Source organism: Streptomyces graminilatus (assembly GCF_001418565.1).
Taxonomy (GTDB): domain Bacteria; phylum Actinomycetota; class Actinomycetes; order Streptomycetales; family Streptomycetaceae; genus Streptomyces; species Streptomyces graminilatus.
In genome coordinates, this window is sequence record NZ_LIQQ01000011.1 from 1 (window position 1) to 55,715 (window position 55,715).

Here is a 55,715-nt window from a genome sequence, read left to right on the forward strand (position 1 = left end):
CGACATCATCACGACTTCGCGTACACGCACCACGAGGAGACCAGCCACATGAGCGAACTGCCCGACGAGAACCGTGCGACCGAGCTGCGCAACAAGGCCGTCGACCAGCTCAAGGAAGACGGCACGATCGTGTCGCCGCGCGTCGAGGCTGCCATGCGCAAGGTGCCCCGGCACCTTGCCGTACCCGAATCCCCGCTCGACGAGGCTTACAGCACCTACAACGCCGTGATCACCCAGGAGGACGACCACGGCAATCACACCAGCTCGGTCTCCGCACCGCAGATCCAGGCCATGCAGCTGGAACAGGCCGATCTCCACCCCGGCGACAACGTGCTGGAGATCGGCACCAACGGGCCGAACGCCGCCTACATCGCGGAGATGGTCGGACCCACAGGGCAGGTCACCACCGTCGACATCGACTCCCAACCAGCCGACCGGGCCCAGCGCTTCCTCACCGAAACCGGCTACACCAACGTCAACGTCGTCGTCGCCGACGCCGAGAACGGCCTCCCCGGGCACGCCCCCTATGACGCGATCATGGTGACCGTCGGTGCCTGGGACATCCCGCCCGCCTGGATCGACCAGCTCAAGGACGACGGCCGACTCGTCGTGCCGCTTCGCATCAACGGACTGACCCGCACCTACGGGTTCATCCGGCAGGGTGACCACCTGGTTGCCACCAGCGCCCACGTATGCGGTTTCGTGGCGGTGCAGGGCGCCGGCTCCCACGTCCAGCAGACGATGCAACTGCCAGGGGGCGTCACGCTGCACTTCGACGAGGGGCTGCCCGCCGACCCGTCGCTGCTGGACGGAGTCCTGGACACCGTCCGTGCCGAGACATGGACCGGGGTGACCGTCGCCAGCCGGGAGCCCATCGGCACCCTCCAGATGTATCTGGCGACGCAGGTGCCGACGTATTGCAGCATGTCCATCAACCCCGAACTGGCGACCGGCGCGATCGGCCCCACCGGTCTCGGGTTCTCGATGGTCGCCATCGACGGCCCGAACTTCGGCTACATCGTGGTGCGCCGCAACCCGGAGAAGGAGAACGCGGAGTTCGGGTTCCACGCCTTCGGGCCCGACGGGGCCGGCTTCGCCGAGCGGCTGGCCGACATCGTCCGCACCTGGGGCAAGAAACACCGCAGCGCTCCCGGCCCGCGCATCTCCGTCCACCCGGCGGGCACACCCGATGACCGGATCACCGGCGACCGGATCATCGACAAGAAGCACAGCCGGATCTCAGTCTCCTGGCCGGTCGCCTAGCTCGCGGCTCCTGGCCAGGTCGTCCTGCACCATCACTTCGGACAGAGAGAGTGATCGCATGACCACTGCCGTACTCGACGCCGTCACCGCCCCGGATGGGCTGCCGGCCGGGGAACTCTTCGACGACGACTTCCAGCTGGACATCCGGGTCGTCGTCTCCGACAGCCCCCTCACCGTCTTCATGTGCCCCACCAGCGACGGCTGCGGCGACACCTGTCTGCGCACCCCATCCGAGAAGGGGCACCAGTGGCACACGGATCACCCATCACCTACCAGTGGCAGCCCGGAGTGCTGCTGCGCTCCTCCACCGCTCCCAGCCAGATACCCGTGCCGGACCTTGACCTGTACGGCGACGACGTCCCCGCCCATGGCCGCCAGTGGCTGGCCGGGGTGTGGCGCGATCCGGTGCCCGACGCGCTGTCCGCAGCCAGCCCCGTGCTGTGCCAGCGCGTCACCGAGATCCTGAACGGCACCCTCACCGATACCCGCCGAATCCGCCGGGCCGTCCGGTCCGTGGCGGCATACCTCCTGCGTTGGAACCACCGGCCCACACCGTTCGGGGTGTTCGCCGGAGTCGCCCCCGCGCGGCCGGCTCACGCTGCCCGAGTCCAGTGGGGAGACGGTTACCGAACGATGCTCCGGCCCGATTCCGACTGGATGACGGACGTGATCTCGCAACTGGAGGGCAGCCCCGCCCTCGTTGCCCGGCTGACCGTCGTCGCCAACAACACAGGCCGGTCACGCGGAAACCGGCACATCGTGGACGGCATGCCTGCCGCCGCGCACGCCGCGCACTACGCCCCGGTCGAGCTGTCGATCCGCCTCACCCGGCCCGCGGCCGCCGCGCTCGCCGCCGCCAGCACCCCAATCCCATACGACGTGCTGGTACACCGCCTGGCCGACCAGTTCCCCACCGCGCGCCCCGACCAGCTCACCGGCCTGATCGCCGACCTGCTGGGCAAGCACATCCTGATCAGCAGCCTGTGGCCTTCGATGACGTCGGTCGACCCGCTCACCCACGTGTGCACCCAACTGGACAAGGCCGACGCCGCCAGCATCCCCGACGTGGCCGAGCTAGCGGCCCGGCTCGCGGCCATCCGCGACCGGATCGACCACCCCACCGGCACAGCGCCCTGGGCGTCCGGCTCAGTCCTCGTCCAGGACATGCAGCGCCTCAGCTCCGTCGCCCCGGTCCCGCTGCTGGTCGACGCCGCACTGGACTGCACCGTCGACATCCCCGAAGCCCTGTTGAGAGAGGCTGCCGAAGCAGCCCAAGTCATGCACCAGCTGTCGCCCCATCCGTACGGGTATCCGCAGTGGCGCGACTACCACCAGCGGTTCCTCGACCGGTACGGCACCGACGCCGCGGTGCCTGTACGTCACCTGGTCGCCGACAGCGGCCTCGGCATGCCCGCAGGCTTCCTGGGCTCCGAACGCACCCGGGCCCCGTACCAGCTGACCAGCCGGGACGAGAAGATCCTGCGCCTGCTCCAGGAGGCGATGCTCGACTCCGGCCGTGAGCTTGTCCTCACCCGGGCGACGATCGCCGACCTGACCGCCGACCACACCGAACCGCCGCTGCCCGTACCCCGGGCGGAGATCGCCGTGGAGATCCACGCCCCCACCCTGGATGCCGTGCAGCGGGGCGACTACCGGCTGCTGGTCACCGGAGCACCCCGCCCCGGCAGCAGCATGTTCGGCCGGTTCGCGCACCTGCTGCCGCCGCCCGCACAGTCCGCGCTCACCAACTCGTACGCGACCGCCAGCCCCGGCGCGGTCCCGGCGCAGCTGTCGTTCACCCCGCGGCGGCGCCGCAACGAGAACGTCTCCCGCACCATGCAGGTACTGCCGCACACCATCCCCCTCGGCCAGCACCACGAACCCGGCCCCGGCGTGATCCCGCTCGACGACCTGGCGGTGACCGCCGACGCCCGCCGGTTCTACCTGATCCGCACCTCGACCGGGCAGCACGTCGAGCCCCGCGTCCTGCACGCGCTGGAGGCATCGGTCCATACGCCCCCGCTCGCCCGGTTCCTGGCAGAGATCAACACCGCGCGCAGCGCCGCCTACAAGACGTTCACCTTCGGCGTCGCCGCCACCCTGCCGTACCTGCCACGCGTCCGATACAAGCGGACCGTCCTCGCGCCCGCCCGATGGCTACTGGCCGCCGATGACCTGCCCGCCCGGTCCGCGCCCATGGCCGACTGGGACAAGGCGCTGGACCGGTGGCGCGAACGGCTCCGCGTCCCCGACCGCATTGCCCTGGTCGAGAACGACCAGCAGCTGCCCATCGACCTTGACCAGCGGATTCACCGGGCGCTGCTGCGCGCCTGCGTGAACCGAACCCGCCTTGTCGAATTGCGTGAAACCACCACCCCGCATGAGCAGGCGTGGATCGGCCGCCCCCACCAGCTGCTGATCCCCTTGGCGAACTCCGCTCCGGCCGACACAGCTCCACTCCTGCCGAGGGCCACCGTCGCCAGCCCCCTGATGCCGGGCCGGTCCACCATGCTGTACACCCGCCTGTTCGCGCACCCCACGCGGCACGACGAGATCCTGACCGGCCACCTGCCCGGCCTGCTCGACCAGTTCGCCACCATGCCGACCTGGTGGTTCAGGCGTCACCGCGACACCACCCACCCGGACTCCGACCAGTACCTGGCCCTGTACCTGCACCTGCCCACCCCGGACGACTACGGCCCAGCCTCCCAACTCGTCCACGCCTGGGCCGATTCCCTCCACCGGCAGCGCCTGGCCTCCGACCTGGAGCTGGCCACCTACCAGCCGCACACCGGCCGGTACGGACACGGCCCCGCCCTGGACACCGCGCACCAGGTGTTCGCCGCGGACTCGGCCGCCAGTGTGGCGCAGATCCGTGCCGCGGCCGGCGACCCGGCTACGGGGCAGGCGCTCACCGCCGCGAGCATGGTCGACCTGGCCATGCAGTTCACCGGCGACCCACGACAGGCGGCCGACTGGCTGACGCGCACCCTGCCCCAGGAGCGCGGCCCCCTCTCCCGGGACCGAACCGCGCTAACCCTGGCACTGGCCGATCCCGAGCACACCACCCTGGTGGCCCTGCCCGGTGGCCCCGACGTCGCCGCCGCCTGGCGGCAGCGCGCTGCCGCCCTGACCACCTACCGGGAGCAGCTGGCCACCCAGTGCGGCCCCGACAGCGTGCTGCGGTCGCTACTTCACCAGCACTACATCCGGGCGCTGCCCGTCGACCCCGATCACGAACGCGTCACCGGCCGGCTCGCACGAGCCTGCGCCCTGCGGCACCGGGAGCGGCAGCCGTGACCACCGCAACCAGCCCGGTCCTGCTGGCGGACGCCTTCGCCCGGCACCTGGCCGTCCCCGCCCCACCACCCGAAGACCAGCCCTGGGCGGCGCACGCCCTGACCGCAGGTGCCACCGGAACCGCGCTCCTCCACATCGAACGCGCCCGTACCGGACACGGCGCCTGGCAGCAGGCACACGCCTGGATCAAGACCGCCGTCGCCACCGACATCAGCGCCGCCGACACCAGCGGCCTGTACCTGGGGGCGCCCGCCGTCGCCTTCATGCTCGACTGCGCCGTCACCCCCGACTCGCCCCGGTACCAGGACGCGCTCACGGCCGTGGACCGGCACGTCACCGAACTCGCCCACCGGAGAGCCGACGCGGCCGAAGCTCGCATGCGCAGCGGGCGTCCATCCCGCTTCCACGAGTACGACATCTTCTTCGGGCTGACGGGTATCGGCGCGTACCTGCTGCGCCGGTCCCCGTCTGGCGACGCGATGGCACGCATCCTGGCCTACCTCGTGCGGCTGACCCGCCCCATCCGTCACGGCGACCATGGCGTTCTGCCCGGCTGGTGGGTCGGCCACCAGCCCGACCTGACCCTGGCCTCCGTCCCCGGCGGCCACACCAACTTCGGTGCGGCCCACGGCATCGCCGGCCCACTGCTGCTTCTTGCCCGCGCCCTGCGCCAGGGCGTGAGGGTCGACGGCCACGAAGACGCCATCGACACCATCCTCCACTGGCTCGATACGTGGCGGCAGGACGGGCCTGCCGGACCCTGGTGGCCCGAGCACCTCCACCTCGGCGAACTGCGCGCCGGCCGTCCCGCCCAGCGGGGCCCGGCCCGGCCCAGCTGGTGCTACGGCACCCCCGGCATCGCCCGCGCCGGACAGCTCGCCGCCCTTGCCCGCCGCGACCCGGCACGCCAACACCTGTACGAGACCGCCATGGCCCGCTGCCTGACCGACCCCGACCAGCTGTCCAAGATCGCCGACACCGGCCTATGTCACGGCTGGGCAGGCATCTACCAGACCGCCTGGCGCGCGGCCCGTGACGCCGGCACCCCGGCCTTAGACGCCGCCCTGCCCGGCCTGGCCGACGCCCTGACCCGCCACGCCCATCCCGGCCCCGACTCCGGGCTGCTGCAAGGCGCCGCGGGAACCGCCCTCGCCCTGACCACCGCAGCCCACGGCGCTGCGCCGACCTCGGGATGGGACGCATGCCTGCTGATCGACTGAACCCGCCCGCCCCGCTGGAAGAGACGCTGGCCGCGGTACGGGACGTGCTGGCCGGAGCCAGCCCAAACATCGCCGCCGCCGACGCCGGACTCGACCCTGCCGACCTGGCCGCTGCCGTCGCCGTCTACCAACAAGCCGGACAACACGCTCTCGCCCGCCAGGCCAGGGTCCCCGCTTGGCGTCAGCTGTACGTCCAGTTCACCGACTGGGCCAAGGCCGAGCAGACCGCCGCCGACCACATCGCCCCCGTCCTGGACCTGGCCGAACACGATGGTCAGATCACCGGATGGTGGTTCATCCGCAAACACCCCTGCTGGCGGATGCGTCTGCTCCTGCCCGACGGGGCACAGTTGCCTCCGGCGATTCCCGCAGCCCTGGACGAACTCGCCGCCGACGGGCGCGTCGGGCGCTGGTGGCCCGGCATCTACGAACCCGAGACCGCGGCATTCGGCGGCGACACCAGCATGGCCATCGCCCACACCCTCTTCCACGCCGACAGCCGCGCCATCCTCATCACACCCCACGGTGACCTGGGCCGCCGCGAGATGTCCCTGCTGCTGTGCGCCACCCTGATGCGCGCGGCCGGACTGGAGTGGTACGAGCAAGGCGACGTCTGGCACCGCGTCGCTCAGGAACGGCCCCTGCCGCCGGACGTACCGCCCGCCAAGATCCACACCATGACCGCAGACCTGCGGCACCTGCTCCTTGCCGACACCAGCACCGCCGGCCCGATGCTCCAGTCCGATCAGACACTCAAGCGCGCCGCCGACTGGGTCCACGCGTTCCGCCACGCGGGCCGGGACCTCGGCACCGCCAACCGCGACGGAGCCCTCGACCGCGGCCTACGCCAAGTCGTGGCCTACCACGTGATCTTCCATTGGAACCGCATCGGCCTTCACACCCGCACCCAGAGCGTCCTCGCGCACGCGGCCAAGGCCGCGATCTTGTATCCCGGCCCCGACGCCCCGGAAAGGCCCACACCGTGACGACCACGCCCTCACCGACCGCAGTCCACCGGGACGCCGCAGGGTTCCCGCTGGTCTGCCGATCCCACCTCGTGTACCCCAGCTTCACCGCCCGCATCGAGGAGCTGCGCACCTGCGCCGACAAGTCCGCAAAGGCCGGCCCGCTCAATGACCGGATCAACGCCGCCTGCGCCACCTGGAACCTGTCCGCGCTGATCGCCTCCGACTGCCGGCTCCCCGACCTGGCCGCCGACCTGTGCATCCGCCAACTGCGCCTGTTCCAGGCGGCTTGGCCCGTCAACGGCGACGTCGCCATCGCGGCGCTCCAGCCGATGGTCAACCTGATCCGTCTGACCGCCCGCTCCGGCCACCCGGACACCGCCTACCGGCAGTTGGCCGACCTGCACCAGGCCGTGCACCACGGCGGCATCGTGACGCTCCAAGGGCAGTGCATCGACCTTACCCGGTTCACCACCCCGGCCACCGTGCGCCACATCCAGCCGTGGCTGCGGTTCCTGATGACGGACGACGGCACCCGCCTGCTGGCCACCACCGGCCAGTGGGCCAAGGCCGCCCAGCACGCCACCACATACGACGCCGAGCCCGACCGGCTGCTCGACAGCAGGCAGGCCCGCATCGTCGCCGCCTGGCACACGAACGCCCCGAATACCGCCAACGCCCTGCTGGACGAAGCGCACATCACCGAACCGTGGGAGGAGGCCGTGCGGCAGCTCCTTCGGCACGGCACCGCGACCCTCGCGGGCCACGCCCGGGACGGACTCTTCACGACCGTCCTGGACACCGCACGGACCGCCGTTGAGGCGACCGCACCGCATACCCGCATGTTCCGCGTACGGCTGGCACGGACAGTCATCGCCCTGGCCCCGGCCAACTCCCGCAGCCTGACGGAGCCGCTGTGCCGGACCGTGGTCGACGACACCGAAGAAGCAGGCGACGCCTTCGCCGCACGGGAAATCCTGCGCAGCCCGATCCCCATGGCCAACGACCAGCAACGCAAGAACCTCGAAGCCCTCGTCCACAACGGCGGCTTCGGCCGAGGCGCCATCCCGGAACCCGACCTGACCGTCATGAACGATGCCCTGGCCATTGCCGGACCGAGCCTGGCCAACTGCCTCGCGCAGCAGAGCGCCTGAACGGGCCGCGCGTACACCGAAGGCGCCGCCCCGGAGCGGCGCGCCGCTCCAGAAGGCCACGGAGCCGTCGTGATCCAATCCCGCTGCCGCCGCACCGTACACGGATGCCGGGCACCCTCGTTCGGCCTGCTCACACGCCGGACTGGCTGCGGGTGGCTCCGCCTCGGCCGCGCAAGGGTGAGGAAGTGGTGATGGGCGTCCAGGAAGTCCGGGTCGAACCAGAGACGGTAGCGGGCGTCGTGGGCGTGCGCCAAGCGGCGGGCGACGGATTCGGCCGGGCCGAGCAGCAGGACGAGGACGCGGTCGTGTGCGCCGGGTCGGTCAGTCCGAAGTAGCGGGCGAGTTCCAGGGCGCGGTCGAAGTCCTGGCGTGGGCCCTGGCCTGGCACCGGTCGGAGAAGACGAGGAGACCGGGGTGTGCCTGCTGCTGGCGCCTGGCGTCGGCGAGGCGGCCTTGGGCCTCGGTGAGCAAGTAGCGGGCGGTCGCCGCGTCCGGGAGGGGATCTCCTGGGGGCTGGGCTTCGGGGAAGACCACCACCTGGTTGGGGCAGCGCGTCCTGGAGCCGGTGGAGTGCGGTGGTCTTCCCTACGCCCGGCATGCCGTCGATCGCGATCACAGGTGTGGTGTCCCCTCTGCTTCGAGGGCGTCCAGGACGCGCGGGGCGAGCGCCGTGACCTGGTCGGCCAGTTCGGTGTCGATCTCGATGGCCCATTGCAGGACCCAGCAGAAGTACCGGGCAGTGTGGACGAGCATGTGCCGGGCGTCGACCTCGATCCCCCGGCCGAGGCGGGCGCTTTCCTCGTGGTAGGCAGCCAGGGCGAGGTGGGGGTCGCGGCCGTCGATGAGGCAGTTCTGTACGTACAGGTTGGTCAGGTCTTCGTACACGCAGCCGGTACCGCAGCCCTCGAAGTCGATGATGCCGGGGCCTTTGCCATCGGCGAGCAGGAGGTTGCGGGCGGAGTAGTCGCCGTGCACGAAACCCGGCACGCAGGCGGCCGTCTGGACCGGACCGGCCTGGGCCAGGACGGCGGACAGTCGGGTGCGCACGGGGTGGTTGCCGTCGGGCAGTGGCCGGATGTTGCGGCGGAAAGGGGGCAGACCGGTAAGCGCGTTGTCGGGGAGGGCGTGCAGGCGGGCGACGACCGTGCCGAGCAGCGCGGTGGCCTGCTCGTCGTGGGGGTCGGTGGGGGCGGTGCCGTCCAGGCGGGTGGCGCTGACCCAGGCCAGGGCGCCGTCGACGGTGTCGTGGCCGAGGACCTCGGGCACCCGCAGACCGTCGGCCTGCGCGGCCAGGTTGAGGCCGGTGATCTCGCGCTCGGCGCGCTCGGCCGGGCGGTGAGTGTAGATCTTCAGGATGGCCGTCTTGGACAGGAAGACCATGGACCGGCCGCCGTAGCCCACGATGGCGGTCTGGTCGAAGACGGTGTCCAGAGCTGATTCGGCGGCCTGGCGCGCGCAGTCGATCTCGCTGGCCAGCCGGGCCAGTACCGGATGCTGCCCACGGTCGGCCGCCTGTGTCATGCTCTCGCCCATCCTCGTCCTCGGTCCTGTCTGGTACGCCATTCGTGCAGCCAGTATGGTGGCCGGGCTGCCATCGCCAGGACCTCCGGCTGCGCGCCGGCGCGCTGCCGAGCGGCTGGGTCTGGCCAGCGGCGGAGCGGTAGGCACGCAGCGCCAGTGTCGCGGCGGCGGCCCAAGAGAATGCGGTCTCCGCGAGGCGCCGTCCGGCGTTCCCCCAGCAGCGCCTGGACGCCATCGAGCATGTCCTGTTCGCCCTGGCACGGGCCCAGGGGCTCAACCCCGACGAGCCGGCCTGAGCGTGCCTGACCGGCGTGCCGGTCGTTGGGCCGTGGTGAGGAAGCCGGTCCGTCTATCCCGTGAGGCGTGCGTCTATGGATGAGAGCCCCACAGGGGCCGAGTGCCCGCGGTGCCGCGGTCCGCTGAGCGAGTACGACGGCGACCCGGGCGCCCGCTCCCGCCTCGCCCTCGACCGTGACGTCCGGATCTGCCGAAGCTGCGGGGTCGATGAGGCGGTGCGGGACGCGGCCGCGCTGGCTCCGGTGCCGCCCGGCGAATGGCCGATGCTTGAAGACCACCTGACGTGGAACAACGTGCCGGGCACCGGCAGATGAGCTTCGGCTACCTTCTCCTGCGTCTGCGCCGGCTGGTCGTGCAGACCGAGGCGACCGCGAGATGATCTCCCGGTCCCGCTCTTTGGGAACGTCTTCCGCAGCCGCAGCAACGAGTTCCCGCAACACCAGCACCGTGTCGGCGTCCCGCTCGGCGATGAGGTCCCAGTCAGCTGTCAAGCGCGCCGCTCCCGGGCATTGGCCGTGACCGCACACTGACCCGCATCGATCGACACTGCGATCGGAAAGTTCACGGTCCACCCGCCTGCCTGAAGACCACGGAATCGGCCATCGGGGCGGCGGAACCACATCCGCCACGGCCATGGGGACGACGGAACTACTCCGCCGTCCCCATGGCCATCAAGACTCTCCGGCCACCGAGCTTCGCCGGAGACGGTGGTCAAGTTCCCACAACGCTGTGCGGTTGGAATCCCAACGCACTGCCGACATTGCCTCGTTGAACGAGAACCAGCTGTACTCGGTGTGCTCGCTGGACAGCGCCAACTCCGATGCGTCGGCTCGGACACCGAAGGCATACTCGGGAAGCACCAAGACCTCCGGCCCCCACGTGAACTCGCCAGTGACACTCACCACTGGAATCGACGCCCGCGCATCCAGTTCGATGAACTCGAAGTCGCCGGCCAAGCCAGCCTCCTCGGCGGTCTCTCGCCTGGCGGCCTGTAGCGGTGCTTCACCCGCCTCCCCACCACCAGCCACACCCTGCCAGTAGGCGCCGTCCAAGCGACGGAACAAGGCGTAGAGCAGCCCTCCCTCAGTCTGCCGGTACGGCAGCACTAACACCTGGAACGGAGCGCGATCCTCCACGGCTTCAACCATCGCTCCACGGTAGTGCCGCTGGGCCGCCTACGGTGCCGATGGGCCTACATCTCAGCCTGTCCCACCCGTCACGGAGTTCCACTGCGCCGATACCCGGCCCACAATCGTCCGCCAGCCCGAGCCAGGACATCGTCAACGACGCCAACAAGGGCGTCGGTCTGCCCATCCAATGCCCTACGGACAGCATGGAGCAGGCGGGCATTGAGTCCAGGTGCTGCGGCATCGAGGCGGCGTGCCAGCCACTTCCCGCCGCCACCCCATGCCCCACCGAGGGCCAACACGAGCTCACCTGTCCGCCTCGCCAGCTCTGAGGCGATGAACAGCCGTTCGCCCTGATCGGTGCTCCCAGCGAGATCGTCCAGGAGATCCGTGATCGCATAGCGGGAGTCCTCGATCTCCTCTGCTGGCATCGCAGGTGGACCCGCGAGGGCCAGTTTTCTGGCTTCCGCAGCCAGACGCTCGCCGAGCCCATCCACGTCGAAGAGCAGCTCGCCGTCCGCACACATCCATAGCAGTGGGGACCGGCGCTTGCGGGTTTCCCGGTCTACGAATGCGTGCCAGGTCTCTTCGGTGTATACGAAGAGTTCCACGGGCCAGTCACCGTGCTGGAGGCTCTCTCTGTACGGAGCCGGCAGACCGTGCAACAGCACCACGATGTCCAGGTCGGACAAGGCCGTGCGGTGCTCCGTCAGCACGCTGCCTCCCAGAAATGCCGCTCGAGCGGCAGGATGACGTTCCTCTACAACGGCGCGGGCAACGACAACCGGATCCATGCAGCCACTATCGGTATCCAGAACGCGTTACGCATGTGGTTACTTCAGTCACTCGGGCGAGCCGTCGTACGCCGTGTCTCAGCGTTCGTACGCAACGGCTGGTCACTGAAACCGTCCACACGCTGTGGATGTGCGCTGGCCTGCCCCATCGTCGACTACTCCCTGTGGGGGCGAGCTGTTGTCCGTTGCCTCCTGTGACTGTTGATCGCGTCGAGACCGCTCGCGCAGACGCGAATGACAGACAAGGCGCTGCTTCGTCTCACCGCGACAGTAGAGAGATCAAGTGCGCACACTGCTTGCGCCACGCCATGCCTGCACCAGAGCCTCAACCGAGGCGAACCGGTCAGCAGGATCGCTGGCATTGGCACGCTCGATGACCTTCAGCTGTGGCGGCGAACCGCGCCATTCCTGCTCGTCATCGCCGGCATCCAGCAGCAGACGCAGCGCCCGGCCGAGCACGAACACGGTCGTTCGGATATCGATGGTCGAGCCCCTGATGAACTCCTCAGGGGCCATGAAACGCCTCGACCCCGGCAGTCGATCGACCTCCAGAATGAACGGACCCGGCCGATACTCGTCCAAGTCACACAGCACCAGGCGGTCGCAGTCGAAGTCGTACAGCAGGCAGCCGTCGTAGAAATCAACAGCGATGAGCCCCGCCGCCTCGACGGCCAGGTGCGCATCGAGGATCTGCTCCAGGGCCCGGAGGATGACCGTTACCGGGAGTCTGCGGAACCGCGCCATCGGACTGTCGGAAGCGGCGCGGCCACCGTGGCGGGAGATGGTGGGGTGGTACAGAACTTCGCCATCCACCCACGGATAGACGAGAGCCAGTCCACCAGTGACGTCGAAGGAGTGCTGGAGAGGCACGATCAGCGGATGCTGGACCGCAGCATGGACCTCCACAGCACGGCGCAGCGAAGCGGCAGCCTCCGGCACTGTCGCACCCTTCACGAACCACCGCTCGTCGCCTACAGCGACCCCGTAGGAAACACAGCCGGAGTCCTGCTCCCGGAAGATCCGGAAGACGGTACCCACTTCTTCCAGGTAGGTCTCCAGTACATCGACGGACTCAGCACTCAGCGGCAGCGGGGGCGGTGGCATAGCACCATCCTGTCAGCCCGGAGGGCCGGTGCAGTCCAAGGAGGCACCGTCTGCTGTCGGCTGACATGGTTCCTCGGATGCGGATTGGATGGCGAACGCAGTGCTGCGAGGAGTTCGGCGGAACGATCGCCGCACCACGGCTGGTGTTCCTCATCACCGACCTCCTGGAGACGGGCATCGGCGTGCAGCACATCTTCGCGGCCCGCCTGAACAGCATCGACCTCGACGCGCGCACCGGTAGCGAGTTCACCAAGCCGGAGCGCGGCGGCTATGAGGTCGTCCGTGTCCCCTTCACCGCCGAGGCGGTCCGCGCCCTGCGCTGATGCCGCCCGCGCTGGGCGAGTTCATCTCCGCCGACACCGACGCGATCGCCTCGCTGGTCGATCACCCGGTGAACGCGTGAGCGGCTCACCGGCGTTCGTGAGCCTGAGCGGTCCGGACAAGCGGCAAAACCACCCATCTGAAGCTGCTCGCAGGCCATGGCGCTGCCCTGCAGCCGCTCGGATCCCTCCATCACCACGACCCTGAGCCTTGGCCGAGGTTTCCCGGGACGCGGCGGCCGCCACGGCCACCCTCACCGCGCGGGTCTTCCCTTAGTGCCTTCCCCACGCTGGAGGAACTCGACGACGCTGTCCGCGAACTGCGGCGTCTGTACCCGCACACTCAGCTCGTCCACACCGTCCCTGTGCCGCTGAATAACGTCCTTGACCGGCTGCCGCGGCTCCTGCCCGGCTGGAGCGCCGCCCTCTCCGGCGATCCGGCGCTCTACGACGACGGCGCGCACGGCCGCATCGCCGTGCGCGCCTCCGGCACGGAACCGGGAACCCGCCTCTACATCGAGGCCCCCGCCCAGACCGCTGAACGTCTCGCCGAGGCCCTGGGCGGGCCGAAGATCAACCTGCCTGCTTGAGCAGGCCGGCGGCCACCAGACCCGCCAGGCCCATGTCCGCGTCGGTGTACTGACCGCCGAGGAGATGGGCCACGTAATCGTCCAGCGGCATGGTGACCGGCTCGACGAACTCTTCGGCGTCCGGCTTGGGTTCGGTCACCTTGCGGCAGTTCCGGGCCAGTACCGCGTGCCGCACGTGAGTGGCGTATGAGGCCAGGTAGGTCTTCATGACGACCTCGACCGTGCCGGCCTCGTACCCGGTCTCCTCCAGCAGCTCGCGCGCCGCTGCGGCCTCGACCTCCTCTCCTCCGGAGACCAGGCCGCCGGGCAGCTCCGCCAGGACCTTCCCCGGGCCGGGCCGGAACTGGCGTACGAGAACGCCCTGTCCGTCCTCAGTGAGGGCCACCACCGCCACCGTCCTCGGGCCCTGAAGGATGTCCCAGTCCGATTCCTTGCCGTCCGGCTGTACGTAGGTGCGACAACTCACCTTCAGCCAACCGGCCGGCTCCGGACGCTCGCTCTGCAGCGTCCACTCCAGCCCTTTAGTCACGCTCGGCATCCTATCCAACTCGTTGTGTGACAAATGGGAGGGTGGTGGTCCGCCGTCACCGCGCCGCGCGCACGCCGCGCCGTAGGACAGCGGACTCGCGGGAGGTGGCGCCCGCGATGCGCGACACCCCCGGAAGGACATGGGTTGAGACGGTGTCAGCGGATGATGATCCCCTGGCCGACGAGCTGTCGCCGCATCGCTTGGTACTCCTCCACGGTGACCGGCCGCTGTCCGCGAGCGTGCTTGGGCTTGCCCACCTCGGAAGGCTCCGGCCATTCGTCGGCGGCGGGCAGCACGTCCAGGGCGGCATGCGAGCCGGCCTTGGCACGCGGGGCCCGCGCATGAACAGGGTGACCGTGCCGGGGAGCGTGATCGTCTGATGGGCCATCGGATAGCCCAGGGCGTAGCACGAACCGGGAAGGGGGATCGGGTTGGCGATACGGTTGCGCCCTCAGCGGTGGTGGCTGAAGGAGAGGACGAAGGCGTGGCACTCAGGGCCATTCGCTCGGCGTTGGAAGCGGTGTACGTACGGCGCCTGGCCCGGAAACTGGAGGGCTCCCTCCGGCCGAAGCACGTCGGGATCATGCTCGACGGCAACCGGCGCTGGGCCCGCGGCGCCGGTCACGACGATCCCCGCGAAGGCTACCGGGTCGGTGGGGCGAAGGTCGCCGACTTCCTGCGCTGGTGCACCGCCGCCGACATCGAGCACGTGACGCTGTGGATGCTCTCCGACGACAACCTTCACCGGCCCGCCGAGGAGCTCGGCCCGCTGATCGAGATCATCGAGGAGACCGTGCAGAGCATCTGCGCGGCGCCGGAACCGTGGGAGATCGAGATCATTGGCGCCCTCGACCTGCTGCCCGGAGACAGCGCGCGTGCCCTGAAGGACGCCGTTGCTCCGACCGACGGACGGGGCGGGCTCAAGGTCGACGTCGCTGTCGGCTACGGCGGCCGCCGCGAGATCGTCGACGCGGTCAAGGCGGCTTTCGAGAAGCACACCGCGGCTGGCGGTGACCCGGCAGAGCTGGCCGAGAACTTCGAGGCCCAGCACATCTCCGAGCACCTGTACTCCAGGGCCGGCAAGGACACCGACTTCATCATCCGCACCTCCGGTGAACAGCGGCTGTCCGGATTCCTGCTGTGGCAGTCCGCGTACGCCGAGGTCCACTTCGTCGAGGTCCTGTGGCCTGCCTTCCGCCAGATCGACCTGCTGCGGGCGCTGCGCTCCTACGCGGACAGGGATCGCCGCTACGGCCGTTGACGTCATGCCAGGCGCGCCATCCGCGGGTCGGCGAGGATCGCGTCGACGGCCCGCTTGACCGAACTGTCCTGGTCCTTCGTCGTCACCTCAACCGTCAGCTACACCTGTCCCTCGTTCAGACGGGCAGGAACGGGCTGGGCGTTCCGTGCCAGCTGATGCTGAGGGCGTCGCGGGCGCGGGTGGTGGCGAGGCCGTCAGTTCATCTTCCCATGAGTGGTAGGGGGTGAAGGTGGAGGTGGGTCCGTGGAGCACGGACCGGTAGCCAGCGAGGGTGTCGGTGCCGTCGTCGAGGTCGTCGAACTCGACCTTGTTGTTCGTGGAGTCGACGACGCGGAGTGCCTTGGCGAGGATCTCTTTGGTGGTGCGGTAGCTGAGGGTCAGGCGTGAGGCGCGCCCTTGATGTTCATGCCGACCGAGCTGAGGGCGACCTAGTGGTCGTAGATGCGCTGGTGGGTGTCGCCGGCGATGAACAGGTCGTTGGGGAGGCGGGGGTGTTGGACCATGGCGCGGAGCATCTTCCAGTGGGCCGGGCTGAGGTCCTGGGCTTCGTCGACGACGATGTGCCAGTAGCGGTGGCCGAGGTAGCGCATGCCGGAGCCGTCGTGCGGTGGATGAGGTCCTTGCCGCCGATCGCGTCCTTGTATTCGCGGCGGGCCTGGATTTTCGCGGCGCGGTCGATCTCGTAGCGGGCGGCTCGCTCGGCTGCCTGGCCCCAGGTTTCGATGCCGCGCTTGTCGAGGCGGGCGGTGAACTGCTCGACGAGCTTCCAGATGTGGTGGCGATCAGGCCTGGTCAGTGCGCGGCCACGGCCGGCCCGGCGGGCCTGGAAGTAGGCGGAGCGGGTGGGCACGGACTGGCCGAGGATGACCTGCTCCCACTCTTCCAGGAGGAATTCCGGCTCCCAGCGGCGGTCGTCGAGCTCGGCCAGCAGCTGGCGCAGCTCGTCCAGGGCGACGCTGTCGTAGACGCGCTGTTTGCCGCGGCCGGGGGCGGCGTTTTCGCCCAGCGGCAACAAGGAATCAGCCGAGGCGCGGCGCATCCGGTGACTGGGGAGCGATCAGTACGCCGGACCACTTCTCGCTCGGCTGGCCGCGCCGGAACATGATTTCTGACTTCGAGTGGATGGTGAAGCCGGCACGCTCCGTGACCTTGCGAGACCCGACATTCCCCACGAGGGCGTGCCACAAGATACGTCGCAGCCCCATGCCCTCCTGGGAGAATCCCCACCGGCATGCGGTTCGGACAGCCTCCGTCATGACGCCTGAACCGCGAGCGTGCGCAGCCAGCCAGTAACCGACCTCGGCAGCTGTGTCGGTCTTGCGGTGCAAGCCGATCCGGCCGAGCGGCTGGCCCGTGGCAGCGTTTTCGATGACGAAGTTCGCTGCTGTTCCGTTGTGGGCCCTCGCGATGGCGATGTTCTCGACGAAGAACTGAGCATGGTTGCGCTCGTAGGGGACAGGCAGGCTGACCCAGCGCAGCATCTCCGGATCGAGTGAGAGCTCATACACCCAATCGACGTCGTCAGGGTGGAAGGAGCGGAGTCGCAACCGTTCGGTGACGATGACGGGCAGATCGATTGGTGTTGCACCGTGGCCAGTCACTCGATCCATACCCCGATTCTGGCCGAAGAGCGGCACCGGAGTTGGCGCCTCAGTTACAGGAGGGCGACCGCTGGCTGCGAGGCATCCGTCCCAGGCAACGGATGCCTCCAGCAGGCCGCCCGGCCGATCTACCGGGTCGGGCGGGGCGGTGCCAGCACTTCGTTCGGCACCCACTTCCTCAAGACGTCAGGTACGACGACGGTGCCGTCTGCCTGCTGATGCTGCTCGAGGATCGCGGGCAGGAGTCGGCTTGTGGCCAGTCCCGACGCATTCAAGGTGTGCACGAAGCCCGATTTGCCCTGCCGGGGCCGGTAGCGGATGTTGCCGCGCCGGGCCTGGTAGTCGCGGGCGTTCGACACCGAGCTGACCTCTGCATATGCGCCGAGGCTGGGCAGCCACACCTCGACGTCGAAGGTCTTGGCCATGGCGGCGCTCGTGTCCTCAGCAGCCAGGTGCGTGATCCGGTAGTGCAGGCCGAGTCCGGCCACCAGCTCCTCGGCCTTGGTGAGGAGTTCGGCGTGAGCGGCGGCCGAGTCATCGGGGCGAGTGAACTGGAACATCTCCACCTTGTTGAACTGGTGTCCGCGCAGCGTTCCTCGCTCCGCAGTGCGGTAGCCGCCGGCCTCCTTGCGGTAGCACGGCGTGTAGGCGAAGTACTTCTTGGGCAGCTCGGCCTCCGCGAGAGTCTCGTCCCGGTGCAGATTGACCAATGCGGTCTCCGCGGTCGGCAGCAGGAACCGTTCGGGACCGTGCTCGCCCTGCTCCAGGGCGAGCACTTCGTCCGCGAACTTCGGGAACTGGCCCGCGGTGTATCCGGCCTGGTAAGTGAGGATGTGCGGCGGCAGCAGGAACTCGTAGCCGTCCCGCACGTGGGCCTCGACGAAGTAGTTCAGCAGCGCCCACTCCAGGAGTGCACCATGGCCGCGGTAGATCCAGAACCCACTGCCGGCGAGCTTGGTCCCGCGCTCGTAATCGACCAGCCCCAGGCTGTCGGCGAGCTGCACATGATCCTTCGGCACAAACCCAAACTCCGGCACCTGCCCGACAGTGCGTACGACTTCGTTGTTCTCCTTGCCCCCGGCGGGAACGGCATCGTCGGGGAGGTTCGGCAGCGGATCAAGGAAGTCCCGGCATGCCTGCTCCAGCTCGGCAAGGTGAGCCTCGGCGTCGGTCAGGGCCTCACCGACCGTCTTGGCCTCCGCAAGCAGAGCGTCGACGGGCTCGCCAGCCCGCTGGCGTTTCGCGATCTCTCCCGAGATCGTCTTCCGCCGTCCCCGCAGCCGCTCCACGTCGGCTCGTGCCCGCCGGTGATCCAGGTCCAGCCGAAGAAAGGCATCGAGATCCACATGGACGTCACGCTTGGCCAGGGCTCGCTGTACGTACTCGGGGTTCTTGCGGATGAGGTCGATATCCAGCATCGCGTCGGTGCTCCGTTCGATCAGCCGTCTGTTGGCGTGATCCCTTGGGAGCGCGGGCGAGAAGGGGCAACTCGCGGTGCCACCGCGCCTTCGCCGCCACCGCAAGGGTGGCGGCCTCGTTCACAACCCGGTCACGGGGGTCAGCCGACAGGGCATTGAGCCACACCAGGGTGTGGCTGTTCCTCCCCGCACTCGGGAGTGGATTCACACCGGGTTGCGAGGCCGCCGTCACAGCAACTGGCGGCTCTCTCGGCTCGCGTGATCCCGGGCTACTTGTCTCCGTCATCGCGTTGTACCCGAGGTTAGAGGTGTCGCTGTCGCGCGGCCAATGAATTTGCCAGGGCTTCGGCGTGTGGAAGACCGGCGGCCGGTCTTCCACACGCCTGGCCGTCACCTGGAGGATTCACTTGCCCAGGCCGCGCCGTATGGCCAGTTCCACGGCCGAGTAGTCAGCATTCGCGCGTTCGAGCTGATACGGCTCGGCGGGGTACAGCGGCGGCTGAGCCAGGAAACGCGGGGTTGTTCCGTGGTGCGACTGGGCTGCATGCACCAGGAACGGATGACACAGATAGACGTCCCCAGCGTGTCCGGTGGCCAGTACTTGCGGCAGGTCAGCGGTCGCCTCAAACAGCCCCGCAGCGGCAAGATCGCCGGTACTCATTCCCTCCTCGCCGGCGGCTTCCAGTCGCGAGGGGACGTACAGGTGTGAGCCTGCTCGAATCCGGGTCGGCGCGTCGTTGTCCGTGGTGTCGGAGAACAGGAACAACATCAGCAGGGCACGGCAGCGCGAGTGGACGTTCACCCACGGCGGGCCGCTCTTCTGTTCCTCGGGGTGGTAGCCGCCGTCGATGTGCCATCCGTCGTCGCCCGGGTCTCCGGGGTGCGGGAAGCGGATGGGGATCGTGCCGATGCTCTTTCGAGGCAGCCACCGGCCCGCCCCGACGAGCTGGTCGAAGGCCCGGTAGAGCCGGGGCGTGTTCGCCGCCTGGCGGAAGGGTTCCTGGGCACAGGAGCCCAACCGGATCACCGGCTCGGTCCACGTCGCAGGATCATCCGGGTCACAGCCCGTCTCCTGCCAGCAAATGGCACGGCACTCGGCCGCCACCTCGGCAGGAAAGGCTTCGTCCACCCGGATGAAGCCGTTGTCGATGAACTCCTTCACCTGCGTTACGGAAAGTCCGCTACTGGACATGCCCCGTCCTTCTCGATGGGAGTAACTATCCTGAAAGGAAAGCCGGTTGAGGAGGCGCCGTCGAATCAATTTCAGGCGAGGGCATGGCCGCAATGGGGCGGCCTTGGTGACGGAGACACCTCGGCGAATCTCATCGGCCGGCACGCAGCGGGTGGCTTCAGCAAGGTCCGAGGCGAGGCGCCCTTGCGGCGGAATGCCATCCTTCTGCAGGCCGGGCGCTGGCAGGCTGCCTCCATGAAGCAAGGTGAGGTGCTGCTGATCGGTGGGCGCGCTGGCGTCGGCAAGTCGACGGTGGGGTGGGAGGTTTCCGCGCAGCTGTGTGCCGCGGAGGTCGCCCATGTAGTCGTAGAGGGAGATTTTCTGGGGCAGGTGCACCCAGCACCAAAGGGTGATCCGCGCCGCTCGAAGATCGTCGAGCGAAACCTCGCCGCCGTGTGGGGGAACTACGCCGAACTCGGCTACCGCCGGCTGATCTACACGAACACCGTCAGCGTGCTATCCGAGGCCGTCCGCATGTTCGAGCGCGTGATGGGGGGCGGATGTGCGGCTCGTGCGGGTCCTGCTCACCGCCTCTGACGCCACGGCCAGCGAACGGTTGGCGGGCCGGGAGCTTGGCTCGGAGCTGGAGAAGGAGCTTGAGCGCAGCGCCTATAAAGCGCGCCTCCTGGACAAGCGCGCGCCCGCGGACACCATGCGGATCGTGACCGACGGCCGATCGGTCCTAGAGATCGCACGCGAGGTGGTGGCCGCCACTGGGTGGACCGGCCCGGGCCCGTGCTAGAAATCCGTCGCACAGAGGGAAGGATTCCCCCACTCTTGCAGAATGCCGAACATCGTCACCCCGCGCCTGCAGTACAACTCCACAGCGGTACGCCCGCGCTGGGGCGACCTTCCACAGGGCATTCGCCAGCTGATCTCACGCCACCTGGGCGGTGCAGTGGACGCGGAGCCAAGTGCAGGAAGCGGCTTCACCAGTGGCTTCGCCGCGGTAGCCCACGGGATCAGCGGCACACAGTTCATCAAGGCGGTCAATGGCGCGGAGAACACCGTGATCGCCAACTGCTACCGGCGGGAGGCATTGATCAACCGGGCGCTCCCCGCGGAGGTCCCGGCACCCCGCTTGCAGTGGATCGAGGAGCAGGATGACTGGGTTGTCCTCGGCTTCGACGCCGTCGACGGTGGCCGCATGCCCGCCGAACCCTGGCAGCCCAACGAGCTGGACGCCACCCTGAACGCCTACGCCACGGCGGCCGAGGCGCTCGCCGCGCCCTCTGTGCAACTGCTGGAACTCGGTCTCAAGCCGGTCGACGCCGAGGGTGACTTCACCGATTGGCGTGACCTCCAAGCCGGCAGGACCAGACCGGAGCTCCTGCCGGCATGGGTGCCGCTCCGGCTCACGCCGCAGCTGGCCGAGCTGGAGAGCCAATGGCGGAAGGCCACAGCGGGCACCGCCGTCTTGCATCACGACCTGCGCCAGGACAACGTGCTCATCGACACCAGCGACGCCGCGTGGATCTGCGACTGGAACTGGCCGTGCCTCGGTGCCAGTTGGTTCGACCTGGTCCTCCTCTTGGCCACCGCATTCGCCGACGGCCACGACGCCACCACCCTGTTCGCGGCACATCCCACCGCCCATGGAGTCGCCGACGAACAGCTCGACGCTGCCCTCGCCGCGCTCTCTGGCTTCTTCCTGGTCTCCGGGGCAAAGCCCCCGGCGGACTGGTCACCGCACATTCGCCAGCATCAGACATGGTGTGGCGAAGTCACTCTGCGATGGCTGGCTGACCGGCGTAGCTGGACGTTCTGACTCGGCGCGGGAGGCGAGTGACGCGGATGGCCAGCGCAGGGTCCGGAATGTCGGACCGCGGTTGCCGCCCATCTGCTGCCGGACAGACCAGTGCGGCGCTGAATTCGTTGGACGCTCCATTCTCGGCGCCGATAGGTTTCCTGAATGGCGAATCTGGAAGAGTTGCTGAGCCAGAGGTTGGTCCCTGCGTTTGAATCGGTGGCGGGCAGGCCCGTCGACCCTGTCGTCCGACGATCTCAGCACGCGCACTTCCAGTCCGACGCCGCCCTCGCGCTGGCGCGGGGGACGGGCGGCAACCCGCGCGACTTCGCCAGCCGCGTCGTAGAGGCCGCGCAGCTCGATGACCTCTGCTCGGCAGTGGAGATCTCCGGCCCTGGCTTCATCAATCTGACGATCTCGGACGAGGTCCTTGGAAGGCTCCTCGCCGATATGGCCGGCGATGAGCGCCTCGCGGTCCCGCAGGCCAAGGACCTGGAAACGATCACCGTCGACTACTCCGCGCCGAACGCGGCCAAGGAAATGCACGTCGGGCACCTCCGGTCGACGATCATCGGCGACGTTGCGGTACGCCTGCTGGAGTGGCAAGGCCACACCGTCATCAGGCAGAACCACATCGGCGAATGGGGTACGCCCTTCGGCATGCTCGTCGAGCATCTCCTCGACATCGGCGAGTCCGAGGCAGCCCACGAACTGTCCGTCGGCGACCTCAACGGCTTCTACCAAGCAGCTCGCCGCAAGTTCGATGCCGACGAGAGGTTCAAGGACCGTGCCCGCAAACGGGTCGTCCTGCTCCAGAGCGGCGACGAAACCACCCTGCACCTGTGGCAGACCCTGGTCGACGAGTCAAAGAAGTACTTCATGACCGTCTACGGGCTGCTGAACGTGCGGCTCACCGAGCAGGACTTCTTCGGCGAGAGCTACTACAACAACCAGCTCCAGTCGGTCCTCGACGAGCTCGGCGAACTCGGCCTGCTCAGCGAGAGCGTAGGCGCCCAGTGCGTCTTCCCTGATGGCTACACGAACCGCGCAGGCGACCCCCTGCCGATCATCGTCCGTAAGGGCGATGGCGGGTTCGGCTACGGCGCCACCGATCTGGCCACCATCCGCCACCGCCTGCAGAACCTGCACGCCACCCGGCTGCTGTACGTTGTTGGCCTGCCTCAGAGCCAACACCTGGACATGGTGTACGACGTGGCCCGGGACGCCAACTGGCTCAATCCGCCCGCCCGCGCCGAGCACGTCGGCCACGGATCCATCCTCGGAGACGACGGCAAGATGCTGCGCACCCGTGCCGGTGCCTCCGTAAAACTGGTCGACCTCCTGGACGAAGCAGTGACGAGGGCCGCCGCCGTCATTACTGAGAAGAACCCGCAGCTCGACGAGGCAACCCGCGCCGCCGTGGCCAGGTCCGTCGGAATCGGCGCGGTCAAGTACGCAGACCTTTCGACGGACCGCCTCAAGGACTACGTCTTCGACTACGACCGCATGCTGTCGTTCGACGGCAACACCGCGCCCTACGTGCAGTACGCACGAGCACGGATCTGCTCCATCTTCCGCCGCGCCGGCGTCAAGCAGCCGCTGCGGGACGCCGGCACACCGGCCATCACCGAGCCCGGCGAGCGCGCGCTCGCCCTCGAACTCATGGCGTTCGGCAACCTTCTCGCCGAGATCACCGAGACGCTGGAGTTCCACAAACTCGCCAACTACCTCTACCGCCTGGCCAGCAACTTCACCAACTTCTACGAGAAGTGCCCCGTGCTTCGTGCTGAAGACCCCGCCAAGCAGACCCGACTGGTTCTGTGCGACCTCACCGCGCGCACCCTCGAACTGGGACTTGGCCTACTCGGTATCGAGTCACCCGATCAGATGTGATCCCCGGAACCCTTGTTCCCCTCATCCGATCTTTCCCACTCTTCGTCGGCCCCAAAGAGAAGCGGAGGCCCATGACTCACCTGATCGAACCTCCCCACACAGCCGACGCCTCAGCCATCGGCCAGATCCAACTGGAGGCTTGGCTCCAGACGTACCCCAACAAACAGGCGGAGATCGACGAGACGTGGATCAGGGACCACCGTGGCTCCGCGGCCACCGCTGAGGGGATTGCCCAGTGGAGAGAGTTCATTGAGGAAACGAAGCGGCAGCCAGACAGACTCTTCTGCCGTGTCGTTCACACCAAAGCAGGGATCGTCGGGTTCATGTGCGGACGCAGGGACGAGGTGGTCACCCTCGGACCCATGTACCTGCTGAACGAAGCCCAAGGCCACGGCACCGGAAGCCGGCTGATGCGCGAGTTCCTTGCGTGGGCAGGCGACACACCGATGCACCTGTGGGTGACGGCCTACAACGAGCGGGCCATCCGCTTCTACGAACGCTATGGCTTCAAGCCCACGGGTGAGCAAGAGCTCTGGAAAGGCAAGCTGCCGAACATCCGCATGGCCCGCAACACCACCTGCCCGTAAACCTATTGTCGCCGGAGCATGCTGCTGCGCCCCAGCGATGCGCGACGGCAGCCTGGGACGCAGCGCGGGCATTAGAAGTCGTACACCGCGAAGTCCGTCACCGGGCCGTAGCCGATCCGCTGGTACAGACCGTTGCTGGTGGGGTTGGCCAGGTCCGCGAACAGCAGCACCTCCGCCGCGCCCGCCGCCAGTGCTGCCCGGCTGACCTCGACCGCCGCGGCGCCCGCGTAACCGCGGCCGCGCAGGTGGGCCGGGGTGTAGACGGGGGCCACCCTGATCTGGCCGGCGACCATCGGGGTCACACCCGCCATGGAGACGGGGGCACCGTCCGGGGTCTCCCAGAACGTGACGCGTCCGTGGGCGATGCGCGTGTCGGCCCAGGAGCCGGCGTCCGCGGAGGCAGTTCCTCCGATGTCCGCGACGAACTCTCCGTACCAACACATGAGTTGCTCGCGGTCCTGCTCGCCCGCGACCCTGCCCCGGCCCTCCGGACGCGGCTCCGGAGGGGTCAGCGTGCCGAGGCGGTACAGCCGCTGCTGCTCGTGGAGCGTCGGCGTCGCCCCGGTGTGCCGCTGCCAAGCCTCGGCGAAAGCGGCGGCGGTGTCGTGGTCTGCACTGACGCCAGGGAGGGTGCGGCCAAGGCTGGCCAGATGGACGGCGAGGGCGTCGGCCTCCTCTGGAGTGAGAGGGGTGAGATTCAGGCGGCGGGGCGGGGTGCGGAAGTAGGTCGCGCGGACCTCGCCCGCCCTCTCCAGGACGCCGAAGGCGGGGGCTTCGGCGCCGTATGCGTGCGCTCCGCGCGTACGCAGCGCCTCGGTCACCGTCAGGGGGATGGTGTGCAGGGCGGGGCGCGAGTGCAGGAAGTCTCCTGCGCGGGCTAGGAAGCTGTCGACGTCATCGGTGAGGTGCCAGTCGTCCAGGCGCATGCCTCATGATCCCGCGCGTTCACGGACTGCGCCCGTGGTTTTCCGACGGGGGGAGGCGACGGAGCGCGGTCAGGGCGCCGCCTCCCCCCAGTGACCCCGCCGCCTACTCCGGCTCCGGGTCCGTCGCCAGGCGGCCGTGCAGGTGTATGTCCCGGACCGCGTCGTGCCGGCCCGGTTCGAACATCGCGCCCCGCAGGGTCCCCTCGTACCAGAAGGGCAGGGGCGAGGACACCGTGGCGCTTGGACGCAGTTGCGTCGGCAGGTCAGGGTGCTGTTTGGCCGGTGCAGTCCAAGGAGCCACCGTCTGCGCTGATGACGTGGTCCCTCGAACGTGAACTGGATGGCGAACGCGCTCCTCCATGCCGCAAGATTCGCTCTATGCGGATCGCTGAGTGTCAGGAACACGAGGTTGCACTGCTCGATCGGTACATTCCGTCTCCGGGCGTAATATCATCCCACGCTCGTCGACATGCCAGACAGAAAGCCGGAGCGAGTACGTTTCTCGTTGCCTGGCGCGATGGACAGCCAGTCGGAAGCTGCGAGGTGAGGTGGGACGGGTGTGCTGCTCCCGAAGTCCAGGAAGCTCACGAGGACTGCCCGGAGGTCAACGGTCTGGGAGTGTGGCCGGAGTCCTTCCGCTCCCAAGGGATCGGAACAGCCCTGATCCTCGCGGCTGAGGAACTAGTGCGGAAGCGCGGTGGTGAGCGCATTGGGCTGGGAGTGGACGAGAACAACCCTCGGGCGGCGGCTCTCTACTCCCGACTGGGCTACGACCCTGTTGTCCCATACCTCGACCGCTGGTCCTACCAGGACGTCGAAGGCGTGACGCATGAGGTTGCCGATGCCTGCACGTTCATGATCAAGAAGTTCCAACCCGACAGCTCCTGAGCGGCAACGCCGTCTCACCGGGGAGTCACCGGTAGCGAGTGAGGGCGCATGCGATGCCGTTGAAGGCTCATCCGAGAGCGCCGAATTCCACGGTGTTGGACGCCTGGCGGGACGCAGGTCGAGTGACAGGTCGGCCGCTAAAGCAAGGTCAACGGCACCGCGGGTTCCCCACTGGTGCAGGCACATCGGTAAATCATTGGCGGCGTACACAACAACGGCTCATGCTGCGTCTGTGACAACCTTCTACCTGGTTCAGCATGCCGAGAAGCAGCGGCGACTCGGCGATCCCGGCTTGACTAGACTCGGGCAAGAACAGGCCGCTACGACCGCGCAGTGGCTGGCCCGCGTCAGGTTGAGCGCGGTGTATAGCAGTCCGTTGCGTCGAGCCCTTCAGACGGCACAGTTCATCGCGTCAGCGAGCGGGATACAAGCGCAGAGGGATGACCGCCTCCGGGAGCGGATGAACTGGGCGGATGGTCTGTCCATCGAGGAGTTCATGGCTGACTGGGCTGCATCGGTCCAGGACCGGGACTTCGTGCCGCGGAACGGAGAGTCCTCACGACAGACCGGTGAGCGGGTCCGTGCGTGCCTGGAGGACCTGTCCGCGATACCGGGTGCTGTCGCTGTGGTCACGCACGGTGGCGCCACAGTGGACTTGCTTCGCACACTGGTCGGCGATGGCGCGGTGACGGACAGTCTGCTGAACGAAGGTGTCCCCTCTTGCGCGATCACCACGTTGGACGGCATGAGCGTCCTCGATATCGCTTCCCTGACACACCTGACGTACTGAGAGGGTGTTTAGCGTGGGCGGGTTGCCCTTTACCTCCCAATAGGTTCCTCGCCAGGTTGGTGTGGTCTCGTCCGTTATGCGCTTGGCGAGGTTGTCGATCGACGCGGCTCACGGGCACGTTGGTGGAGGTCTTCACGCTCTCGGTGTCGATGACGGAGGCCGTGGGTTCGGGCTTGCGTCCTTGTTTCACGCGGGCCAGTTCGGTCAGGTCGTAGTTGAGCTGGGCGAAGATTCCCTCGTCGTGCCAGGCAGCGTATGCCGTGGTTCGGGAAGTCGTGCGGGAGGTACTTCCAGGGGATTCCGGTGCGGTTCACGTAGAGAATCGCGTTGAACACGTCGCGGAGGTCGACTTTGGCTGGTGGGCCTGCGGTCGAGCCCGGCTTTCCGCCACGCCGTCAACGTCGGCTCGATCAAGGCCCATCGGGCGTCGGACAGGTCGCTGGGGTACGGCTTCCGCTGGCTCACGCCGTAGCGTTTGCACGGGAGGGGCGGAAGGTGCCGTTCCGCTGATCATCGGGAGATTCTGCTATCAGCGCCGGTCCGGTCTCGCCGCAGGTCGCACTCGGTTTCGTTGCTGCTGCGTGCAGGAAGGTCGCCCTTCCCGGACAGCGTCGAACCCGGCACTGACACCAAGGCCCGGGTTCCGCACCCGAGCGGCCGCCCGATTGTCAGTGACGACTGCGACGATGCCGCCACGGGCACAGCCAGAGGACGGAAGAAGAGGGGCGGCACTGGTGGGGAAAGCAGAACGACGTCGAAGGGGCGGTCAGCCGGGTCAACGGAGCCGACGCCGGATCTCCCTGACCTTCTGTGATGTCGACTACGAGCGCGGGTCCCGGGCACACGGACGCGGCGTCGCCGCCGCCCCGCCGGAGGGCTGGCTCATCGGCCGAGCCGGCCTGATCCACGCCGACTTCGACGGCGAACGCTTACGGATCACCGGCGACGAGCTCATCACAGGCACGCACCCCGCAAGCGCCCTGGTCAACGCGCTACACGGCAAGCAGCTGATCGTGGGCCAGGGCATTCTCACCGCCGACCTGCGGGCCGCCGTCATGGTCACCTCGATCCCCAGCCAGGTCCTGAACCGCACGATCGACACGCTCGCCTTCGCCCACCGCATCCGCGGCGGCCCATTCCCCACCGGCTGCAACCTCGATGACCTCGTCAAGGAGAACCTGGGTGAGATGCGGCGCAAGCTCCGCTACCCCACCTCCGCCCCCGGACTGCGGCCCGGCGGCACCAGCGGAATGTCGCCCGACCGGCACGACGCAGACCCGCGCGAGGACGCCGCGCTGGTCGCCCGGACATGGGAGGCGATGGTCACCACCCGCACCCTCGCCTGGGGAGCCGGGAAGCCGTTCTGGACTCACCACGACGGCGACACCCGCCCCGGCACCGCCGCCGGCTCCGCAGACCTCGCCGCCGAGCACATCGCCGAACTCACCGGAAAACAGCCTCAGGCCGAAGCAGCCGAATGGGCCGCCCGCATCCGGGAGGAGGGCCGCATCATGCGCCCCACCACCCCGAGCATCAACGGCCTGCTGCTGGCCAACCTAGCCGCCGCCTACATCCCCGTCCCCGAGCCCGTCCGAATCATCGCCGACACACTCCAGGCCGCAGGCGAGATCCCCTCCGACCGAGTCCTACAGGCCGAGGACCTCTACATGGCCTGCCAATACCTCGGCACTCAGCAGAACATCGACGTCCGCCACCGCAGCGCGACCGGCAAGAAGCTCACGAAGCCCCTGCGCGAGCCCGTCGCCTGGGCTCTCTGGCAGCTCACCCACCCGGAATGGGCGGCTACCCAACGCCACTGGCGCAAAGAAGCACGGACCACCGCCACAGGCCACATCCGGCTCCAGGAACTGAAGAGGGAACGAGAACACATCCGTGGGCGCCTCGCCGCTCTCGTCGGCTGAGCAACCGTGGTCGAGACGCTGAGGGCCGTGGGCTCCTTAGAAGTGAGGCCAGGTGACCCGGGGCAGTACCGGGAGCCTGGCCTCGCGCACTGTTCGTTGACCTCTGCCGTCTCAGCGGGGAGCTCACCCGCGACCTCGACTCGACCACCGCCACGCTCGACCTGCTAGGCGCCGACGCGGTCGTGAGGGTCCTGCCCCAGGCCAACACCCCGGCCGACAGCAGCGTACAAGCGGTCAAGGCCGCCGGCATGAACGTCGTGGACGTTCGTTGTTTCCGTACGTAACCCAGCCGAGCCTCACAGAATCGCCCACCTTGTGCCGGGAGGCGCAAGCATCGATGGTTGGCAAGGGGACGAAGATCACCGGTGCGGCACGCGCCCAACGCGACTGCCGCCGCGGTGATGCCGCCGGCGTCGGCTGTTGACAGGCTGTCAGGCGCGAGGCGGAAGCGCTGCGTCCAGCAGGGTGCGCTGGTGTTCCCCGCCCAGGATGTAGGAAGCTCCCAGGCCCTTCACCGCAAGCGGCGCCAGCGTGGTTGCCGCGATGGCCTCACGCAGATCCTGCATCTGGTCGCGCAGCGGCTTGGGAACAAGGTCGTCGCGGAGGTCGGCATCTGCGGCGTTCAAGCCGATCCGGAGCGCTGTTGGGAGGGAGAAGACTTCCTGCGCCATGAGGTCGCGCAGGTGTCGTGAAGACTGGGGCTCGCCCTCGACATACGGGCGCATCCGCGCTGCCAGGTGGGTGAGCCGGCCCAGGAACCACTCCTGAAGATCGCGATCAGCGCGAGGCAACGGCACTCGAGGAGGGTGCTGGGCGGCGGGCATGCCCGGATTCTAGCGACTGGCACGTGCGTTGACGGTGCGTCGCGCCCCGGGATTACCTGGTCCAGCTACAGGGACGTTGACATCGGCGCCGCAGTGCGACGTCCTTGCCGCCCAGCAGCAACCGTTGGGCACCGCGGCATGTCGGCGTATTCCACCCCGGTCGTCTGCCCAGGCGCCCCCGCGGAGTCGGCGGGCAGAAACTTAGCCAGGCACACCCCACACAGCACGGGACCTTGCTCGTAGAAGTGCGGGGTGACCTGCTGGCGGCGGGGCGGAGTGCACCCGCAGATGATCAGGAAGCGGGCGCCGTTTCGATCGCTGCGCGGCGCCGCCGCCCTCTGGACGGTGGCTTTGAGTTGGACAGCGCCCGCGGCGTCGAGGACGGCGATCACCTCGGTCCACGTAGCCGCCTCAGCATCGGACAGAGGGCAGTGACCTGTGCCGACGCGACGAGAGCCCCGGGTGGGTGGAGTCAGTCCGACCTCGTGGGCAAGGGGGCCATAGTGCTTGTTGTGCCATCGCTGATCCCCGCCGCTGATGTCGGTAATCCCGCGTGCGAGGGCCAAGCCGTGTGCGGCATGATGCAGCAGCCCCTCCAGCATCGGGCGGCCGCCGTACCCGAGCGTGCCGGAGGTAACTTGGAGTTCCATGGTGAGGGTGCCCTCACGATAGAAGCTGCGACCGGTGCGCAGCGCGGAGCAAGCAGTGGGGTCCTGCGCACCCAGCGGTGGAGGGGTGGTGACGGAGACGTCGGGGACCTCCGCGAAGCGACGTCGGATCTCCTTCCACACGGACTCCACAGTGCTGATGAGCAACGTGCCGTGTACGAGAGGAGCGCTCGCCCGTCGCTGCGGCTCCGATTCCGGGCCGGCAGTAGGGCGGGTTTCACTAAAGAGCGTGGGGTGGTTCACGAAGTGGTGCCTTCAGGTTGGACGGGTACAGGGCAGCCGGACACGGCCGACGAGGTCCTCGGATGCTGGTCGGCCTGTGAATGAAGTACTGCTCGCGGTCGGCATCACCGTGCACTGAATGACGACGCCGTTGGCATCGAGGTACACGCGCTCGCTCTCGGTGCAGAACCGGCCGGTGGCGATGCCGAAGTCCCCGGCTTCATGAGCTGAGCACTGACCTCCCGGACGCAGGCGCTCACACCCAACCGCAGGGCGCCGGACAGTACGTCGAGCGGGGTGGACGGCTGGCCAGCCTGGTCATTCACCCTGGAGACGAGGGACGCGGTCACGGAGTTGATCGTGCCACTGAACGAGCCGGGACTTCCGGAGAAACGGCGGACTCGGCGCGGCGTCTCCGTGGCGAAGTCGGCCTGCCCCGGGCAGACTAGCGGCTAAGATCCACCGCTCGTCCCTCCCTGCGGCCCCGCCCCCGAAGACGGCTGGCTCACCGCGGACCTCATAGGACATTAACTCCGGGCCCTCCACGTCCAGCTGACACCCAGCCAGAGTCGCGTGGTGAGCCGGCCATCCGCCTGTACACCGTGGCGGAGACCGGCCAGGATGAGATCCACTCGATCCGACATCGGCTCCAGCCGCCTCCGCCTTCCTGACACAGGCGGCAGCCGTGCCACGGTCTGGCGCCCGGAGTACTCCGGGTTCGGCCGCGCGTCGACCAATACAAGCGGAGTGCGCGAACTAGGGCCGGATCCGACGGGGTTGGAGCGCGGCGATGGTCCGGTCGCAAGGGCGCGCGTCGATAGAATCCCGGCCATGTCAGATGCCCTCAAGCCCTTCGCTGATCGTCGTCTTCACTTCGTCGGGATCGGGGGCTGTGGCATGTCCGGCCTGGCCCTGGTGGCCCGGGAACTGGGAGCTCAGGTCAGCGGCAGCGATGCCAAGAACACGATCTACACGCAGTCCCTGGAGCGGAACGGCGTCACCGGCGTTGTCATCGGCCACAGCGCGGAGAGCGTTCCGGATGCTCCGGCGGAAGTCGTGTTCTCCAGCGCGGTCAAGCCCGAGAACATCGAGCGCGTGGAGGCCGCACGCAAGGGCCTGGGTGAGCTGCACCGGTCCGGGCTGCTGACGCAGATCACCCGCCTGCACGAGACGGTCGCGGTGGGCGGCGCGCACGGCAAGTCGTCGACCGCCGCGCTGCTGGCACATGTGTTGTCCTGGTGCGGCAAGGACCCGAGCTACGTCGTCGGGGCGCTGCTGCGCCCGCCGGGTGTCCACGCGGCCGCCGGGGCCGGCGGCACGCTGGTCATCGAGGCGGACGAGTCCGACAAGAGCCTGCTCTCGTACCACGTGCACACGGCCGTGGTTACTAATGCCGACCTCGACCATGTCGGCGACGGCGGCGGCTACCGCGACATCGCCGATGTGGCGACGGTGCTGGGCGAGTTCGCGGCGAAGGCCCAAGTGGCGGTCGTATCTGCGCAGGCCGCAGAACATCTGCGCCCACATGTTCCGGGCATGACGGTGGTGGATCCCGAGCTCATCGACGGCGAGCCGATGCGGTTCCGCCTGGACGGCGAGGTGTACGAGGTCAACCAGCCGGGCGTGCACCAGATGCACAACGCCGCCCTGGTCGTGCACGTCGCCCGCACCCGCGGCTGCTCGGCGGCGGACACCCGCACCGCGCTGCTGTCGTTCCCGGGCCTGGCCCGCCGGTTCGAGCTGCGCGGCAAGACCGCTTCGGGGGCGCGAGTGTACGACGACTACGCACACCACCCGGTCGAGGTGGCCGCCGCCCTGGCCGCAGCCCGCCAGGTCGCCGGCGGCGGGCGGGTCCTTGCCGTGTTCCAGCCACACCTGTTCAGCCGCACCCAGCAGTTCCAGGCCGAATTCCTCGACGCCCTGGCCGCGGCAGACCAGGCCTGGGTGGAGCCGGTGTATCCGGCCCGGGAGGACCCCGCCCAGTGGACTCACGTCGCCGAGTCCCTGGCGGCTGACGCTGACGCGCGCCGGCCCGTCCTGGCGATGTCGCCGGGACGTGAGGAACTCGCGGAGCAGCTCAGGCACAAGGCCGGGGACGGTGACGTCGTGATGCTGATCGGCGCTGGTGACGTCAACACGCTCGCCGAGGCACTGGTCAGCTGACCGCGCTCCCGGGCGTCGACACCCACCCGCCTTCGGGCACGCGGAGGAATCCGCCGGGCACGGAGGCGGGGCAGGTCTCCTCTGCCGACCGGAGCCACGGGCGGAAAGCGTCAGGCTCAGGAACGCGTCCCAGCTCTCTGGTTCCGCCACGCGCTCCCGCGAACAGCTCACCCGCCCTTGTGACCAACGCGGGGTCGGCCTGCGGGCTCTCACCGCAGAGCAGGGGAACATTGCCCCCTTGGGTCAAGTGCATTCAACGGCGCGCGGGCCATGTTGACGGAGCCCGTGGGCGACGGCATGATGACGGACTGCGTGGCCTACGCCGAACCTCCCGCGACCGTCCCCAGCACGGTCTCCCATCGGAGGCAAAGGGACTAGCGTCTCAGGTCGCTGTCGCAGCCCGATCGCCTCGGGCGAGGTTGCTGGGGAATCGTCGCTCAAGGCGTGGAAGGCCGCGATGACAGCCCGCAGGAACTTCAAGCGCCTCGTGCGCGCCCGCGCCGCCAAGACCGGCGAGTCCTACACGTCTGCTCTCCGGCACTTCCGTCCGACTCCATCTGGAGACGTCATGTCGGAAGCAATGAACCTCAAGAGCGTGCGGCTCGCCGTCGCACAGGCTCCCGTTCGCGAGGATCCCCGAGATGTTGACGCGCTGCGCGAAAGCGGTCGTCAGGCCCGTGCTCTGATGCGCGAGGCGAGTGCTCGGGGCGCGAGGATCGTGCACTTCCCGGAAGGCGCGATCTGCTTTCCCCACAAGCTCGTCATGTCCGTCGACGGCCCGGACTCGGTCGGCCCGGCGGACTGGGATCGGTGCCAGTGGCCAGTTCTGCAAGCAGAGTTGGCAGCGATCGGCGAGTTGGCACGGGAGTTGCGGCTGTGGACGGTGATCGCCTCGGTGCACCGCTTGACCGAACCTAACCGTCCGCACAACAGCCTCTACGTCATCTCCGATCACGGCGAGGTCGTCACGCGCTACGACGAGCGCCTGCTGTCGAACACGAAGGTCTCGTACATGTACTCGCCGGGCATCTCGCCGGTGACCTTCGACGTCGACGGTGTGCGCTTCGGCTGCCTGCTCGGCATGGAGATTCACTACCCGGAGTTGTTCGCCGAGTACGAGAAGCTGGACGTCGACTGCGTCTTGTTCTCCACGACCGGCGTCTCCCCGGGCAACGCCGCCGCCCAAGCCCAAGGCCACGCCGCGGTCAACAGCTACTGGGTCAGCTTCTCGGTGCCGACGCAGCACAGCGCCACCGCGCCGTCCGGAATCATCGCCCCCAACGGCGACTGGCTTGAGCGGTGCCCCACGGACGGATCGCCGTCGGTGGCGGTCGTGGACCTCAACGACGGTTCCGAGGCCGCCATCGAAGCAGTGACCTACGCACGTCCCTGGCGTCGTGAGTCACGCGCAGGCGTCTACGCCGGGCACAAGGTGACCGACCCGCGCAGCGAAGACCGCACTGCGGCCTTCTAGCGCGAAAACCTGAGGGGTTCGCGGTACGGGGTGGCTCCCGCGCCGCGAACCCCTCGGATCCAAAATCGGTTGTTGCCTCCGGCTGCCAGACCATCTCTCTCGTCCTCGTCGTTGCTCGCGGTCAACTGATCAACGCCGCGAATGTCCTTGCTCCCAGTAGCGGCGTCCTTCAGGTGTGGCGAGGAGCGACTCGACCGCCTCCCGCAGATGCACGGCGTCAGCCCGCCGCCCACTGGATCTCCAGCACAGTCACTTGCGCGTTCTGGAGGAGATGCTTCTACCGGCGGCGGCCTCGTGGAACAACCCACTCCATGCCGATCTCGTTCAGGGCCTCTACCCGGGCTTCAGCCAGCTTTCCCTGCCTGTATTCCTTGCGTTGGCGGATGACCCAAGCGCTGATCTGGACATCGTTGTGCCAGGCCTTCGGCGGGGGTCGTAGGTGGCCGTGCGTGACGTAGTAGTCCTGTGCGGCGCTCAGCCCCCGCTGCCATTCGTCGGTGTAGTGATCCCAGACGAATCCGAGTTCGTCCAGGGCCGCGATGCGTTCGGAGGACAGTACGCCGGCGCGGTTGTCCCGCCGCCTGTTGAGCACCCACGTGTGCAGGTTCACGTCGTTGACCGTGTATCCCTTCGGGACCTGGAGGTGCCCGTGCTCGGCGTGGAACGCGCGCGCGGCGGCCAGGCTGCGTTCCCAGCGGTCATCGTGTGGATTCCACACGACGCCGAGCTGCTCCAGGGTTTCGGCCCGCTCGGGCTCGAGACTCCCTTCCCGGAATCTGTTGCGGCAGTCGTGGATCCAAGCGGACAGGTTCATGCCGTGATAGATGGTTTCCTGAGGCAGCTTGAGGTGCCCGTGCTCGGCGTGGAAGGCCCGAGCAGCCGCCAGACCGCGGTCCCAGCCCATCCCTCGCCACACGATGCCGGCCTCCTCCAGCGCCCGGATCCTGTCCGCGGGCAACGAGCCCCTCCGGTGGCGCTGGCGCTGGTTGGACAGCCAGGCCCCCAGCTTGAAGCCGTCCTCGGTCCGGTGGCTCTGCGGGATGTTGAGATGCCCGTGCTCTGCATAGAAGGCCCGGGCAACCGCCAGTGCCACGGTGAAGCGAGCGTCGAAAGGATCCCAGACCATGCCGAGCTTCTCCAGCTCATCCACATGAGCCTTGCTCAGCCACCCCCTGGCGTACGTCTTGCGCTGGAGGCTGATCCAGGATCCCAGGCGGTAGCCCTGACCGGTCACGTACCGGGTATCGACGCTGAGGTGTCCGTGTTCGGCGTGGAAGGCGCGGGCGGCGGCCAGGCCTTCCCACCATGGGGACGTGGTCTGGCGTACCAGGAGAAGCCTGAGCCGGGCGAGCACCTTCTCGGAGACCGACGGCGGCATCACCATGGTGATCTTCGACGGCAACTGGGGGTTATGGATGTGGTCGCTGGCCCGGTGGTGGTCCAACTCCGCTCCCAGTGGCTCGTCATGAGCCCGCAGAGCCCGCACGACCTGCCACAGCGTGGCGTAGTCCCCGGGGTCGAGATCGCCGATCTCACCGTCAGTGTCCGGGACGACCAGCGGAACGATGATGGTGGCCACTTTCCGGGCAGTTCCGGCACGGCGAAGGGCCCTGCCGACCGCCTGCACGACGTCCACAGCCGACCGCTTGGGGTGGGCGAACAGCACCGAGTCGACCGCTGGAACATCAACTCCCTCGGACAAACAACGGGCGTTGGAGATCACCGTCCATCCGTCCCCGGGCGGGTGCCGCAGATCCTCAAGGATGAGCTTGCGCTGCCGGGAGTCCATCTCCCCGTGAATACACCGAGCCGTCAGAGCGCCGTCGTCACCGCCCGACGGGAGCCGGGCGAGAGTCCCGGACAGCGTGCGGGCGAACTCCTGGGCCGCGGCGATCCGAGGATGGAAGGTGATGGTCCGCCGGACACCGTAGAGCTCCCGCGCCCGCGCGAGCGCGACCTGCGCGACCAGCATCCGCAGGTCCTGGCCCCCGGGCCGCTCGACGTACTCCCGCCCCTCGTCTCTAGCGAGGGCGCGCACCTCGGAATCGGCAATGCCCACGACGGCGAGCCGGTAGTCCTCCAGATACCCCTCGGCGATGGCACGGGGGAAGGGGTAGGAGTACAGGACCGGGCCGAAGGCGGCTTCATCGTCCATGGACAGGACGGTGGAGTCCTCGGTTCTGGCACTGTTCACCCGGGGCGTCGCGGTCATGTAGAGACGGCGCCGCGCGGGAAGAAAGCCCGGTTCAACGAGCCGACGCGTGACGTGTTCCACCCGACCAGACAGATGGTGCGCCTCATCGCAGATGAGAACGTCGGCCTGCGTACCGGCTGCGGAAAGCGCGGGAACAACAGCCCGCACAGCAGAGATGTACGTGCTCACGATCACGCGTCGGCCACCCCCGCCACTCCATGCAGCGATCTCGCCGGGATCGGTCGTCACCGGAACATCGAAATCCCGTACGTGGACCGCGGGGTCAGCGACGGTGTCGTCGGAGCACACGGCCAGAGCTTCGAACGAGACGTGCTGGCACCGCCGCCACACCATCAGGGTCTGAGCCACCAGCGCAACGGTGGGGACCAGGACCACAATCAGTCCATCACCGGGAAGAAGCCGCTCCACCGCTCGCTGGGCGATCAGTGTCTTGCCCGACCCGCACGCCGCATGGAGCTGCCCTACGGGATGCTGGGCCAGACCGTCTGCAACAGCCGTCACCGCCTCCGCCTGGTACGGGCGGAACTCCTCGACCACGGTGTCCGTTGCTAGCACGCCCACGAAGCCGCGACCTCTCTCTCAGTCCGTCTGCGCGGAAAGCTCCTAGATCAGGTGGCTGAACCGCCGGTCCATCATTGCCCATTTCGCCCCTACGACGGAGCATTCTTCGGGAACGGCACTTTGGCTGTACGGCCCCTGCTGGGTACCAGCCATTGGCCTTCCGCACCGGCGGCCACGCCTCAGGACGCGCTACCCGCGTTACCCGTCTCGACTTCTCGGCACCCGTAGTCCGGCTTCTAGGCGCGGGGACGTACGAGGTTCAGGTCGCTGCCCGCGAGGGATTCTGGGAGGGGGAAGCCCATGGTCCGCACCTAACAGCATTCAGTGCAGCAATCGCGGATCCATGAGGTCCCTACCGCCTCGGTGCACTGCGAGGCAGGACGGAGCGCCGCCTTCCGTGTACTGGACACGGGGGGTAAGCTCCACTAACCCTAGGTACGGCTGTACGAGAGTGGCCCGTTTCCCCCCGTTACGGTCGGGGGGAAACGGGCCACTCCTCATGACAGGCGTCGATTCAGCTCTGGTCGAACTCGTTCCTGTTCACAGCCGCGATGAACCCGGTGAACGCCTCGGGCCCGAGCAGCAGAGCGGGACCTTCGGGGTTCTTCGAGTCACGGACGGCGATGCCGGAGTGCGTCTGCATCACATCGGCACACTCGAAGCACTGCCCTTCGCTGCCTCCGCTGTAGGAGGACTTCTTCCAGGCCGCACCCTCGAGCTCAGAGGCCATGAGAGCACGTCCGATATTGGTGGTCACTTACGCAGTCCTTCCAGGTACTCATTGAGAACATCCCGCGACTTGTCGACGGGAAGCGCAATTTCGGCGATGGCAGCGAACTCCTTCTCCAAGAAGTCCACTTGCTGCACGTCGTCGGTGTGGTTCCCACCCATGGGATTGTCGACGCTGGCCACCTTCGCCCAAGGGTGCTTGTAGGACAGGACGGTGATGGCGCCGTTTGACCCGTAGGTCGGATGAACGGTGAGGGGGATGAGCTGGAGCTCGACGTTCGACATCTCCGAGGCGTCGAGGAGCTTGCGAATCTGGTCCCGCATGATCGCAGGTCCCGACTCGAACTTGGCATGCAGTGCCGATTCGGGTACGAGAGCGTGGAGTTTGGCCGCCTTGCTGAGCACCGCCTGCCGCGCCAGCCTGATCGAAACCAGCATCTCGGCGTGTGCCGGAGAGACCGCGGTAGGCGCGCGGGTGATCATTTCCCGGACGTACCCCGGAGATTGAAGCAAGCCCGGAACGATCACTGGATGCTGGATCTGGAGCGTCTCCGCCTCGGCTTCCAACTCAATGAAATCGAGGTAGTTCTGACCAATGCGCCCCGCATAGGCTGCCCACCACCCTTCGCCGATGGGCTCCTCGGCGACCCTTGCGACCTCTTCGACGCCGGCTGAGTCATCCACGGCCAGCTTGCCGCAGAACTTCCGCACCTCATCGCCTGAGATCCGGTAGGTGCCTCTCTCGATGCGGCTGAGGCGAGTGGTGTCCCAGCCCATGAGCTTGGCGGCGTCGCCGGACTTCATGGTGCCGCGCCAGCGACGCAACTGACCGCCAACTCTGCGCCGTTTGATAGTCGGCGTCGCTCGCTTCTGCGTCATGGACGCAGTTTGACACGTCGTCGACGCTCGTAGCTATGGGCACATGCGTACGGTCTTTTTGGCAATGCGGGTGACAGTATTGCGCACCGACCGCCAAAAGGAGCATGCTGAGAGTCCAGCGGGACGTGACTGTGCATCACCTCACGTTCGCCCGTTACGCATGGTTCCTACCGCTGGCCGTACAGGTCGGGCTCCATCCCGGCCGGAAGGGTCCACTGTCTGCGTCCCCCCGTCGCAGGCAGCGGACCCTTCGCCCCCTCCGACGAAGCCGGGGCCAGCAATGCGCCAGAGCACCACCGCCCGATGCAAAGGGCACGAGTGGATGGACCGGGAGCGCGCCTTCCGTGAGGAACTTCATCCCGATGAGGTCCGCATCGAGGCAGACCCTCTCGTCCGGCTATTGAACGTCCGTGTCAGCACCCTCGACCACCGTCTGTCGTTGCTTCGGGAATTGGGCCGGATGCCGCGGGTGTGCCTGTACGCGCTCGCTGTAGACGGGCAGGAACCGACGCACTCCCTGAACGCGGCCCGTGACTTCGCCTTACAACAGAACTGGCAGGTCGGCGTCCACCATCACTTCACGGACCGGTTCGGTGCGACCGACCCACTGACTCGGACGGGTTGGTCCCTGGTGCGCCATCAGATCCGTGCCGGGTACGCCGATGGCGTCGTAGCGCTCACCCACTCCGTCATCAGCCCCCATCTAGACGAGTACGCGCTTCAACTCGACCTGATCGAGCAACATCTGGGATTCGTCGCCCTCGTGACGGCCGAGACTGCGGGAGGTCAGCGGTGACCGCAGGCGGCTTCCACCAGGGGCACGCCGGATTGCCCACCCCAGATACAGGAGGGGCGGGCGCTGCCCATCCGGCCGTGGCGTTATCCGCGGCCGGGGCGCTCGCTGGCATTGGCCCAGTAGTTCTCAAGCATCTCGCTCACCCACTTCGGGGCGTGGACCGGCCCTTGGGGGCCCATGGGCGGGAACCATCCGGCGAAGTCGAAGACCGGGGTGCCGTCGACCGCGTCGAGGTCGGTGACGTACAGGTCGTGGCCCTCGATACGTACAAGCCGGGGCTGGGAGATCGCGAGGCGGTTAGGCCGGCGGTGATTGCGGTGCGCGAACGTGCCGCTCGGCTCCCACGCGGGGTTGTTCCGCGGGCTGCGCGCATGCAGTGCGACATCGTCGGACGAACCCATGTGAAAGTGCCAGAGCACCTGGAGATGACTGAACTCGCCAAGTCCCATGAGAGTCTCAGCCGGGTAGTCCGAGTGAAGTCGGATGATCGACTCAACGCCGCCCTGGTAGTCGTCCGCCGGCGTCGCGTGGCCTCCAACCACCGTCGCGACAGACTTGATCTCCAAGGTCACGGACATGCCACTATCCCCTCTTGTCGGAGCTGGAAGAGCGCCCCGCAGTCTCCTGCTCCGGTGATTGTCGTCTTATCCCGGTCAGCCTACGTCGTGGAGAGCCGCCCGTGCTCGTTCGTCGAGCGCGGCCGCCGGGCTCCCGCCGCGGCCTTTCACCGGCGACAGGGCTCGGCGCATCTGGATCACGGCCTCGCGTGCGCGGCCGGACTGAACGCCGCTCATCGCGTCCAGAGCCTGCGACCAGGTGGCGCATGCCGCTTCGAGGTGTCCCTGGCTGACCTGGACGGCACCCAGGTAGCTGAGGGTGACCGAGTGCGTGCGGGCATGCGATTGGGCGCGACGGGTGCGAACGCTGCGCTTGAACTCGGCCTCGGCAGCCTTGAGGTCGCCGAGGTCTCGGAGGGTGCACGCGGTTTCGTGCGCCAGGGCGGCCTCGGTGAAGAAGGAGACGCGTCCGGGCTCTCCCGTTTCCGGGGAGCCGGCGTTAGTGAGGTCGTCCTCGGCGCGGCGCAGCGCAGACAGGGCTGCTTGCTTGCGCCCATCGGCGGCAAGGGCGCGGGCGTGGACGACGCCGAGCAGTGCCCTCTCCCGGGGAGAGGCAAGGACGTACCGGCGTTGTCCGAGGGAGCCTTCGGCGTATTCCATCGCCAAGCCGGGGTGTCCGAGGTCGACGGCCTGGTGGGCTGCGGCGCGCAGGATGTGGCCGGCGAGCGGAGCGTCATCGGCTTCCGCCGCGACGTGGAAGGCCGTCATGAAGTTCTGGCGGGCGAGCACGTGCTCCGAGGAGTCGAAAGCCATCCAGCCGGCCAGGTACTGGAGTTCACCGGCGACGGATGCCAGCTCGCGGCGGACCTGTTCGGACGGGGTGTGGCTGGCGAGGCACTCGGCTACGTCGGTGTGCAGGAAGGCGACCAGGGCGCTGCGGCCGGCGCGGCCGCCGCGACGCTGGTCTCGACTGCTGAAGAAGGCCGCCATCTCACGGAGGCTCTCTACGTCGTCCATGGTGACTGTGCGCCGGGTGAGGGCGGCCCGGGAGCGGGCCCGCTCCAGTGTCTGGTCCCACCACGCTTCCGCGGGAAGAGCGAGGCCGACTGTGGTGTAGGCGGCGTTCGCCAGAACCCGTCGGCGTTCTATGTCCATTTCGATGCTCCCGAGCTCCGCCAGTGCAGTCAACGTGTCGACGTCCCACTCGGGGGTGCTGGGCGCAGTCAACTCCATTGGGCCAAGCCCGATTTCGGCGGGAGTGACGCGGCGTCCAAGGCCTCGCGAGAGCGTCTCGCACAAGATAGAGGGCGTTCGGCCGCTGGGCCGTACGCCGCGGACCCACTGGGACACGTGCGAGCGTGTGATGAGGGACAGCTCCGGGATGGAGTGCTCGGCCGCAACCACGCGCATCCGCGCCGCCAACTGGTCCTGCGACCAGCCAAGTTCCTGAATGACGGCTCTCAGATGGGTGTTAGGCGTGCGCACGGTGCGTGCCATGATGCGCCCCCTGTCTCCGAAATGATCTTTAGCGGTGTTAGCGGTATCCGACGCTCGTCCGGCATACCCGCGAGCGGCAATTCAAGGTTCGCTCTACGTAAAGGTATCGGCCAACGACTCCTTCGTGCTGCGGAGTTCGGCCAGCTCAGCTGTACGCAGCCCGCAATTCAGCGCCGTTTGCTCAGCGCCAGAGCTCCAGGAGGACGTGATGAGGACGATGTCTTGGCCCCCGACCACTCGTAACAAGGCCACGCTCGCGCACGCCTACGTCAGCGTTCTGGGCTGGCCGCTCCTCGTCGACGGTGCCCTCGTGACGGGGGCGCAGGCCGACGAGCTCATGGAACACGGCCCAAGCGCCGTCGTGCAGACCTTCGGCGAGGGCTTCGACACGGTTTCCGTACCGCGCGCCCTGGGTTCGGACGTTCTGCTGAACGTCGACCGCAGCCCCGTCACGTTCCCGAGCCTCCGAGTCGGGGACGACGTCGTGACCTTCTTGGTCGAGGCCGGAACCGGCGCGTGCCTCGCGGATATCTCCGAGGCCCGGATCGAGACCGGCGCCCTTGTGGAGCTGCCCCCGACGCCGGGGCTGCGGTGGGACACCCCGCCGTGGGACATCTACGCCGACAGCCCCACGGCGCTGGAACTCCCCCATGCCCGGGCCCTACGCAAGAGCCTCGACACGGCGCTGCGTACCCACCGCGGCCCTTCCTGAAGGTCCTTCCTTCGTCCACCTCACCCCCTTCCCGCCGCATTGGAGGTCCTCATGCCGCTCCCCCGCACAAGCGCCGCCGGCTCCGGCCCGCGCCAGGAGCGTCGAGTCGTCCTCGCGACGGGAGTTCACGGTGTAGTGGCCGGCCAGCACCACGACGACCGCCATGTGCCGGTGCACGAATCGGCCCTTCACCGTGAGCAGACCGTGATCACCGCTCCGTCCCCCTCGGCACTCATCTCGCCGACGGGTCTCGATGCACTCGCTCTGATGGCTCACGGAGCGGACGAGCGGGTCCTGCGCGATCAAGGTGTGTACGCCACCTGCACCGAAGCCCGCCAGAGCGTCGCGGCACTCGGACGTACCCTCACCGGAGGAGAGGCGGTCCGCTGGACCCGGATCGTGCACCTCGCGGTGGAACACGGTCTCGTCCCCGTGAACCGCACCGCCGAGGTGGCTCTGCCGCCGTGGCAGCTGGACCTGCTGCGCACCTGGGCGGGCGGCCTGTCGCTTCCGTCGTACGAGTGCCAAGCGGGCCTCACCCAGCTGGAGGCGAAGGAGCTCGCGCAGCTCCTGTGCCACCGTCTGGGGGCCTGTTCGGATCAGCACGCGGTGCTGCGCGGGCATGAGACGGGGAACCTCACCGTCGGCGAGCCGCTCACCGTGCTCTTCCACGGGGGTGAGGGGCCAGCATGAACGAATCCTCGCTGCCCGCCCTGGACGAAGGGCGACCCGCGTCGGCGGTCCCGCCTCCTCCACGCAGGCCCAGCGTGATCCCAGCGATCACGGCCTGGAGCAACGAGCAGCCCGAGAAGACTGCGCTGATCGCCCGGCCCCGGCTCGGCCTTACTTACCGGGACGAGGTCGGCACGGACCGGGACGACGACTGCGCCCTGTGGCCTCGGATGAGGAGCATCCCGGGCAGCCGCCGGCCCGAGTTCACCCGCGTCCATCCGCTGCGCCAGCGCGAGCTGATGAGGGAGATGCTCTGCCAGGTCTGCCGCGAAGAGGCCGCGCACGACGCGCGCGGCTGGCTGTTCCTCCTTCCGGATGCCCGTGCGGACTGGGCCGGCTGGCCGGAGACGATGGCCAACGGTCACCCGCCGCTGTGCGAGGAGTGCGTCGAACCCGTGGCCGCGTTCTGTCCACACCTGGTCGGCGGTCTCGCCGTCCGCGTCAAACAGCCCGTCCTGCACGGGGTGTTCGGAACCGAGTACCGGCTCTCCCCCAACGGTCTGGTCACCATCGGTCCCAAGACTGTGAGCTACGAAGACCCTGCGTTGGCATGGGTTCTCGCCGCCCAGATGGTCCGGGTCCTGAACGGCTGTTCCATCGACGAGCCGCTGACCGCACATCTCGCTCGGAGGGCCATGCGGTGAGGACCTTCCTCCGGCGCCGGCTTCGTCGGACGCCACACGCTCCGCACCCCACCGGCACTGTCATGCCCACACCTACAAGGAGTCCCATGAGCAGGACTCGTGGCGTCGCGCACGCCCCGATGCACAGCACCCGCCTGACGCCGGCCGAGATCCGCACCCTGTCCGCGCTCGCCGAGGGACTCGACACCGTCGGAGCGCTCAAGAAGCTGGGCATCGGCCTGGACACTTTCAACCGGACGCTGCGGAACATCGGCCACAAGCAGCACCGCTCCACCCGGGCCTCCAAGGTGCACGCCGCCTACCTGTCGGGCGAACTCCCGCTGCCGGACGCCCTCCCGGCCCCCGAGATCACTGACAAGGACCGGGCACTGTGGGTTGCCCTGGCCACCCAGCCGGACCTTCAGGCGACGGCCGATGCCGTTCACCTCTCCAGGGCCACTACGAGCAAGAACATCGATGACCTCGTGTCGCGCTTCGGAGCAGACAGCGAACCCCACCTGGTCACGCTCGGCCACTCCTACGGCGTCTTCGAGACCACAGCCGCGACAAGCCCTGCGAAGGCATGAGCCGATGAACGGACACGCGATGACCCTGACCAGCCCGCTGCACTCCGCCCTCTCCGCCTCGGCGGTGCACGACAACTCCGAGCACGGGGCCGGGGGCCGGTGGTCTGTGCACGCCCCGGCGCCCTCCCGCCCGGACATCGTGCGCGACCTCATCGACAGGGTTGTGGCCGCCGATCGCCGGTGGGAGTTCGCCTCCTCGAACACGGCGGCCGGACCGGCCTATTCGCCGTACGAACTCCTCGACGCGGCCAACACCGAGGCGCTGCGCAGGATCGCCGGCCAGCACGGATGGCCCGGTTTCAGCCTGGTGGGCCAGGACGGATCCGAAGCCGCGCTGAGACTCGCTCTGCGCGTGTACGAGCCGCACGACGATCACGAGTTCGTACGCGCGCTGCTCCGCCTGCTCACAACTGCCGCCGGGTGCGGCGAGGCGACGTGGGCGCAGTGGGCACACCTTCAGGACCGCGTGAGCGTCCTGAACGGCTACGACCAGCAGTACGGAACCCAATACCGCCATGACGCCTCGCCGTTGGAGCCCGAGCTCTACCCGGTCGCCGACCCTCAGACCCTGGCAGCACGCCGCATCACCGTCGGGCTCACCCCCGCACCCTGCCCGCAGGCCCTGCCCGGACCCCGAACCTGAAATCCGGTCCATGTCTCCCAGACTCACGCTCTACCTGCGCATCGGCGTCCTGATCCTGGCCCCTTTGACCGTCATCATCGCCGCCGAACTGCCGCGCTGAACAGACAGCGCCCCGCCACCCGACCGAAAAGAATCCATGCCGAACGCCGAAGTCGACGCGCCCCTCGACGACGCCGCCCTACAGGAACGCCAGGCCGCATGCCGCGCTGTGGGAACAGCGTTCCGAGACAGCGGCGTCAACGCCATGCCCAAGGCCGGGACGACCCTGGGCTCGGCCGCTGTCACCGTCACCATTCCCCTGGACTGGCCGGACGTCGAGCGGTTCCTGATCGGCAGAGGGCTGCCGTCTCCCGATGCCGCAGCACCGCTTCGCCATCTGCTGGAGCAGCACGGCGTTGACGCCCAGGTCGCGGTTGTCGAGTTCGGTCCGGGAACGGCGCTCAAGGTCGAACTCGACACGGGCGACGATGCGGTGCGTCTCGCCGCCTTCGTCATCGACCGCCGCTCTGACGCTCACTCCGCCGCGTTGCGGCTCAAGGCCGCCTTCACCGGGATAGGGATCAGCGCAGAGCGCATCTTCGTCGCCGACGGGGCCGTCCTCGTGGGTGGCATCGATATCCAGGACGCCCTCACCCTCTACGCCGTCCTCGACGGAGGTCACGGCGAGGAAATCGACGAGCTCGACCTGGAGGATCGCTGGGATCCAGAGGGCTGGCGCGATGTGGAGACGCTGGCGGAACTGCTGGGTCCCGTCGTGAGCAAGGCCTCCGGGGGTCTTCTCGCGAGCACACCCAACCCGGCATGCCAAAGCTGTATCTCCAGCCGGCCGCACCGCATCACACTCGGACGTGCCTCCCCCGGGCAGGCCGTGCTCCTGGCTGACGCCATTGCTGCATCCGACGCTCCCGGGGCGGCCTCGGGCGCCGGTCCGCCGGCCGTCTGACCGCTTCATCCGGCAGCGGACCGGATCCGCTGCCCCCTCCCCACCGCACACCAGCCCTGTGCCGTCCTGCCGACACGACCGCGGCGGCACCCTTGAAGAGATGGATGTTCATGCCCGGGCGCATCGAGGACTACGCACTCATCGGCGACATGCACAGCGCCGCCCTGGTCGGCCGGGACAGCGCGATCGACTGGCTGTGCCTGCCCCGGTTCGACTCCGAGGCCATCTTCGCATCGCTCCTGGGAACCGAGGAGCACGGCTTCTGGCGTATCGGCCCCGCGCACCCCGACGGCGCCCCGCCGCCGGCCGCCGACACCCGCCGATACCGCGGGGACTCGCTCATCCTTGAGTCGGAGTGGACGACAGCCCACGGAACCGTCCGGGTGATCGACGTGATGACGCGCAGCGACGGCGCTCCCCAGTTGACCAGGGTGGTGGAGGGGCTCACCGGCCGGGTCCGGATGCGCTCAGAGCTCTGCCCGCGCTTCGGCTACGGACGCACGCGGCCCTGGGTGCACCAGCTCGGCGACCGTACGGTCGCCGTCGCCGGACCGGACTCCGTCTGGCTGGACACCAGCGCCCCGGTCTACGTCAACGACCACACCGTCTACTCGGACTTCAGTGTTTCTGCAGGCGAGCGAGTCGCGTTCACGCTCAGCTGGGAGCCCTCGCACCAGCAGCAGCCGGCGCTGCCCGACCCGGAGCAGGCCTTGGAGGCCACCGGGACGTTCTGGCGCGAGTGGGCCGCCCAGTGCACCTACAACGGTCCCTACCGCGAAGCCGTCATCCGCTCGCTGATCACCCTCAAGGCCCTCACCTACGCCCCCACCGGCGGGATCGTCGCCGCCCCCACCACCTCCTTGCCCGAGGAGATCGGCGGCGTACGCAACTGGGACTACCGCTTCACCTGGCTGCGCGACGCCGCGATCACCCTCTCCTCACTGTTGCGCACCGGCTACCGCGAGGAGGCCTCGGCGTGGCGCGAGTGGCTGCTGCGCGCGGTCGCCGGCGACCCCGAACATCTCCAGATCATGTACGGCATCGCCGGCGAGCGGAAACTCAGCGAGAGCGAGCTGGACTGGCTCCCCGGCTACGAAGGCTCCACCCCCGTCCGCGTGGGCAACGGCGCCGCCCACCAGCTCCAGCTCGACGTCTACGGCGAAGTCACCGAAACCCTCCACATCGCCCGTACGGCCGGCCTCGCCCGCAACGACCATGCCTGCGCGCTCCAACTGCGGCTCATCGAGCACCTGGAGCGGCACTGGAGGGAGCCGGACGAGGGCATCTGGGAGGTGCGCGGCCCGCGCCGCCACTTCGTGCACTCCAAGGTGATGGTCTGGGTCGCGGTCGACCGCACCATCAAGCTGATCGAGTCCGGGGACGCGGACGGCCCGCTGGAGCGCTGGCGCGATCTGCGCGACGACATCCACCGGGACGTGTGCGAGAAGGGCTACGAGAAGGAACGCAACACTTTCACGCAGTCGTACGGCTCGAAGGAACTGGACGCCTCGCTGCTCCTCATCCCGCAGACGGGTTTCCTGCCGCCGGACGACAAGCGGGTCATCGGCACCATCGAGGCGATCCAGCGCGAGCTGTCCACCAAGGACGGCTTCATCCTGCGCTACCCCACCGCCGGTTGCGACGAGGGCGTCGATGGTCTGAAGGGCGACGAGGGCGCCTTCCTCGCGTGCTCCTTCTGGCTCGCCGATGCCCTCGCGATGATCGGCCGTACCGACGAGGCCCTTGCCCTTTTCGAGAAGCTCCTCGGTCTGAGGAACGACCTCGGTCTCCTCGCCGAGGAGTGGGACTCCCGGCGACAACGCCAAGTCGGTAACGCACCACAAGCGTTCTCCCATGTCGCCATGGTCGAGACGGCCCTCAAGCTCGCGGCCCTGGGTGCGCGTGACGGGGGGCTGCTGCGATGACGATCCGGTTTTTGGATCTGCTGCTGGCGGGCGCCCGTCTTGCAGCGTCCCTCCTGCGCCCTCTCCTCCTGGCGGGCTGTTACGGAGATGGGCCTCTGCAGCCCATAGCGCGGCTCCTGACCCTTGAACAGTCGTGGGCCGAGGAGGGCTACGCGACGTTCGCGACCGACAACGTGCCTTCCTCAACTGCCGGGTTCCTGGACGGCGACGCCTTCACCAAGGAGGTCCGGTGCTCACAGCGTCCCAGCTAAGGCCGCCGACGGCCTTGTCGCTCCCTGCGGCCCTGAGCGCTCGGGAGGAGCGAGCTCTGGCGGGCGCCTCCCGCCTGTACGCGCTGCGTCGGCGGGTCAACGCCGACGCGTCCGCGACCAGCGCCGTCACCGTCTACGTCGTCCTGTATGCACTGACGGATCCGGGTGGGAGCCCGCGCGACCAACTGGCCGAACCCCAGGCCCTCGCGCACGCCCGTGGTTACGTGGTCCACGCGCGGTTCTGCGACACCGCCGGCGGCACCCGGCCCGGGTGGGCAACAGCTCAGCGCGCGATCGCAGAAGGCCGCGCGCACGGCATCATCGCCTCGTCCCGCGCCGCCATCGGTGGAAGCGATCAGCAGTACGAGTTCGACCTCCACTGGCTTGCCCGGCACCGGGCGGCCCTGTGGCTGGTCCGTCCGGAGCCAGCACTGTGACCGGCTGGCCCCCGCGTCGAGGGGGATCCCGATCGGCCCGCCGCCACGGGCCGGCTGAGCCGCACCCCGGGCACCCCGACGCGGCCTACGACCGTCCCGCGAGTCGTCTCACGGCTCTTTGGACATCGAGGAGGACGACATGACGCAGATGGAAGAGACACGAGTCCGGACTGTCGTGCCACTCCTGTACCACCTGCTCAATGCTCCGGAACTCAATTGCCTTTCGTGGCCCAAGTTCCGGGTCCTGTGGAATGTCATGGCAAAAGACGCCGCAAAGGGGCTACAAGATCCACGACTCGCCAGAGTTCAGGTCTCCCAGGCCACGTACAAGCGGTGGCTGGCCGGGACCCACGTCCCGCGCGGTGACCTGTGCACCATCCTTGAGTTCTTTTTCGGCAAGAGCGTCGAGACCCTGCTGCAGCTCGTCCCCGTACGCGACATTGTCCGTCCCCGTCCGCTGGACCGCAGGACACTCACCGCGGCACGAAGCCTAGGGGACTACACCTGGTCCACGTCCCGGCACGTCCCCGGCGAGCCGGACGCGGGAATATTCGGCAGCTGGGAACTCGCCGGCGGACGGCACTTCGACGGCACCTCGATCGGTGTGCAGATCTACGAGGCTGAACCCCGCGGCGACGTCATGGAGATCAGCTCCGCAGACCTTCCCCACCTGGAGACCTTTGTCCGCTCCTCGCGCCGGGGCGTCATTCTGGCCTCGCCCGGCGCCGTCGGCGGATCGGGCCTGTACGTGCTGGACGCCGCCCTCGCCCGCCAGAGCCTCTTCGTGGGCCAGGACCCGCGGGTGCCGCTGGCCTACCGGCTGGATGACCTGCTCTACGCCATCATCTGGGCCTTGCACGTCGTAGACGACGGTCTGCTGGCGGATGACAACCCGCTCTCCGACCGTGCCGAGGAACTTCGCCACTACGTCAACATCAGCAACTCGGCGCCGCCGCGATCCGACATGCCCGACCTCTCCCCGATCGGCGCCGCGTGGCTGGGCTCCAGTCTCTGCGCCCAGTACATCGTCCGGCACCTCGGTGACCTCACTGAAGTGCCAGCGTTCTGGACCCGAGAAGCCACGGGAGAGGAATGCGCACCATGGCTGCTATTCCGGCATAAACATGACTACTTACAGAATGTCGCCGATCGCTTCGCAGGACCGGGAAGCTCCCTGGGACGCGCCTTCTGCGTGCCCGAGTCCGCCGTGCAGTCCAGTGAGAGCTACGAGCGCATTCTCCTGTTCCTCACGATCGCCATGATGGAGATGTACGGGGTCAAGGTGTGGCTGACCCCCGAGCAGGAGTACCAAGAGGTCGAGGGATTCGTCCTGGCACGCAACCAGGCCATCCTGGCGAACTGGGTACGCGAGGAATCCGTCTGGCGGGTCGCGACCACCAGCGCGCGACGCGAGGTGGCCCCCTACCAGGAGGTGATCGGCCACGTGCGGGCCCACAGCCTGGTCGACGGACCGACGCCGGAGGCACGGCTGCAGGCCCTGGCCGACTACCTCGACCTGGACTGGACCTGGCTTACCGGCCGGTGCCATGACCTCGCCGAGGAGGGGCTCACCAGCATGCTGCGTCCCCGCAGCCGCCTCCTCACGCTCAAGGCACTCGACCAGACCCTGCGCTACATCGGCAGGCTGGGCAGCCTAAATGACGGCCGATAAGCTCAACTCGCCCTGCTCCACCCGCGATCCGAGGAACACGCGTTGACGAAGCCAAGCCCCCCGCCCACGGTGCTCGTGGTCAGCCTCGGCGGCACCATCACCATGACCCCCACCACGACGGAGGGCGAGGCGCGTCCCACGCTGAGCGCGGAGGACCTGCTCGCGGCCGTGCCGCAGCTGGCCGGCACCGGCATCGTCGTCAAGACGCTGTCCTTCACGACCAAGCCGGGCGCCTCCCTGACGTTCGACGAGATCGAGGAGCTTGCCGCCCAGCTGCGGGCCATGGACAGCCAGAACACCTTCGACGGCTTCGTCGTGTCCCAGGGAACCGACACCCTGGAGGAGACGGCCTACCTGCTGAGCCTGCTCTACACGGGCGAGACGCCTCTGGTCCTGACGGGCGCGATGCGCGCCCCCTACCTGGCCGGGGCCGACGGCCCGGCCAACCTGCTCGCCTCGGTCACCGTCGCGGCCAGCCCCCAGACCCGCGGCCTGGGCGTCCTGGTCGTCTTCAGCGACCAGGTCTTCGACGCCGCTCGGGTCCGCAAGACCCACAGCACCAGCACGAATGCGTTCACCGCGCCCGACACCGGCCCCATGGGCACCGTGGCCGAAGGCCGCCTGCGGCTCCTCGCGACCCCCGCGCACAAGCCCCTCCCGCTGGCCGCGGCGATGACCCGCCCGGCCCGCGTCGGCGTGTACGCCGTGTCCCTCGGTGACGACGGCACCCTGCTGGCGCCGCTCCTGGAGCAGGTCGACGGCATGGTCGTCGCCGGCTTCGGGGTCGGTCACGTGCCCGCGGCCTGGGTCCCCGTCCTCCAGGAGGCCGCTCAGCGGATCCCGGTCGTCCTCGCCTCCCGCACCGGCGGCGGCACCACCCTCACGCACGCGTACGGTTTCGCCGGCTCGGAAAAGGATTTGCTGGACCGGGGCCTGATCGGGGCCGGGTACCTCGACCCGTACAAAGCCCGCCATCTGCTGACGGTCCTGCTGCGCAGCGGCGCCGACCGCGAGAAGATCGTCGCCACCTTCGCGCCCGCCGGGACGACCGAGGAGGGACGTGGCTGATGCAGCACACCGAACTGAGGATGGGGCGCACCTTCGCGCTGGCCTTCGATGACGGCGACGACTTCGTCGCGGAACTGACCGGGTTCTGCGCGGAGATGGGCATCCGGCAGGCGATCATCCCGATGTTCCTCGGCGGGTTCCGGGAGGTGAGCCTGGTGGGGACGAACGGCCCGTTGGATGACCCGGAAGCTCCCGTGTGGGACGAGACGGTCCTGCACACGGTGGAGGCTGTCGGCGCCGCCACCCTCGCCTGGAGCCCGGAGAAGGACTCCCTCGCCCCGCACATCCATGTCGCGGTCGGGCGCAAGGACCTTTCGGCCGCCGGGAGCGTGTCGCATCTGCTGCGGGCAAAGGTGCAGTTCATCCAGGAGATGTTCCTTCAGGAGGTCGTCTCCCCTCAGATGCTGCGACCGCTGTGCGGACCGCATGCCGTCCCGACTCTGACCTTCGCCCCGAGCCCGGAGGCCGAGGCACGGTGACCCCGTCCGGCTCCGCCCCGAGCTCGGCGCGGCGGCCTCCGCGTCGGTTGTGTGCCCGCCGGTGAGCCGGCCGGTGCTGTTTCGTCGTCTCGCCCTGGGGCAGTGAGGAGAACCGTGGCGCCTCGGCTGGTAGTTGACGAGCGGGCATTCCCGCCGGCACCCCCGTCTGACCTTGACGACCCCCGTGTGATCGTCGAACACGACTGGGCGGCCTTCTCGGCCGTCGCCCGGATGACCGATCACTGGGCCCGGCCGGGATGGCCCGACGGCGGCCGCGTGTACTACTGGATGCTCACCCTTGCCGATTCCCCGAGTCTGGTCAGCCGGGCGCGGCACTGCCAGAGCGCATTGGCGCACCTGGGCATGGACCCGATTCCGGACGACGGGCTGCACGTGACGATGACGCGGATCGGCGACACCGCTCACGTCCCGCCCACGCAGATCCGGAACCTGGCCGCCCTGGCCGAGCATCTGCCCCTCGACCCGTTCCAGGTTCGTGCCCATCCGCTGGCCGGATCGCGGGGCGCGGTGCGCTTCACGCTCTCGCCCTGGACCCACTTGGTCCGGCTGCACGCGGCGCTCAGTGATCTCGGGGGCCGTGCCGGTGTGCCGGGCGGCTTGCCCACCTCTGCTTTTCGGCCTCATCTGGGCCTCCAGTACAGCAACCGTGATCAACCAGCAGGTCCTGTGATCGAGAGCGTCGCGTCCCTCTGCTCGCTCGAGCCCGTGCTCCTCGACATCACCGCCGTGGACCTTGTCGAGCTTCGCCGCACGGACAAGCCCCGACGCGCCTACCGCTGGGACGTCCTGCACCGCATCCGCCTCGGCCCGCAGCAAGGTGCCTCCGCCGAGGCGGACTTGTTCAGACGTCGGTGACCCGGAAGGCAGCCGGCTCGGAGCGGCGGCCGTTGACGTGGATTTCGAGCGCGTAGTCCCCGGGCACGAGCGCCACGGTGGCGGTGGACTTCAGCACGTGCCGCTTGCCGAGTTCGATCGACTGCCCGGCCTGGATCTCGGTGGTCTTGAGGACATAGACCTTCTGCCGCCGCTTGCCGGTCTTCGTAGGCGAGTCGACCACATAGTTGACCCTCACCTTCGCATCCCCCTGAGCGGTCAGGTCGGCAGCGAACACCAGAGTCTCTCCGATACGCAGCTCGGACCGGTCGAGGCGGATGGGGGAAAGCTCAACGGGCGGGTCGCTCGGGTAGCCGAGGAACTCATAGGCAACGTCATCGCCCTTCTTCAACCGGCTGCGCAGGGCCTCGCGGGCGAGGAAGTCGAATTCCTTCTGCGTCGCCTGTCCTGCGGTCCGCCAGCGGGCGAGCGTTTGGAGGACCAGGTCGAGGTTGGTGTCTGCGATGTCGTGCAGGTGATTGGCCACCGACTGCGTCACGAAGCGGCTGGTGTCGGCGTGGAGGCGGTCCAGCACCGGTAGCCCGGCGTCTTCGTCGAGGGGAATGTTGACGGACCACGGCAGCCGCGGACGGGTGGATTCGCTGGCCAGGCGCCGCACCCGGTGATCGGGATCCTCGGTCCAGGTCTGGATGACCTTGAGCGTTTCGGTGGGGAAGTCCCGGATGAAGTACCGCATCGCGTCCTCGGCCGAGAAGTACGACGTCAGGCGCCGTAGCGCCTCGAGCGCCTGCTCGAGGTCCGCTCCCGTGCGGCAGTACTCCGCGACGAAGTGCGAGTGAGGGGCGTACACATACAGGCCGAAGTCGACCTCCACCCCGGCGTCCTGAGGTGTCGCCGGCAGCGAGCGCAGCAGCACGTCGGCGGCTTCGAGGCCGCCGACCGGGAGGTGGGTGTGCAGGGCTTGGCTGGTGCGGGCGATCCTCGCCTTCAGACCGAGCCCGGGAAGGTCGCCGAGGACATCGTGTGCGAAGGCTTCCGCGTCGAACTCGGGGCAGGCCGCCTGTACTTCCCGGCCGATCCGGTTGATGCGGGTCTCGCTGAGGGCGTGTTCCTTCTCGGCCATGGACCGAACCATAGCCGGGAGCACCGCCTACGGGCCGGGATCTCCCGCCCTGTCGGCGGCCGAGTTGGGCGGGACTTACAGGATCGCGATCCGGTAGGGCAGCCGGTGGTGTCGGGTGCTGTCGCACGGCGAGGCGGTGCGTGGCCATGAGGGCCATGAATTCAGCGAAGAGTGTCACGCAGGACCTCCTCCAAGACAGGTAGCCGGTCCAGCAGCATCAGATCTGCCTCATGCCGCGCCCGCCCGTAGGACTCAAGTGCGGCGTCGACGATGTGCGGTCGTTTCACTGGTGCCGAAAACGGAAAGGTCGAGCAGAGCACGGCTGCACAGCCGACACGAAGCGACGACAAGAGGTCGTCTGCGGACACCTTGGGGTTGGCGTCTCGATAAGCCAGGGCGAGATCGATGTATCCGGTAAGCCAGCTCTCCACACCGTTGGCCAACACGCTGCTGGGGTCACAGCCAAGACGCGCGATTTCCCAGGCGAGGTACCAGGGTGTGGGCGGTCGGAAGTCCACGAACGCGGCGACCTCGTCGTCCTTCAACAGGACGTTGGGGCCGGCCAGGTCGCCGTGCAGGACCTGGACCGTCAGCTGTGGAAGCGAAGCGAGGATGCGCTCGACGCCCCCCAAGAGGGCTTGCCGCTCACGCGCCGCCTGCAGCGCCCACGTCTCGAACTCCCCAAGCCTGGGCCTCTTCTGGAACGCGAGAATCAGACTCTCGAAGCTGTCACGTGCGGTGGCTACGTCGCACACCGCAGTGCCAGGTTCCAGGGTGGGTACGGCGGCGGGGTGAGTGGCGAGTCGGCTGTGGAGGCGGCCCATCGCTGTGCCGACGGCTGCCCATCGTGCACCGGTCAGGGTGCCCTCGGCAGTCTCGGTGTGCGGCACGTACGACCACAGGGACATCGGCAGGCGGCCATGGGTCGCGAGGAGTTCGTGCTCGCGCGTGCGGGTTGCCCGCGCGGTCGCGACTCCTCCGTCGGCGGCGTACTCGGATAGTTCGACCGATGCCCGTTCCAGATCCAAGCTATTTCGAGTGCGATAGACCTTGACGAAGTGCCGACGGCCCGTCTGGTCCACGATGGCGTAGTTGTCCGTCGCGGTGCCTTCCGGGATTCGCGTTATTTCTGCTGGGTGCAGTCCGTACGCGAGCACCAGCGTGTCGGCGACCGCCATGATCTGCTCCTCCTCCGCGGTGCGGCCGGGTGTGGGAGGCGCGGCGACGGGCTTGGTGGCGGGCTGGTGAGATGCGGTGGACATGGTCTCCTCGTCGAAGCGCACAGCGATAGTGGTCAGATGATGAGCGGGCGGCAGGTGGTCGGGTCGATCAGGACGCGGGCACGGGGGTGCCGGTGAGGTGTTCGGCCCGGCGGGCGATGTGCGGGGTGAGCGTGGGGTGGACACCTCTGCTTCAGGCCCTGCAGCAGCTGGCCGAGCGCGACCCGCTGGGCGTCACGTCCGGGCCACCGGATCACCAGGCGGCAGTGTTCCTTGTCCAGGGTGTCGACTGGAGGCACCTGATCGTCGGGCGTGCCGGCCGGATGGACCGTCAGGATCGGATCGACGTGCTGGCGGTTGTACTCGGCGCGCACGTGACGGTCCCAGGACCGGACCGTGGCCGCCAGGTGCTCAGCGAGCTGCGGCGGGCCGCGCCGGGTGCAGCGGGGCCGCAAGATCGCCGACGGACAACGCTCCGTCAATGCGGTCATCTGATTGCGCCTCCCTCGTTCGGGTTGTCGCGGTGCTGGCCACGGGAGTTGTCACCGTCCCGGGCGAGACGGGCAACGCGGTCGGTGACTTCGCGGTCGGACCGGCCGACCAAGCCGACACCGCGACCCCCTGCCGCGTGACTCGGCTGATCGAGGCGGTGCACGCGGCAACCGACACTGGACCGTTCGTGGCGAGGTGACCAGTTCGGCATCTCTCAGGCGGGGTGGTGTAAGGCCGACGGGCGGGCGCCACGACGTCGGGTCGGGATGCTCGTCGCATAGAGTGCTGGCGCGAGGGTGGCCATGGCGTTCGCCGTGAGACGATCTTGGACACCCTTGTTCTCGTCTCCGCAGGCCTTCCTCGGGCCGCACCACCAGGAGGAACCAGTGTCGTCCCCGCAGCTGATCACCCCCGAGGAGAAGCTCGCCGATGCGAAGAAGCAGCTGAGCTTCCCGCGTATCGTCGCGATCTGCGGCTCCACTCGTTTCATGGCCGAGATGACCGAGGCCGATGTGCGGGAGACCAAGGCTGGAAGGATTGTCGTCAAGCCGGGTTGCGACCTGAAGTCGCCGCACGAACTTTGGTCCGATCCTGTCGAGGCCGAGGCGCTGAAGATTCGACTCGACGAGCTGCACCGGTCGAAGATCCTGCTCGCTGATGAGGTGCTCGTGGTCGGCGACTACATCGGAGACAGCACCCGGGCCGAAATCGCCTACGCCCGGTCGCTGGGCAAGCCCGTGCGGTTCACGCACCCCGAAGTCGACCCCGACGCCTGAGGGCCCACCCCCACACCCTCCGCGGGCACCCCTTTGGGATTGATCACTTGGCGGGTGGCGGGGTGGTGAGAGCGAGCTCAAGGAGCGGCGGAACGCATCGCGGCCGTGATGGCGACAGCGAGAGGCTGCTGGTGGTTCATCAAG

55 protein-coding genes and 3 pseudogenes (1 of these 58 running past the window's edge) are annotated in these 55,715 nt (G+C 68.3%); 35 read left to right on the top strand and 23 right to left on the bottom strand.

Annotation, left to right across the window (positions count from 1 at the left end; translation table 11 throughout):
• The first annotated feature begins 48 nt into the window (after window positions 1–48).
• From fxlM to AOK08_RS45400, 7 genes are all read left to right on the top strand, one after another.
• Window positions 49–1,263: a methyltransferase, FxLD system gene (gene fxlM, locus AOK08_RS01030; RefSeq protein ID WP_055522789.1), complete on the top strand. Its 1,215-nt coding sequence runs from the start codon at window positions 49–51 to the stop codon at window positions 1,261–1,263.
• A 58-nt stretch (window positions 1,264–1,321) separates the two neighbouring features.
• Window positions 1,322–1,729, top strand: a complete 408-nt coding sequence (locus AOK08_RS46955) for an FxLD family lanthipeptide (RefSeq protein ID WP_241826756.1) — start codon at window positions 1,322–1,324, stop codon at window positions 1,727–1,729.
• Window positions 1,645–4,563 carry a lantibiotic dehydratase gene (locus AOK08_RS01035; protein WP_241826764.1) on the top strand — a complete coding sequence of 973 codons (2,919 nt, stop codon included), beginning with the start codon at window positions 1,645–1,647 and terminating at the stop codon, window positions 4,561–4,563. The genes AOK08_RS46955 and AOK08_RS01035 overlap by 85 nt, the downstream gene beginning before the upstream one ends.
• Window positions 4,560–5,783, top strand: a complete 1,224-nt coding sequence (locus tag AOK08_RS01040) for a lanthionine synthetase C family protein (RefSeq protein WP_055522664.1) — start codon at window positions 4,560–4,562, stop codon at window positions 5,781–5,783. The genes AOK08_RS01035 and AOK08_RS01040 overlap by 4 nt, the downstream gene beginning before the upstream one ends.
• Window positions 5,765–6,769 (top strand): thiopeptide-type bacteriocin biosynthesis protein, encoded by a 1,005-nt coding sequence (locus tag AOK08_RS01045; protein ID WP_055522665.1) that lies wholly within the window; start codon window positions 5,765–5,767, stop codon window positions 6,767–6,769. Before AOK08_RS01040 ends, AOK08_RS01045 begins: the two co-directional genes overlap by 19 nt.
• Window positions 6,766–7,902 carry a hypothetical protein gene (locus tag AOK08_RS01050; protein WP_055522667.1) on the top strand — a complete coding sequence of 379 codons (1,137 nt, stop codon included), beginning with the start codon at window positions 6,766–6,768 and terminating at the stop codon, window positions 7,900–7,902. The genes AOK08_RS01045 and AOK08_RS01050 overlap by 4 nt, the downstream gene beginning before the upstream one ends.
• A 104-nt stretch (window positions 7,903–8,006) precedes the next feature.
• Window positions 8,007–8,237 (top strand): hypothetical protein, encoded by a 231-nt coding sequence (locus AOK08_RS45400; RefSeq protein ID WP_157876511.1) that lies wholly within the window; start codon window positions 8,007–8,009, stop codon window positions 8,235–8,237.
• Here the strand turns inward: AOK08_RS45400 and AOK08_RS01055 are convergent.
• Window positions 8,224–8,439, bottom strand: a complete 216-nt coding sequence (locus tag AOK08_RS01055) for a hypothetical protein (protein ID WP_055522670.1) — start codon at window positions 8,437–8,439, stop codon at window positions 8,224–8,226. The genes AOK08_RS45400 and AOK08_RS01055 overlap by 14 nt on opposite strands.
• A gap of 75 nt (window positions 8,440–8,514) precedes the next feature.
• A complete protein-coding gene (locus tag AOK08_RS01060) occupies window positions 8,515–9,423 on the bottom strand; it encodes an aminoglycoside phosphotransferase family protein (RefSeq protein WP_157876512.1) in 909 nt (302 codons plus the stop codon).
• Window positions 9,424–9,794: 371 nt separating this feature from the next.
• On the opposite strand from AOK08_RS01060, the gene AOK08_RS01065 reads away from it, so the two are divergent.
• Window positions 9,795–10,034, top strand: a complete 240-nt coding sequence (locus tag AOK08_RS01065) for a hypothetical protein (protein ID WP_055522674.1) — start codon at window positions 9,795–9,797, stop codon at window positions 10,032–10,034.
• 357 nt (window positions 10,035–10,391) lie between these two features.
• On the opposite strand, the gene AOK08_RS01070 is transcribed toward AOK08_RS01065, so the two are convergent.
• From AOK08_RS01070 to AOK08_RS01080, 3 genes are all read right to left on the bottom strand, one after another.
• On the bottom strand, window positions 10,392–10,868 hold the full coding sequence (locus AOK08_RS01070) for an NUDIX domain-containing protein (protein ID WP_055522676.1): 477 nt from the start codon (window positions 10,866–10,868) through the stop codon (window positions 10,392–10,394).
• Between the two features lie 68 nt (window positions 10,869–10,936).
• Window positions 10,937–11,641: a nucleotidyltransferase domain-containing protein gene (locus AOK08_RS01075; RefSeq protein WP_055522678.1), complete on the bottom strand. Its 705-nt coding sequence runs from the start codon at window positions 11,639–11,641 to the stop codon at window positions 10,937–10,939.
• Between the two features lie 279 nt (window positions 11,642–11,920).
• Window positions 11,921–12,745 (bottom strand): protein kinase family protein, encoded by an 825-nt coding sequence (locus AOK08_RS01080; protein ID WP_055522679.1) that lies wholly within the window; start codon window positions 12,743–12,745, stop codon window positions 11,921–11,923.
• 77 nt (window positions 12,746–12,822) lie between these two features.
• On the opposite strand from AOK08_RS01080, the gene AOK08_RS01085 reads away from it, so the two are divergent.
• Both AOK08_RS01085 and AOK08_RS45405 read left to right on the top strand, forming a co-directional pair.
• Window positions 12,823–13,068 carry an NUDIX hydrolase gene (locus AOK08_RS01085; RefSeq protein ID WP_055522680.1) on the top strand — a complete coding sequence of 82 codons (246 nt, stop codon included), beginning with the start codon at window positions 12,823–12,825 and terminating at the stop codon, window positions 13,066–13,068.
• 362 nt (window positions 13,069–13,430) lie between these two features.
• Window positions 13,431–13,655 carry a hypothetical protein gene (locus AOK08_RS45405; protein WP_055522682.1) on the top strand — a complete coding sequence of 75 codons (225 nt, stop codon included), beginning with the start codon at window positions 13,431–13,433 and terminating at the stop codon, window positions 13,653–13,655.
• Here AOK08_RS45405 and AOK08_RS01095 read toward each other — a convergent pair.
• Complete coding sequence (locus tag AOK08_RS01095) at window positions 13,639–14,184, bottom strand: NUDIX hydrolase (protein WP_241826757.1); 546 nt, start codon at window positions 14,182–14,184, stop codon at window positions 13,639–13,641. The two genes, AOK08_RS45405 and AOK08_RS01095, sit on opposite strands and share 17 nt — an antisense overlap.
• Window positions 14,185–14,668: 484 nt before the next feature.
• Here AOK08_RS01095 and AOK08_RS01105 point away from each other — a divergent pair, with 484 nt between their 5' ends.
• Window positions 14,669–15,445 carry an isoprenyl transferase gene (locus AOK08_RS01105; protein WP_055522690.1) on the top strand — a complete coding sequence of 259 codons (777 nt, stop codon included), beginning with the start codon at window positions 14,669–14,671 and terminating at the stop codon, window positions 15,443–15,445.
• A gap of 195 nt (window positions 15,446–15,640) precedes the next feature.
• On the opposite strand, the pseudogene AOK08_RS48795 reads toward AOK08_RS01105, so the two are convergent.
• The 4 genes and pseudogenes from AOK08_RS48795 to AOK08_RS01125 form a co-directional block, all read right to left on the bottom strand.
• A pseudogene (locus tag AOK08_RS48795) lies at window positions 15,641–16,451 on the bottom strand (UvrD-helicase domain-containing protein); the annotation flags it as partial.
• 13 nt (window positions 16,452–16,464) lie between these two features.
• A complete protein-coding gene (locus AOK08_RS01115) occupies window positions 16,465–17,055 on the bottom strand; it encodes a GNAT family N-acetyltransferase (protein ID WP_063793980.1) in 591 nt (196 codons plus the stop codon).
• Between the two features lie 119 nt (window positions 17,056–17,174).
• Window positions 17,175–18,464: a serine--tRNA ligase gene (gene serS / locus AOK08_RS01120; RefSeq protein ID WP_055522694.1), complete on the bottom strand. Its 1,290-nt coding sequence runs from the start codon at window positions 18,462–18,464 to the stop codon at window positions 17,175–17,177.
• Between the two features lie 403 nt (window positions 18,465–18,867).
• Window positions 18,868–19,626, bottom strand: a complete 759-nt coding sequence (locus tag AOK08_RS01125) for a phytanoyl-CoA dioxygenase family protein (RefSeq protein WP_241826758.1) — start codon at window positions 19,624–19,626, stop codon at window positions 18,868–18,870.
• Window positions 19,627–19,890: 264 nt separating this feature from the next.
• Here AOK08_RS01125 and AOK08_RS01130 point away from each other — a divergent pair.
• The 4 genes and pseudogenes from AOK08_RS01130 to AOK08_RS01145 all read left to right on the top strand — a co-directional run bounded on the left by AOK08_RS01130 (window position 19,891) and on the right by AOK08_RS01145 (window position 23,922).
• Window positions 19,891–20,437, top strand: a pseudogene (locus AOK08_RS01130) (AAA family ATPase).
• 42 nt (window positions 20,438–20,479) lie between these two features.
• Window positions 20,480–21,463: a phosphotransferase family protein gene (locus AOK08_RS01135; protein WP_063793976.1), complete on the top strand. Its 984-nt coding sequence runs from the start codon at window positions 20,480–20,482 to the stop codon at window positions 21,461–21,463.
• Window positions 21,464–21,607: 144 nt separating this feature from the next.
• Window positions 21,608–23,335 carry an arginine--tRNA ligase gene (argS, locus tag AOK08_RS01140; RefSeq protein ID WP_055522698.1) on the top strand — a complete coding sequence of 576 codons (1,728 nt, stop codon included), beginning with the start codon at window positions 21,608–21,610 and terminating at the stop codon, window positions 23,333–23,335.
• A 71-nt stretch (window positions 23,336–23,406) separates the two neighbouring features.
• A complete protein-coding gene (locus tag AOK08_RS01145; protein ID WP_055522700.1) occupies window positions 23,407–23,922 on the top strand; it encodes a GNAT family N-acetyltransferase in 516 nt (171 codons plus the stop codon).
• A gap of 71 nt (window positions 23,923–23,993) precedes the next feature.
• On the opposite strand, the gene AOK08_RS01150 is transcribed toward AOK08_RS01145, so the two are convergent.
• Both AOK08_RS01150 and AOK08_RS42545 read right to left on the bottom strand, forming a co-directional pair.
• Complete coding sequence (locus tag AOK08_RS01150) at window positions 23,994–24,848, bottom strand: GNAT family N-acetyltransferase (protein WP_055522702.1); 855 nt, start codon at window positions 24,846–24,848, stop codon at window positions 23,994–23,996.
• Window positions 24,849–24,951: 103 nt separating this feature from the next.
• Complete coding sequence (locus tag AOK08_RS42545) at window positions 24,952–25,080, bottom strand: hypothetical protein (protein ID WP_422125714.1); 129 nt, start codon at window positions 25,078–25,080, stop codon at window positions 24,952–24,954.
• Between the two features lie 146 nt (window positions 25,081–25,226).
• On the opposite strand from AOK08_RS42545, the gene AOK08_RS01155 reads away from it, so the two are divergent.
• Both AOK08_RS01155 and AOK08_RS01160 read left to right on the top strand, forming a co-directional pair.
• The gene (locus AOK08_RS01155; RefSeq protein WP_055522704.1) at window positions 25,227–25,736 is read left to right on the top strand and encodes a GNAT family N-acetyltransferase; all 510 of its coding nucleotides are present in this window, start codon (window positions 25,227–25,229) and stop codon (window positions 25,734–25,736) included.
• Window positions 25,737–25,968: 232 nt separating this feature from the next.
• Window positions 25,969–26,526 carry a histidine phosphatase family protein gene (locus AOK08_RS01160; protein WP_055522706.1) on the top strand — a complete coding sequence of 186 codons (558 nt, stop codon included), beginning with the start codon at window positions 25,969–25,971 and terminating at the stop codon, window positions 26,524–26,526.
• A gap of 106 nt (window positions 26,527–26,632) precedes the next feature.
• Here the strand turns inward: AOK08_RS01160 and AOK08_RS42550 are convergent.
• Window positions 26,633–26,991, bottom strand: a pseudogene (locus AOK08_RS42550) (transposase); the annotation flags it as partial.
• A gap of 269 nt (window positions 26,992–27,260) precedes the next feature.
• Here AOK08_RS42550 and AOK08_RS01165 point away from each other — a divergent pair.
• Complete coding sequence (locus AOK08_RS01165; protein ID WP_055522708.1) at window positions 27,261–28,448, top strand: hypothetical protein; 1,188 nt, start codon at window positions 27,261–27,263, stop codon at window positions 28,446–28,448.
• Window positions 28,449–28,879: 431 nt separating this feature from the next.
• Here the strand turns inward: AOK08_RS01165 and AOK08_RS01170 are convergent, their stop codons facing one another.
• Window positions 28,880–29,272 (bottom strand): hypothetical protein, encoded by a 393-nt coding sequence (locus AOK08_RS01170; protein WP_157876513.1) that lies wholly within the window; start codon window positions 29,270–29,272, stop codon window positions 28,880–28,882.
• A gap of 1,721 nt (window positions 29,273–30,993) precedes the next feature.
• Between AOK08_RS01170 and murC the strand changes: the two genes are divergently transcribed.
• A complete protein-coding gene (gene murC / locus AOK08_RS01180; RefSeq protein ID WP_063793977.1) occupies window positions 30,994–32,325 on the top strand; it encodes a UDP-N-acetylmuramate--L-alanine ligase in 1,332 nt (443 codons plus the stop codon).
• A gap of 457 nt (window positions 32,326–32,782) precedes the next feature.
• The gene (locus tag AOK08_RS01185) at window positions 32,783–33,799 is read left to right on the top strand and encodes a carbon-nitrogen hydrolase family protein (RefSeq protein ID WP_055522714.1); all 1,017 of its coding nucleotides are present in this window, start codon (window positions 32,783–32,785) and stop codon (window positions 33,797–33,799) included.
• Between the two features lie 277 nt (window positions 33,800–34,076).
• Here the strand turns inward: AOK08_RS01185 and AOK08_RS01190 are convergent, their stop codons facing one another.
• The 3 genes from AOK08_RS01190 to AOK08_RS01205 form a co-directional block, all read right to left on the bottom strand.
• A complete protein-coding gene (locus AOK08_RS01190; protein ID WP_079053746.1) occupies window positions 34,077–36,575 on the bottom strand; it encodes a DEAD/DEAH box helicase in 2,499 nt (832 codons plus the stop codon).
• Window positions 36,576–37,089: 514 nt separating this feature from the next.
• Complete coding sequence (locus AOK08_RS01200; protein WP_055522793.1) at window positions 37,090–37,305, bottom strand: DUF397 domain-containing protein; 216 nt, start codon at window positions 37,303–37,305, stop codon at window positions 37,090–37,092.
• A gap of 23 nt (window positions 37,306–37,328) precedes the next feature.
• Entirely contained in the window at window positions 37,329–38,183 is an 855-nt protein-coding gene (locus AOK08_RS01205) for a helix-turn-helix domain-containing protein (RefSeq protein WP_241826759.1), read from the bottom strand.
• Between the two features lie 322 nt (window positions 38,184–38,505).
• Here AOK08_RS01205 and AOK08_RS01210 point away from each other — a divergent pair, with 322 nt between their 5' ends.
• Window positions 38,506–38,979 carry a hypothetical protein gene (locus tag AOK08_RS01210; protein ID WP_241826760.1) on the top strand — a complete coding sequence of 158 codons (474 nt, stop codon included), beginning with the start codon at window positions 38,506–38,508 and terminating at the stop codon, window positions 38,977–38,979.
• Window positions 38,980–39,062: 83 nt separating this feature from the next.
• Here the strand turns inward: AOK08_RS01210 and AOK08_RS01215 are convergent, their stop codons facing one another.
• Window positions 39,063–39,557: an SAM-dependent methyltransferase gene (locus tag AOK08_RS01215; RefSeq protein ID WP_055522723.1), complete on the bottom strand. Its 495-nt coding sequence runs from the start codon at window positions 39,555–39,557 to the stop codon at window positions 39,063–39,065.
• A gap of 75 nt (window positions 39,558–39,632) precedes the next feature.
• Window positions 39,633–40,691 (bottom strand): NsdA family TPR-like regulatory protein, encoded by a 1,059-nt coding sequence (locus AOK08_RS01220; RefSeq protein ID WP_338400110.1) that lies wholly within the window; start codon window positions 40,689–40,691, stop codon window positions 39,633–39,635.
• 550 nt (window positions 40,692–41,241) lie between these two features.
• Between AOK08_RS01220 and AOK08_RS01225 the strand changes: the two genes are divergently transcribed.
• From AOK08_RS01225 to AOK08_RS01285, 13 genes are all read left to right on the top strand, one after another.
• On the top strand, window positions 41,242–41,745 hold the full coding sequence (locus AOK08_RS01225; RefSeq protein WP_055522727.1) for a hypothetical protein: 504 nt from the start codon (window positions 41,242–41,244) through the stop codon (window positions 41,743–41,745).
• A 51-nt stretch (window positions 41,746–41,796) separates the two neighbouring features.
• Window positions 41,797–42,438 (top strand): hypothetical protein, encoded by a 642-nt coding sequence (locus AOK08_RS01230; protein WP_157876514.1) that lies wholly within the window; start codon window positions 41,797–41,799, stop codon window positions 42,436–42,438.
• Entirely contained in the window at window positions 42,435–43,121 is a 687-nt protein-coding gene (locus tag AOK08_RS01235) for a hypothetical protein (protein ID WP_055522729.1), read from the top strand. The genes AOK08_RS01230 and AOK08_RS01235 overlap by 4 nt, the downstream gene beginning before the upstream one ends.
• Before the next feature lie 86 nt (window positions 43,122–43,207).
• Window positions 43,208–43,687, top strand: coding sequence for a hypothetical protein (locus AOK08_RS01240; protein WP_157876515.1), 480 nt, complete (start codon window positions 43,208–43,210; stop codon window positions 43,685–43,687).
• A 19-nt stretch (window positions 43,688–43,706) separates the two neighbouring features.
• Window positions 43,707–44,330, top strand: a complete 624-nt coding sequence (locus tag AOK08_RS01245) for a DUF6624 domain-containing protein (protein ID WP_157876516.1) — start codon at window positions 43,707–43,709, stop codon at window positions 44,328–44,330.
• Window positions 44,331–44,466: 136 nt separating this feature from the next.
• A complete protein-coding gene (locus AOK08_RS01250) occupies window positions 44,467–45,273 on the top strand; it encodes a hypothetical protein (RefSeq protein WP_055522732.1) in 807 nt (268 codons plus the stop codon).
• 110 nt (window positions 45,274–45,383) lie between these two features.
• Window positions 45,384–47,198: a glycoside hydrolase family 15 protein gene (locus tag AOK08_RS01255; RefSeq protein ID WP_055522795.1), complete on the top strand. Its 1,815-nt coding sequence runs from the start codon at window positions 45,384–45,386 to the stop codon at window positions 47,196–47,198.
• On the top strand, window positions 47,195–47,449 hold the full coding sequence (locus tag AOK08_RS01260) for a hypothetical protein (RefSeq protein WP_055522733.1): 255 nt from the start codon (window positions 47,195–47,197) through the stop codon (window positions 47,447–47,449). The genes AOK08_RS01255 and AOK08_RS01260 overlap by 4 nt, the downstream gene beginning before the upstream one ends.
• Window positions 47,428–47,886, top strand: coding sequence for a hypothetical protein (locus AOK08_RS01265; RefSeq protein WP_157876517.1), 459 nt, complete (start codon window positions 47,428–47,430; stop codon window positions 47,884–47,886). Before AOK08_RS01260 ends, AOK08_RS01265 begins: the two co-directional genes overlap by 22 nt.
• A 256-nt stretch (window positions 47,887–48,142) precedes the next feature.
• Window positions 48,143–49,558 (top strand): transcriptional regulator, XRE family protein, encoded by a 1,416-nt coding sequence (locus AOK08_RS01270; RefSeq protein WP_157876518.1) that lies wholly within the window; start codon window positions 48,143–48,145, stop codon window positions 49,556–49,558.
• A 42-nt stretch (window positions 49,559–49,600) separates the two neighbouring features.
• The gene (locus AOK08_RS01275; RefSeq protein WP_079053747.1) at window positions 49,601–50,626 is read left to right on the top strand and encodes an asparaginase; all 1,026 of its coding nucleotides are present in this window, start codon (window positions 49,601–49,603) and stop codon (window positions 50,624–50,626) included.
• The gene (locus AOK08_RS01280) at window positions 50,626–51,105 is read left to right on the top strand and encodes a PPC domain-containing DNA-binding protein (RefSeq protein WP_055522740.1); all 480 of its coding nucleotides are present in this window, start codon (window positions 50,626–50,628) and stop codon (window positions 51,103–51,105) included. The genes AOK08_RS01275 and AOK08_RS01280 overlap by 1 nt, the downstream gene beginning before the upstream one ends.
• A gap of 186 nt (window positions 51,106–51,291) precedes the next feature.
• Window positions 51,292–51,981 carry a 2'-5' RNA ligase family protein gene (locus AOK08_RS01285; RefSeq protein ID WP_338400111.1) on the top strand — a complete coding sequence of 230 codons (690 nt, stop codon included), beginning with the start codon at window positions 51,292–51,294 and terminating at the stop codon, window positions 51,979–51,981.
• Here AOK08_RS01285 and AOK08_RS01290 read toward each other — a convergent pair.
• The 3 genes from AOK08_RS01290 to AOK08_RS46315 form a co-directional block, all read right to left on the bottom strand.
• On the bottom strand, window positions 51,968–53,083 hold the full coding sequence (locus AOK08_RS01290) for a hypothetical protein (RefSeq protein WP_241826761.1): 1,116 nt from the start codon (window positions 53,081–53,083) through the stop codon (window positions 51,968–51,970). The genes AOK08_RS01285 and AOK08_RS01290 overlap by 14 nt on opposite strands.
• A gap of 161 nt (window positions 53,084–53,244) precedes the next feature.
• Window positions 53,245–54,366: a phosphotransferase enzyme family protein gene (locus AOK08_RS01295; protein WP_241826762.1), complete on the bottom strand. Its 1,122-nt coding sequence runs from the start codon at window positions 54,364–54,366 to the stop codon at window positions 53,245–53,247.
• Window positions 54,367–54,377: 11 nt separating this feature from the next.
• The gene (locus AOK08_RS46315) at window positions 54,378–54,794 is read right to left on the bottom strand and encodes a hypothetical protein (RefSeq protein ID WP_198539067.1); all 417 of its coding nucleotides are present in this window, start codon (window positions 54,792–54,794) and stop codon (window positions 54,378–54,380) included.
• A gap of 387 nt (window positions 54,795–55,181) precedes the next feature.
• Here AOK08_RS46315 and AOK08_RS01305 point away from each other — a divergent pair, with 387 nt between their 5' ends.
• On the top strand, window positions 55,182–55,571 hold the full coding sequence (locus AOK08_RS01305) for a hypothetical protein (protein WP_055522747.1): 390 nt from the start codon (window positions 55,182–55,184) through the stop codon (window positions 55,569–55,571).
• Between the two features lie 77 nt (window positions 55,572–55,648).
• Here the strand turns inward: AOK08_RS01305 and AOK08_RS01310 are convergent, their stop codons facing one another.
• Window positions 55,649–55,715 carry the 3' end of a thioesterase domain-containing protein gene (locus AOK08_RS01310; RefSeq protein WP_055522749.1) on the bottom strand. It continues 932 nt past the right edge of the window, so only the last 67 of its 999 coding nucleotides appear in the window; its start codon lies beyond the right edge, outside the window; the stop codon is at window positions 55,649–55,651.

Bases quoted from the DNA above. Each gene is read 5' to 3' on its own strand.
- fxlM (WP_055522789.1), top strand. From the start codon at position 49: ATGAGCGAACTGCCCGACGAGAACCGTGCGACCGAGCTGCGCAACAAG.
- AOK08_RS46955 (WP_241826756.1), top strand. From the start codon at position 1,322: ATGACCACTGCCGTACTCGACGCCGTCACCGCCCCGGATGGGCTGCCG.
- AOK08_RS01045 (WP_055522665.1), top strand. From the start codon at position 5,765: ATGCCTGCTGATCGACTGAACCCGCCCGCCCCGCTGGAAGAGACGCTG.
- AOK08_RS45400 (WP_157876511.1), top strand. From the start codon at position 8,007: ATGCCGGGCACCCTCGTTCGGCCTGCTCACACGCCGGACTGGCTGCGG.
- AOK08_RS01060 (WP_157876512.1), bottom strand. From the start codon at position 9,423: ATGACACAGGCGGCCGACCGTGGGCAGCATCCGGTACTGGCCCGGCTG.
- AOK08_RS01065 (WP_055522674.1), top strand. From the start codon at position 9,795: ATGGATGAGAGCCCCACAGGGGCCGAGTGCCCGCGGTGCCGCGGTCCG.
- AOK08_RS01070 (WP_055522676.1), bottom strand. From the start codon at position 10,868: ATGGTTGAAGCCGTGGAGGATCGCGCTCCGTTCCAGGTGTTAGTGCTG.
- AOK08_RS01075 (WP_055522678.1), bottom strand. From the start codon at position 11,641: ATGGATCCGGTTGTCGTTGCCCGCGCCGTTGTAGAGGAACGTCATCCT.
- AOK08_RS01080 (WP_055522679.1), bottom strand. From the start codon at position 12,745: ATGCCACCGCCCCCGCTGCCGCTGAGTGCTGAGTCCGTCGATGTACTG.
- AOK08_RS01085 (WP_055522680.1), top strand. From the start codon at position 12,823: ATGCGGATTGGATGGCGAACGCAGTGCTGCGAGGAGTTCGGCGGAACG.
- AOK08_RS01115 (WP_063793980.1), bottom strand. From the start codon at position 17,055: ATGGATCGAGTGACTGGCCACGGTGCAACACCAATCGATCTGCCCGTC.
- serS (WP_055522694.1), bottom strand. From the start codon at position 18,464: ATGCTGGATATCGACCTCATCCGCAAGAACCCCGAGTACGTACAGCGA.
- AOK08_RS01135 (WP_063793976.1), top strand. From the start codon at position 20,480: ATGCCGAACATCGTCACCCCGCGCCTGCAGTACAACTCCACAGCGGTA.
- argS (WP_055522698.1), top strand. From the start codon at position 21,608: ATGGCGAATCTGGAAGAGTTGCTGAGCCAGAGGTTGGTCCCTGCGTTT.
- AOK08_RS01145 (WP_055522700.1), top strand. From the start codon at position 23,407: ATGACTCACCTGATCGAACCTCCCCACACAGCCGACGCCTCAGCCATC.
- AOK08_RS01150 (WP_055522702.1), bottom strand. From the start codon at position 24,848: ATGCGCCTGGACGACTGGCACCTCACCGATGACGTCGACAGCTTCCTA.
- AOK08_RS01155 (WP_055522704.1), top strand. From the start codon at position 25,227: ATGCGGATCGCTGAGTGTCAGGAACACGAGGTTGCACTGCTCGATCGG.
- AOK08_RS01170 (WP_157876513.1), bottom strand. From the start codon at position 29,272: ATGCCCGCCGCCCAGCACCCTCCTCGAGTGCCGTTGCCTCGCGCTGAT.
- murC (WP_063793977.1), top strand. From the start codon at position 30,994: ATGTCAGATGCCCTCAAGCCCTTCGCTGATCGTCGTCTTCACTTCGTC.
- AOK08_RS01185 (WP_055522714.1), top strand. From the start codon at position 32,783: ATGACAGCCCGCAGGAACTTCAAGCGCCTCGTGCGCGCCCGCGCCGCC.
- AOK08_RS01200 (WP_055522793.1), bottom strand. From the start codon at position 37,305: ATGGCCTCTGAGCTCGAGGGTGCGGCCTGGAAGAAGTCCTCCTACAGC.
- AOK08_RS01205 (WP_241826759.1), bottom strand. From the start codon at position 38,183: ATGACGCAGAAGCGAGCGACGCCGACTATCAAACGGCGCAGAGTTGGC.
- AOK08_RS01210 (WP_241826760.1), top strand. From the start codon at position 38,506: ATGGACCGGGAGCGCGCCTTCCGTGAGGAACTTCATCCCGATGAGGTC.
- AOK08_RS01215 (WP_055522723.1), bottom strand. From the start codon at position 39,557: ATGTCCGTGACCTTGGAGATCAAGTCTGTCGCGACGGTGGTTGGAGGC.
- AOK08_RS01220 (WP_338400110.1), bottom strand. From the start codon at position 40,691: ATGGACATAGAACGCCGACGGGTTCTGGCGAACGCCGCCTACACCACA.
- AOK08_RS01225 (WP_055522727.1), top strand. From the start codon at position 41,242: ATGAGGACGATGTCTTGGCCCCCGACCACTCGTAACAAGGCCACGCTC.
- AOK08_RS01230 (WP_157876514.1), top strand. From the start codon at position 41,797: ATGCCGCTCCCCCGCACAAGCGCCGCCGGCTCCGGCCCGCGCCAGGAG.
- AOK08_RS01235 (WP_055522729.1), top strand. From the start codon at position 42,435: ATGAACGAATCCTCGCTGCCCGCCCTGGACGAAGGGCGACCCGCGTCG.
- AOK08_RS01240 (WP_157876515.1), top strand. From the start codon at position 43,208: ATGAGCAGGACTCGTGGCGTCGCGCACGCCCCGATGCACAGCACCCGC.
- AOK08_RS01245 (WP_157876516.1), top strand. From the start codon at position 43,707: ATGACCCTGACCAGCCCGCTGCACTCCGCCCTCTCCGCCTCGGCGGTG.
- AOK08_RS01250 (WP_055522732.1), top strand. From the start codon at position 44,467: ATGCCGAACGCCGAAGTCGACGCGCCCCTCGACGACGCCGCCCTACAG.
- AOK08_RS01255 (WP_055522795.1), top strand. From the start codon at position 45,384: ATGCCCGGGCGCATCGAGGACTACGCACTCATCGGCGACATGCACAGC.
- AOK08_RS01260 (WP_055522733.1), top strand. From the start codon at position 47,195: ATGACGATCCGGTTTTTGGATCTGCTGCTGGCGGGCGCCCGTCTTGCA.
- AOK08_RS01270 (WP_157876518.1), top strand. From the start codon at position 48,143: ATGGCAAAAGACGCCGCAAAGGGGCTACAAGATCCACGACTCGCCAGA.
- AOK08_RS01280 (WP_055522740.1), top strand. From the start codon at position 50,626: ATGCAGCACACCGAACTGAGGATGGGGCGCACCTTCGCGCTGGCCTTC.
- AOK08_RS01290 (WP_241826761.1), bottom strand. From the start codon at position 53,083: ATGGCCGAGAAGGAACACGCCCTCAGCGAGACCCGCATCAACCGGATC.
- AOK08_RS46315 (WP_198539067.1), bottom strand. From the start codon at position 54,794: ATGACCGCATTGACGGAGCGTTGTCCGTCGGCGATCTTGCGGCCCCGC.